This is a genomic window from Paenibacillus sp. SORGH_AS_0306, from assembly GCF_030819345.1.
GTDB classification, from domain to species: Bacteria; Bacillota; Bacilli; order Paenibacillales; family Paenibacillaceae; genus Saccharibacillus; species Saccharibacillus kyungheensis.
The window spans coordinates 2,422,201-2,479,871 of record NZ_JAUTBP010000001.1 but is presented as its reverse complement, the minus strand read 5'-3'; the positions used below and the strand labels follow the sequence as shown (position 1 = coordinate 2,479,871).

At 38.9% G+C, this 57,671-nt stretch carries 53 protein-coding genes, 1 pseudogene and 1 other annotated feature (2 of these 55 only partly in view); of the genes and pseudogenes, 40 read left to right on the top strand and 14 right to left on the bottom strand.

All coding sequences use genetic code 11. The features are described 5' to 3' along the window. From QE450_RS10695 to modA, 3 genes are all read right to left on the bottom strand, one after another. Positions 1-801, bottom strand: the 5' portion of a protein-coding gene (locus tag QE450_RS10695; protein WP_273612794.1) for a GNAT family N-acetyltransferase. 51 nt of this gene lie to the left of the window's left edge; 801 of the gene's 852 nt are visible here — the first part of the coding sequence; the start codon lies at positions 799-801; its stop codon lies off the left edge, out of view. Between the two features lie 201 nt (positions 802-1,002). Then, positions 1,003-1,683, bottom strand: a complete 681-nt coding sequence (modB, locus tag QE450_RS10690; RefSeq protein WP_301262167.1) for a molybdate ABC transporter permease subunit — start codon at positions 1,681-1,683, stop codon at positions 1,003-1,005. After that, entirely contained in the window at positions 1,680-2,489 is an 810-nt protein-coding gene (gene modA, locus QE450_RS10685; protein ID WP_373462043.1) for a molybdate ABC transporter substrate-binding protein, read from the bottom strand. Before modA ends, modB begins: the two co-directional genes overlap by 4 nt. Before the next feature lie 285 nt (positions 2,490-2,774). Between modA and QE450_RS10680 the strand changes: the two genes are divergently transcribed. Together QE450_RS10680 and QE450_RS10675 are read left to right on the top strand one after the other, a co-directional pair. Next, positions 2,775-3,944, top strand: a complete 1,170-nt coding sequence (locus QE450_RS10680) for a substrate-binding domain-containing protein (protein WP_307299256.1) — start codon at positions 2,775-2,777, stop codon at positions 3,942-3,944. A 25-nt stretch (positions 3,945-3,969) separates the two neighbouring features. Further along, complete coding sequence (locus QE450_RS10675; protein ID WP_307299254.1) at positions 3,970-4,590, top strand: hypothetical protein; 621 nt, start codon at positions 3,970-3,972, stop codon at positions 4,588-4,590. Positions 4,591-4,724: 134 nt separating this feature from the next. Here QE450_RS10675 and QE450_RS10670 read toward each other — a convergent pair whose 3' ends face one another. Next, positions 4,725-5,573 carry an AraC family transcriptional regulator gene (locus QE450_RS10670; RefSeq protein WP_307299252.1) on the bottom strand — a complete coding sequence of 283 codons (849 nt, stop codon included), beginning with the start codon at positions 5,571-5,573 and terminating at the stop codon, positions 4,725-4,727. 191 nt (positions 5,574-5,764) lie between these two features. Between QE450_RS10670 and QE450_RS10665 the strand changes: the two genes are divergently transcribed. The 5 genes from QE450_RS10665 to cydC all read left to right on the top strand — a co-directional run bounded on the left by QE450_RS10665 (position 5,765) and on the right by cydC (position 12,487). Then, a complete protein-coding gene (locus QE450_RS10665) occupies positions 5,765-6,085 on the top strand; it encodes an antibiotic biosynthesis monooxygenase family protein (RefSeq protein WP_273612788.1) in 321 nt (106 codons plus the stop codon). Positions 6,086-6,503: 418 nt separating this feature from the next. Further along, positions 6,504-7,877, top strand: a complete 1,374-nt coding sequence (locus tag QE450_RS10660) for a cytochrome ubiquinol oxidase subunit I (RefSeq protein ID WP_307299250.1) — start codon at positions 6,504-6,506, stop codon at positions 7,875-7,877. Beyond that, positions 7,874-8,890: a cytochrome d ubiquinol oxidase subunit II gene (locus QE450_RS10655; RefSeq protein ID WP_307299247.1), complete on the top strand. Its 1,017-nt coding sequence runs from the start codon at positions 7,874-7,876 to the stop codon at positions 8,888-8,890. Before QE450_RS10660 ends, QE450_RS10655 begins: the two co-directional genes overlap by 4 nt. Before the next feature lie 73 nt (positions 8,891-8,963). Beyond that, positions 8,964-10,766 (top strand): thiol reductant ABC exporter subunit CydD, encoded by a 1,803-nt coding sequence (gene cydD / locus QE450_RS10650; protein ID WP_307299243.1) that lies wholly within the window; start codon positions 8,964-8,966, stop codon positions 10,764-10,766. Continuing rightward, on the top strand, positions 10,763-12,487 hold the full coding sequence (cydC, locus tag QE450_RS10645) for a thiol reductant ABC exporter subunit CydC (protein ID WP_307299241.1): 1,725 nt from the start codon (positions 10,763-10,765) through the stop codon (positions 12,485-12,487). Before cydD ends, cydC begins: the two co-directional genes overlap by 4 nt. Positions 12,488-12,565: 78 nt before the next feature. Here the strand turns inward: cydC and QE450_RS10640 are convergent, their stop codons facing one another. Further along, positions 12,566-13,507, bottom strand: a complete 942-nt coding sequence (locus QE450_RS10640; protein WP_307299238.1) for a HEAT repeat domain-containing protein — start codon at positions 13,505-13,507, stop codon at positions 12,566-12,568. A gap of 300 nt (positions 13,508-13,807) precedes the next feature. Between QE450_RS10640 and QE450_RS10635 the strand changes: the two genes are divergently transcribed. Next, the gene (locus tag QE450_RS10635; protein ID WP_307299234.1) at positions 13,808-14,767 is read left to right on the top strand and encodes an NADP-dependent oxidoreductase; all 960 of its coding nucleotides are present in this window, start codon (positions 13,808-13,810) and stop codon (positions 14,765-14,767) included. A gap of 92 nt (positions 14,768-14,859) precedes the next feature. Here QE450_RS10635 and QE450_RS10630 read toward each other — a convergent pair whose 3' ends face one another. The 3 genes from QE450_RS10630 to QE450_RS10620 form a co-directional block, all read right to left on the bottom strand. Continuing rightward, positions 14,860-15,765 (bottom strand): aldo/keto reductase family protein, encoded by a 906-nt coding sequence (locus QE450_RS10630; protein ID WP_307299232.1) that lies wholly within the window; start codon positions 15,763-15,765, stop codon positions 14,860-14,862. Positions 15,766-15,828: 63 nt separating this feature from the next. Then, the gene (locus QE450_RS10625; protein ID WP_274172468.1) at positions 15,829-16,158 is read right to left on the bottom strand and encodes a nucleoside triphosphate pyrophosphohydrolase family protein; all 330 of its coding nucleotides are present in this window, start codon (positions 16,156-16,158) and stop codon (positions 15,829-15,831) included. 162 nt (positions 16,159-16,320) lie between these two features. After that, positions 16,321-17,202, bottom strand: a complete 882-nt coding sequence (locus tag QE450_RS10620) for an AraC family transcriptional regulator (protein ID WP_307299228.1) — start codon at positions 17,200-17,202, stop codon at positions 16,321-16,323. A 110-nt stretch (positions 17,203-17,312) separates the two neighbouring features. Here QE450_RS10620 and QE450_RS10615 point away from each other — a divergent pair, with 110 nt between their 5' ends. The 15 genes and pseudogenes from QE450_RS10615 to QE450_RS10545 form a co-directional block, all read left to right on the top strand. Beyond that, positions 17,313-18,230: an EamA family transporter gene (locus QE450_RS10615; RefSeq protein ID WP_274172470.1), complete on the top strand. Its 918-nt coding sequence runs from the start codon at positions 17,313-17,315 to the stop codon at positions 18,228-18,230. A 64-nt stretch (positions 18,231-18,294) separates the two neighbouring features. Then, positions 18,295-18,888, top strand: a complete 594-nt coding sequence (locus tag QE450_RS10610; RefSeq protein WP_307299223.1) for a nucleotidyltransferase domain-containing protein — start codon at positions 18,295-18,297, stop codon at positions 18,886-18,888. 407 nt (positions 18,889-19,295) lie between these two features. Next, positions 19,296-20,141 (top strand): NAD(+) diphosphatase, encoded by an 846-nt coding sequence (nudC, locus tag QE450_RS10605; protein WP_307299221.1) that lies wholly within the window; start codon positions 19,296-19,298, stop codon positions 20,139-20,141. 320 nt (positions 20,142-20,461) lie between these two features. Next, complete coding sequence (locus QE450_RS10600) at positions 20,462-20,950, top strand: NUDIX hydrolase (RefSeq protein ID WP_274172473.1); 489 nt, start codon at positions 20,462-20,464, stop codon at positions 20,948-20,950. A 106-nt stretch (positions 20,951-21,056) separates the two neighbouring features. Beyond that, on the top strand, positions 21,057-21,380 hold the full coding sequence (locus tag QE450_RS10595) for a hypothetical protein (RefSeq protein WP_307299217.1): 324 nt from the start codon (positions 21,057-21,059) through the stop codon (positions 21,378-21,380). Positions 21,381-21,868: 488 nt separating this feature from the next. Then, positions 21,869-22,654, top strand: coding sequence for an SDR family NAD(P)-dependent oxidoreductase (locus QE450_RS10590; protein WP_307299213.1), 786 nt, complete (start codon positions 21,869-21,871; stop codon positions 22,652-22,654). A gap of 155 nt (positions 22,655-22,809) precedes the next feature. Continuing rightward, the gene (locus QE450_RS10585; protein WP_307299210.1) at positions 22,810-23,556 is read left to right on the top strand and encodes an SDR family NAD(P)-dependent oxidoreductase; all 747 of its coding nucleotides are present in this window, start codon (positions 22,810-22,812) and stop codon (positions 23,554-23,556) included. A 159-nt stretch (positions 23,557-23,715) separates the two neighbouring features. Beyond that, a complete protein-coding gene (locus tag QE450_RS10580; protein ID WP_307299208.1) occupies positions 23,716-24,729 on the top strand; it encodes an NADP-dependent oxidoreductase in 1,014 nt (337 codons plus the stop codon). 59 nt (positions 24,730-24,788) lie between these two features. Further along, a complete protein-coding gene (locus QE450_RS10575) occupies positions 24,789-25,322 on the top strand; it encodes a GNAT family N-acetyltransferase (RefSeq protein ID WP_307299205.1) in 534 nt (177 codons plus the stop codon). A gap of 57 nt (positions 25,323-25,379) precedes the next feature. After that, positions 25,380-25,952 carry a TetR/AcrR family transcriptional regulator gene (locus tag QE450_RS10570; RefSeq protein ID WP_273612773.1) on the top strand — a complete coding sequence of 191 codons (573 nt, stop codon included), beginning with the start codon at positions 25,380-25,382 and terminating at the stop codon, positions 25,950-25,952. Positions 25,953-26,137: 185 nt separating this feature from the next. Further along, positions 26,138-26,467 carry a hypothetical protein gene (locus QE450_RS10565; RefSeq protein ID WP_307299200.1) on the top strand — a complete coding sequence of 110 codons (330 nt, stop codon included), beginning with the start codon at positions 26,138-26,140 and terminating at the stop codon, positions 26,465-26,467. A 327-nt stretch (positions 26,468-26,794) separates the two neighbouring features. Further along, positions 26,795-27,724: an NUDIX hydrolase gene (locus QE450_RS10560; RefSeq protein ID WP_307299197.1), complete on the top strand. Its 930-nt coding sequence runs from the start codon at positions 26,795-26,797 to the stop codon at positions 27,722-27,724. A gap of 30 nt (positions 27,725-27,754) precedes the next feature. Further along, positions 27,755-28,255: a riboflavin biosynthesis intermediates N-glycosidase gene (locus QE450_RS10555; RefSeq protein WP_307299195.1), complete on the top strand. Its 501-nt coding sequence runs from the start codon at positions 27,755-27,757 to the stop codon at positions 28,253-28,255. A gap of 31 nt (positions 28,256-28,286) precedes the next feature. After that, positions 28,287-29,219 carry a TIGR02452 family protein gene (locus QE450_RS10550; protein WP_307299192.1) on the top strand — a complete coding sequence of 311 codons (933 nt, stop codon included), beginning with the start codon at positions 28,287-28,289 and terminating at the stop codon, positions 29,217-29,219. A 320-nt stretch (positions 29,220-29,539) separates the two neighbouring features. Further along, positions 29,540-29,665, top strand: a pseudogene (locus tag QE450_RS10545) (excalibur calcium-binding domain-containing protein); the annotation flags it as partial. Positions 29,666-29,794: 129 nt separating this feature from the next. Here QE450_RS10545 and QE450_RS10540 read toward each other — a convergent pair. Continuing rightward, positions 29,795-31,195, bottom strand: a complete 1,401-nt coding sequence (locus QE450_RS10540) for a HAMP domain-containing sensor histidine kinase (protein WP_307299189.1) — start codon at positions 31,193-31,195, stop codon at positions 29,795-29,797. Beyond that, on the bottom strand, positions 31,180-31,863 hold the full coding sequence (locus tag QE450_RS10535) for a response regulator transcription factor (protein ID WP_273612767.1): 684 nt from the start codon (positions 31,861-31,863) through the stop codon (positions 31,180-31,182). The genes QE450_RS10540 and QE450_RS10535 overlap by 16 nt, the downstream gene beginning before the upstream one ends. A gap of 217 nt (positions 31,864-32,080) precedes the next feature. On the opposite strand from QE450_RS10535, the gene QE450_RS10530 reads away from it, so the two are divergent. The 5 genes from QE450_RS10530 to QE450_RS10510 all read left to right on the top strand — a co-directional run bounded on the left by QE450_RS10530 (position 32,081) and on the right by QE450_RS10510 (position 35,900). Further along, complete coding sequence (locus QE450_RS10530) at positions 32,081-32,788, top strand: YceI family protein (RefSeq protein WP_307299185.1); 708 nt, start codon at positions 32,081-32,083, stop codon at positions 32,786-32,788. A 164-nt stretch (positions 32,789-32,952) separates the two neighbouring features. Then, positions 32,953-33,555 (top strand): bifunctional transcriptional activator/DNA repair enzyme AdaA, encoded by a 603-nt coding sequence (locus QE450_RS10525; RefSeq protein WP_307299182.1) that lies wholly within the window; start codon positions 32,953-32,955, stop codon positions 33,553-33,555. 5 nt (positions 33,556-33,560) lie between these two features. After that, complete coding sequence (locus QE450_RS10520) at positions 33,561-34,121, top strand: methylated-DNA--[protein]-cysteine S-methyltransferase (protein ID WP_307299178.1); 561 nt, start codon at positions 33,561-33,563, stop codon at positions 34,119-34,121. Between the two features lie 90 nt (positions 34,122-34,211). Then, positions 34,212-34,901, top strand: coding sequence for a DNA alkylation repair protein (locus QE450_RS10515; protein ID WP_307302668.1), 690 nt, complete (start codon positions 34,212-34,214; stop codon positions 34,899-34,901). A 237-nt stretch (positions 34,902-35,138) separates the two neighbouring features. Next, positions 35,139-35,900 carry a polysaccharide deacetylase family protein gene (locus tag QE450_RS10510; RefSeq protein WP_307299175.1) on the top strand — a complete coding sequence of 254 codons (762 nt, stop codon included), beginning with the start codon at positions 35,139-35,141 and terminating at the stop codon, positions 35,898-35,900. Between the two features lie 135 nt (positions 35,901-36,035). On the opposite strand, the gene QE450_RS10505 is transcribed toward QE450_RS10510, so the two are convergent. Both QE450_RS10505 and QE450_RS10500 read right to left on the bottom strand, forming a co-directional pair. Beyond that, the gene (locus QE450_RS10505) at positions 36,036-36,560 is read right to left on the bottom strand and encodes an O-acetyl-ADP-ribose deacetylase (RefSeq protein ID WP_307302666.1); all 525 of its coding nucleotides are present in this window, start codon (positions 36,558-36,560) and stop codon (positions 36,036-36,038) included. A gap of 83 nt (positions 36,561-36,643) precedes the next feature. Continuing rightward, positions 36,644-37,618 (bottom strand): aldo/keto reductase family protein, encoded by a 975-nt coding sequence (locus tag QE450_RS10500; protein WP_307299172.1) that lies wholly within the window; start codon positions 37,616-37,618, stop codon positions 36,644-36,646. 127 nt (positions 37,619-37,745) lie between these two features. Between QE450_RS10500 and QE450_RS10495 the strand changes: the two genes are divergently transcribed. The 7 genes from QE450_RS10495 (at position 37,746) to QE450_RS10465 (ending at position 45,134) form a co-directional block, all read left to right on the top strand. Then, positions 37,746-38,735, top strand: coding sequence for a hypothetical protein (locus QE450_RS10495; protein WP_307299169.1), 990 nt, complete (start codon positions 37,746-37,748; stop codon positions 38,733-38,735). Then, the gene (locus QE450_RS10490) at positions 38,732-39,538 is read left to right on the top strand and encodes a response regulator transcription factor (RefSeq protein ID WP_274172493.1); all 807 of its coding nucleotides are present in this window, start codon (positions 38,732-38,734) and stop codon (positions 39,536-39,538) included. The genes QE450_RS10495 and QE450_RS10490 overlap by 4 nt, the downstream gene beginning before the upstream one ends. Then, positions 39,531-41,327, top strand: a complete 1,797-nt coding sequence (locus tag QE450_RS10485; RefSeq protein WP_307299167.1) for a sensor histidine kinase — start codon at positions 39,531-39,533, stop codon at positions 41,325-41,327. The genes QE450_RS10490 and QE450_RS10485 overlap by 8 nt, the downstream gene beginning before the upstream one ends. Before the next feature lie 90 nt (positions 41,328-41,417). After that, entirely contained in the window at positions 41,418-42,740 is a 1,323-nt protein-coding gene (locus QE450_RS10480; protein ID WP_307299165.1) for an ABC transporter substrate-binding protein, read from the top strand. Positions 42,741-42,910: 170 nt separating this feature from the next. Continuing rightward, complete coding sequence (locus QE450_RS10475) at positions 42,911-43,795, top strand: carbohydrate ABC transporter permease (RefSeq protein ID WP_273612756.1); 885 nt, start codon at positions 42,911-42,913, stop codon at positions 43,793-43,795. A gap of 30 nt (positions 43,796-43,825) precedes the next feature. Continuing rightward, positions 43,826-44,707: a carbohydrate ABC transporter permease gene (locus tag QE450_RS10470; protein ID WP_274172496.1), complete on the top strand. Its 882-nt coding sequence runs from the start codon at positions 43,826-43,828 to the stop codon at positions 44,705-44,707. A gap of 256 nt (positions 44,708-44,963) precedes the next feature. Beyond that, positions 44,964-45,134 (top strand): hypothetical protein, encoded by a 171-nt coding sequence (locus tag QE450_RS10465; protein WP_273612754.1) that lies wholly within the window; start codon positions 44,964-44,966, stop codon positions 45,132-45,134. Positions 45,135-45,237: 103 nt separating this feature from the next. Here QE450_RS10465 and QE450_RS10460 read toward each other — a convergent pair whose 3' ends face one another. Continuing rightward, positions 45,238-46,362 carry a LuxR C-terminal-related transcriptional regulator gene (locus QE450_RS10460; RefSeq protein WP_307299160.1) on the bottom strand — a complete coding sequence of 375 codons (1,125 nt, stop codon included), beginning with the start codon at positions 46,360-46,362 and terminating at the stop codon, positions 45,238-45,240. A gap of 332 nt (positions 46,363-46,694) precedes the next feature. Here QE450_RS10460 and QE450_RS10455 point away from each other — a divergent pair, with 332 nt between their 5' ends. Both QE450_RS10455 and QE450_RS10450 read left to right on the top strand, forming a co-directional pair. Then, positions 46,695-47,327: a saccharopine dehydrogenase NADP-binding domain-containing protein gene (locus QE450_RS10455; RefSeq protein WP_307299158.1), complete on the top strand. Its 633-nt coding sequence runs from the start codon at positions 46,695-46,697 to the stop codon at positions 47,325-47,327. After that, complete coding sequence (locus QE450_RS10450; RefSeq protein WP_307299155.1) at positions 47,248-47,871, top strand: hypothetical protein; 624 nt, start codon at positions 47,248-47,250, stop codon at positions 47,869-47,871. The genes QE450_RS10455 and QE450_RS10450 overlap by 80 nt, the downstream gene beginning before the upstream one ends. 43 nt (positions 47,872-47,914) lie before the next feature. Here the strand turns inward: QE450_RS10450 and QE450_RS10445 are convergent, their stop codons facing one another. Continuing rightward, entirely contained in the window at positions 47,915-49,090 is a 1,176-nt protein-coding gene (locus QE450_RS10445) for an aminotransferase class I/II-fold pyridoxal phosphate-dependent enzyme (RefSeq protein ID WP_307299154.1), read from the bottom strand. Between the two features lie 103 nt (positions 49,091-49,193). Next, positions 49,194-49,439: a binding site (T-box leader), on the bottom strand. 340 nt (positions 49,440-49,779) lie between these two features. Between QE450_RS10445 and QE450_RS10440 the strand changes: the two genes are divergently transcribed. From QE450_RS10440 to QE450_RS10430, 3 genes are all read left to right on the top strand, one after another. Beyond that, positions 49,780-53,085, top strand: coding sequence for a chitobiase/beta-hexosaminidase C-terminal domain-containing protein (locus tag QE450_RS10440; RefSeq protein ID WP_307299153.1), 3,306 nt, complete (start codon positions 49,780-49,782; stop codon positions 53,083-53,085). A gap of 164 nt (positions 53,086-53,249) precedes the next feature. Further along, entirely contained in the window at positions 53,250-55,970 is a 2,721-nt protein-coding gene (locus QE450_RS10435) for a glycoside hydrolase family 2 protein (protein ID WP_307299152.1), read from the top strand. A gap of 63 nt (positions 55,971-56,033) precedes the next feature. Then, positions 56,034-57,671, top strand: partial view of a glycosyl hydrolase gene (locus tag QE450_RS10430; RefSeq protein WP_307299149.1) — the 5' portion only. It continues 1,560 nt past the right edge of the window; only the first 1,638 of its 3,198 coding nucleotides appear in the window; its start codon is at positions 56,034-56,036; its stop codon lies beyond the right edge, outside the window.

Genomic DNA, 57,671 nt, shown 5'->3' with positions numbered 1-57,671 from the left:
ATGTTGGAACCCGCATGATTCATACAGATAAAGTGCACGATCATTATCAGACACTACATTAAGCCACACACTATGACCTGCTTGACTTTCAGTAAGAGCGACCTGACGCAATGCACTTCGCCCGATACCATGTCCACGTAGCGCTGGATCGATCACAAATCCGTAGATCCAACTATGTTCTCCTTCATAATCTACTTCTATTTTCCCAACAGCTATTCCTGCATGCTCAATAACGATCAATTTACGTGTTTTGGAACGATTGGGATTGGCGAGTGTCGCCAGTGTAGAAGCTTCACTAATAGCAAAAGCATCTGCATCCAATCGTAACCACAAAGGAATATCGCTATCATTAAAGGGACGCAATACCGCCGTTTCCGGTTCATCTACAATAAGATGATTGTGTTCGTTATCCAGTTTGAGCGTGTACTCAATACTGTGTAGAACGACAGGTCTGGTATGCACCCATGCTTGACCGGAGACCGAATCACGAGGCACATTGAGCAGTACTTGCTCGGCGTCTACCAATTGCCCGCGACTCACCGCGTGTTCCCACAATTTTGTAAATACACCCCGTCTACGATAAAGAGGATGAGTCATTCCACATACTTCAATATTTTGTCCCATACGATAAATGCCTAGAAATCCAATCAATAATTTACCTTCATAATGGAAAAAGTCTTCTACACTTCCGGGAGCACGATTTTTAAGCATATCCCAGTTTAATTTGAGCATAATAGAATCTTCTTTTTCACAAAGAGCCTGCAATTCCAATATATCTGATAACTGCTGAAGTTTGAGCATAGCTGTACCTCTTTTTTCTGTATTTAATAAAAAGATGATCGATAGACATTATCGATGGCTATGCCGATAAGATCATAAAGTTGATCTTGCACATGTAACCAATGCCTATTATTTTGGTCAGTCTACGTATAATTATATAAGGAATATACTAGATAAAGCTATCTAAGTTTTACAAAATAAAAAAGCATTCGTAGTCACCGGTCAGGTAGAACCACGAATGCGTCCAGTTAATAATAATAGAATAAATGAAATTAGAATCGTAATAATCGTTAAGCTCCATGCTAGTGGCATATTGTTAGCATCGACAGCAAAGTAAATCGCTGTCGGGAGGGTCTGCGTTTTACCGGGAATATTACCAGCGACCATAAGAGTAGCTCCAAATTCTCCGAGCGCTCTGGCAAAAGCAAGCACAAATCCTGTAACCAGAGAGCGCCATGCCAGTGGCAAAATCATATGCCAGAGTAATTGCAATTCGGTAGCCCCTTGAGAGCGGGCGGATTCCAGTACATCTTTATCAACCAGAGCGAATCCCGTTTTGAGTGTCTGATAAGCGAGTGGAAATGAAACTACAGTAGCAGCAATAATCGCTCCTGTTACGCTAAATACAATCGGTTGATGTGTAAGCCATTCTGCTAATTGTCCAATCCAACTGCGTCTACCCAATATCGTTAATAATAGTAGACCGACAACAGAAGGAGGCAAGACGAGCGGTAACATAAATACAGTCTCTACTATAGATTTGCCGGGAAAAGAATAACGATTCATTGCCATTGCAATCCCAATACTCAGTAAAAAAGCAAGTGTTCCAGCGATACTAGCAATTTGTAAAGAAAGCAGGATCGGCGAACCGATTATATCCCATGACCAGACAAAAGAACTCATGAGCCTGAAGAAGCCTTCACAAATCCATGTTTGACAAAAACGGCTTGCGCTTCATCTGTCTGCAAATAATCGTAAAAGTCAGCGACTTCTTGAGGATGAGTAGTTGCAGAGACGATTCCAGCAGGATATAGAATCGGATCATGACTATCTGCTTTTGTGGTAAAAGCAACTTTTACGCCATCTGAATCCATCGCATCTGTTTTGTATACAAATCCTGCTTCAGCATTCCCTGTTTCTACATAAGAAAGAACTTGCTTCACATCTTTGGTAAGCACAAGTTTGGATTGCAATGAATCCCAAAGACTTGCAGATTCTAAAGTCTGCTTCGCATACATACCCGCCGGAACAGATTCAGGTGTACCGACAGCTATTTTTTTGATGTTTTCATTAGTGAGGTCTTTTGGTGAAGTTAAAGAGAAAGAGCTATCTTTGGGTACTACAAGTACAAGCTGATTAGCTAATAGATCTTTTTCGTGAGCTGTATCAATCAGCTTAGCACTTAGTAAAGCATCCATTTGTTTGCTACCTGCTGAAAAGAAAAGATCTGCTGGAGCACCTTGTTCAATTTGTTTCTGTAATGTACCTGAAGCGGCAAAATTAAAAGTAAGACTCACATTAGGATGTTGTTGCTGATATAACGTTTTGATTTCTTGCAGACTATCGGTTAAGCTTGCCGCCGCCGAAATCGTTAATTGCACAGGTGCATCTTGAGTAGCTGTAGCACTATTTTCAGTGGAAGTTGTTGTAGGAGTAGTAGAGTTATCTGTACTGGATGTTGTTGTGGTGGATGAGCAAGCACTGAGCATCAAGAGCACACATACAAGCATAGCAGTCATACTTAGACGAGATGTAAGCGAAGCAGAACGAAGTGAACGTAAAGAAACTAGAGATTTCAACAAATATTCCTCCTTAAAGTTATAATACAACTATGTATTACACTCATTATTATATATTAGATCATACTAAATCATTCTAATTATATCTAGTTATAATTAAATATAATGATTCATAAGCGATTCACTTATAGATTAAATTGAAAACACTTCTGATCCACGTTAAGATAAACGTATATTGTTAGGGAGGAACCACCTATGAATGAGCAGGTGTCATACACAACTGAAGAAATCGCCAAATTACTAAAAGTCTCCAAATTAACGGTTTATGATTTGATCAAAAAAGGCGATCTGCCTGCCTATCGTGTTGGTAAACAAATGCGAGTCGATCATTATGATCTAGAAGCTTACAAACAAAAAGCCAAAAACGGCATGATTCGTGAAAATCGAGAAAATGCGGGACAGCTTAATATGACAGCTACCCCACTAGATAGCATGTTGCAGACTTCTTCATCGTCTGATTCAACAGACGTTTCTCCACTTCAACCGGGAGTCGGTAATATTCCACATATGGATTATGAAGATCATACATCTGATGCGGAAGCAACAGTTACACCTGAATTTGTACATGCAGCTTATGCCCGTCCAGAAGAGATTTTGCGGAACACAGGAACGATGAATCCTATAACACAGGAACCTGTCACCCCACCAACCAGTGGAAGAACGATTGTGATTACAGGGCAGGATACCAGTCTGGATATTCTGGCACGTTATATGGAAAAAGAAGATAGTCGCTATCGTCCTCTTCGTTCTTTTGCAGGGAGTATGGATAGTCTGGTATCTATGTATATGGGCAATTCCGATATTGTTAGCACTCATTTATTTGATGGAGAGACAGGCGATTATAATTTGCCGTATATTCGTAAAATTCTAGTTTCTCATCCTTGTACAGTGATTAATTTAGCATCGAGAAGAGCAGGATTATATGTAGCTAAAGGCAATCCAAAAGGGATTCGTTCATGGCAAGACTTAGCTCAAGCTGGACTGACAATGGTGAACCGGGAACGCGGAGCAGGAGCACGTGTCTTACTGGATGAGCAACTACGATTGAACGATATTCGTACATCACAGTTACAAGGATATGCACAGGAAGAATCTTCTCATATAGCAGTCGCTGGCAAAGTAGCTAGTGGTCAAGCCGATGTAGGGGTCGGAAGCGAGAAAGCTGCTGCTTTAGTAGGAGTAGAGTTTATTCCATTAACGGTTGAGCGTTATGATCTGGTGATACTCAATAAAACCGAAAATGCAGAATGGATAGCTACATTAAGAAGAATACTGTCATCCGATGAATTTAAACGTGAACTACAAGCCATCGGTGGATATGATTTATCTCGTACAGGGGAAATATTGTACGCCAGTGAATATTAATATATCGAATAAGGAGGAAATAATGATGAAAGACAAAGTAAAAGGATTGGTATTAGGGATAGCGATCGGTTCATTGTTAACAGGAACAGGTGTAGCAATGGCAGCAAATACCACCAGTATTCAGGTAGCTTTTAAAAATGTAGGTCTATATATCGATCAAGTCAAAAAGTCGGACGCCAATGTCATTATTTATAAAGGAACAACCTATGTACCAGCTAGAACGATGAGTATAGCTATGAGCAAAGATATTCGTTTGTCGAACAATAATTTGTATATTGGAATTAATCAGACGAATAGTGCAGGTTCATCATCCTCTTCTAATTCGGCAAATACAACAGCTCCAACGATACCAACTCCAAGTGCGCCTACCGTACCGGCTACACCATCTTCATCATCTAGTACATCTACTACTACCAATACATCTGGAGTAAATGAAGCTCAGGCTATTCAGTTGGTGAAAGACAAATATAAGTTGAATGGTTCTTCTTATCTGGTCGCAGATGTAGATCATGAAGAAGACAATATGTATGTTGTCCATGTCTATGAAAATGTAGTCGATGATGCAGCGACAGGCGAAGGTCATACCGCTACTTATGGATGGTATTATGTAGATAAAAAAACAGGTGCGATTACATCAATGTTCTAAACAAACGATAACGATGATATGAAATATTCAAAAAGCTAGAACTCGTTAGTGGTACATACGAGTTCCAGCTTTTTGTGATTTATCATGCCAGCATACTACAAGTCAACTAACACAATACAAGTGATAGATTGTAATTAAGAAGTGATCGGAATCCAGATTTGCGGAGCCACGTTAGGGCCACCGTATACTTCTAGTTCAGGCAGATACGCATGTTCATAAGCATTAGAAGGAAACCATTCGGAGATAATCTGTTTCCAGACTTTTTGCATACTAGCTGGCATCGGGCCTTCTACTTCAAATACACTCCACTTGGAAGCAGGAATGTGTAAGCTTGATAATCCTTCAGGAATCTCCCCATCGTAAGCTGTAGCAATCCAATACTCCATTTGATTAGATTGCAGTTCAGTCTGATCTACACAGACTCCTAGTAATCCTTTTAGAGCACCGTTGTTCAATTCAAATAAACGATCTTCTACACCTTCATGATACGCTTTGTCCCACATTTTAGGGATGTCGCGCAGATTTTCACCATTTTCATAAGAGAATGTTTGCTTGATACCGACTAATGAAAATGCAGGATGTTCGATTATTTTATAATTCATCGGTTCCGCTCCTTTGACATTGACTTGAATCGTTAAGCGATTGAAAGACTTGAGTGAACTACTGTGTTTGCGTGCTTCACTAGGTGCAATCCCATGTTGCCTGCGGAAAGCTTTGGAAAAAGATTCCGGTGTATCGTATCCATATTTATGCGCAAGCTCAATAATTTTGTGCTCACTATGTAGAAGTTCATGTGCAGCCAATGTTAATCGTCTACGTCTCAAATATTCTGCCACGGTGGTATCCGTTAACAACGAAAAGTTACGTTGAAAATAAAAAGGGGACAGATGCGCTTGAGCAGCAATTTGTTCGATCGTTATTGGTTCTAACAAATGTTCTTCCATATAATGAATAGCTATCTGTAAAGAGGTTATCCAGTTCATTGTTATTGTTCACTCCTTGCTGTTTATTATAAAGGAAAGCAATCGTTCTATCCGGTCATTTTGTGCGCAGTTTTGTCTGTCTTATAGAGAACAGATTATGAATATAATAGGTGTGGCTATAGTTGTTTTGACAATGATAATTATTATCATTTATAATAGTGTAAGATACAGATTTTGAAGGAGGCTTGGCTATGTTTGCTATTATGCGTAGTATCACAGTAACAGAAGGTAACGCCAATCAAGTGGTAGAACGTTTTAACCAACCTGGTATTTTGGAAGAACAGCCTGGTTTTGTTGATTTGACGATTTTGGTTAAGCAGACTCGTAAAGGGGAAGAAGAAGTTGTGCTTTTATTCCGCTGGGAGTCTGAAGAAGCTTGGAAGAACTGGGAGAAAAGTGATGCTCATATTCAAGGGCACCGCCAAAAAGCAGGTCAACCCAAACCTGACTATATCATTAACTCTACAAACGGCAAATACGATATCAAAGCGATTAAAAAAGGTAAAGAATAACCATCAATAACTATGATCATAGAATAAAATGATACACAAAAAGGATGAGCTACCTATAAGTAGTCCATCCTTTTTTGATCAAAAGATCAGTACACTAAGCTTTTTAAATATACTCTATCTACAGACAAAGTCGCTATTATAGCGGCTTTTTTTGTTGTTTTACTATCTAAATGTTCTTATTTGAGGCTGAACCGATCGGCATTTATACGGGGATATAGAAAATAACGCAATAGCCCGTTCGAGTCTTTTTCTTACTTTTCACCAACTTGTCAGAAAGATATGATTCTTCTTGGAACGATTGAGGACAAAAATGTGACTACGATTGTATTGGGCCAAAATTAGAATACAATAAATTTTAAATATCCATGGATATAGTAGCTTGATCTATTCTGCAAGATGAAAGGGGACAACGATAAAGATGGAGATCGATACGGTGTTATGGAGCAGGCTTGTGACAGGGCTGACACTTGGATTTCACGTTATTTTTGCAACATTGGGTGTCGGTATTCCATTAATGATCGCTATAGCGGAGTTGATCGGTATTCGCAAAAAAGATCATCACTACATACTTATGGCAAAAAGATGGTCAAGAGGATTTGTGATTTCTGTTGCAGTCGGTGTAGTAACAGGTACAGCAATCTCTCTACAACTGGCTCTTGTGTGGCCTAATTTTATGAAATTAGCTGGAAATGTGATTGCATTGCCTTTATTTATGGAGGTATTTGCGTTCTTTTTTGAAGCGATCTTTTTAGGAATTTATTTGTATACATGGGATCGATTCAAAAAAAATCCATACTTACACTGGTTATTAACGATTCCGATTGTGGCTGGAGCTGGAATGTCGGCTGTATTTATTACAACAGTCAATGGATTTATGAATACACCGGGAGGATTTCTAATGGAGGCAGGGCAATTTGTAGCTGTAAATCCTGTACAAGCGATGCTCAATACAGCGACATTTTCTAAAGTATTCCATGTACTGAGTTCAGCTTATCTCACAGGTGCGGCATTATTAGCCGGAATTGCTGCTTTTGCTATGTTAAGAAAAGGTGTATCTGCGTATCACAAAAAAGGCTTAAATCTGATGATGGCAGTGGTGTTGTTATTCAGTCTATTCAATACATTAGCTGGCGACGTGTCGGCTAAATTTCTGGCAGAACATCAACCGGAGAAACTTGCTGCGGCAGAATGGCATTTTGAAACTGAACGTGGAGCAGACTTGATTCTGTTGGGATGGTTGAATGCAGAGCATGAAGTGATAGGCGCACTTCACTTGTCGAAAGTACTTAGTTTTCTAGCATTCGGTGACTTTAATGCAGAGGTTACAGGACTGAATGAATTCCCTTTGGATGAACGTCCACCACTACTTGTCCATTATTTATTTGATGCGATGGCGGGAATTGGATTTACATTGCTTGCCGTATCCAGTCTGTATTTTCTACTGCTGTTCTTGAAGAAACGCAAGGAGCTTAACCTCAACAAATGGATGCTTCGTATGGTGGCACTATCTGCGCCGCTTGCTTTTTTAGCTGTTGAAATGGGTTGGTTCTATGCAGAACTAGGAAGACAGCCGTGGATTATTCGAGGGTATATGCGTGTAGAAGAAGCGGCAACATCTTCGCCAAGTGTCCGCATTTTGTTTTTTGTTTTCTTACTTCTTTATATTGTACTTGGCACGATATGTGTTCTGGTATTACGACGACTATTCAATAACAATCCTGCTGAAGTAGAGATTGAGAAGTGGCTCAAAGACCATCCTGACAAGGGGACTGAGAAAGGTGGGCAATCATGATCAGTTATGAATTGATTGGTATCTCGGTACTCTGGATATTTTTATATGGCTATTTAATAGTAGCTTCAATCGATTTTGGCGCAGGATTTTTTGCTTTCTATGCACGCTTAACGAAGCAAGATCATCTAATTAATCGACTGATCTCTCGCTATTTGTCACCGGTCTGGGAGATCACCAATGTGTTTTTTGTCTTTTTCTATATTGGCATTGTCGGATTTTTCCCGGATACTGCGTATTATTATGGATCTGCTTTACTGGTTCCCGGAAGTATTGCTATTATTCTGCTTGCAATCAGGGGCTCATTTTATGCTTTTGAAAATTATGGTTCCAAAAACAATATTGTATTTCTATTTTTGTATGGAGCAACAGGATTGCTGATTCCAGCTTCGTTATCTGTAGCCCTGACGCTGGCTGAGGGAGGATTTATTCTCAAGCAAGGAGATATTGTGTCTCTGGATTATTGGGAATTGTTCACCAATCCATTGTCATGGAGTATTGTCGGGCTGGCGATTGTATCTGTTTTGTTTATTAGTGGCTCCTTTTTAACCTTTTATGCTTCACGTGCAGAAGATGAATCTGCTTTAAAGTTGATGCGAGGGTATGCTTTATTTTGGAGTACACCTACTATTGTGATGGCATTAACCGCTTTTATTTATCTAGGTCAGCATAATGCACGACATTTTCAAAATATGATGGATTTATGGTGGTTGCTTGCTCTTTCGATAGCTTTCTTTATGATCGCTATGTGGCTGTTATATAACGGACGTCGCTACGGATTAGCATTTAGTTGTATTATGCTACAGTTTTTCTGTGCATTTTTTGCTTACGGTATCGGGCAATATCCATATATTCTCGATCCTTATATCACTATCCAGAGCAGCGGAACTTCACCAGCGATGGGCTTTGCATTAGTGGTTGTATTTATAGGTGGACTCTGTCTGTTAATTCCTTCGCTCATTCTAGTATTCAAGTTGTTTTTATTTGATGCAGATTATGTGAAAGGGAAAAAATAAAGCATATTGCAACTTATAGTGGCATAGAAGGATGCTTCCGACTATGCCTTGATTGATAAAGGAGGACAGTGCTATGAGCAGAACATCCAGTCTTATCAGTGAACAAATGTCTTTACAGCGAAAAAATAGAGTTCTACTGATGATCATTTCATTGATCTTAGGCATTACGATAATTACTCAAGCGGTATTATTAGCTGAAGTCGTGCAACGGATCTTTGTTGAAAAAGCATCTTTCTCATCGGTCACAGTATTACTAGGATTATTGCTAGCTGTGATGGCATTACGGACATTATTGTTTTATAGCAATGGAAAAGTAGGGCTACATATGGCTGCTCTTGCCAAAACGAATATGCGAGCGGCTGTTATACAACGCTTAACTCGCACGTCTATGCCGGGCATGTTAGTCGGACAGACCGGTGGAAAAGTCAGTGTAGCTCTCGATGCGGTAGATGAAGCAGACAGTTATTTTAGCCAATATATGCCTCGAATGATGGAAGCGGCTATTATTCCGATTTTAATTGTGGCATTTACATTTTCGCTTCATGTAAATACAGGCTTAATTATGATCTGTACTGCTCCATTTATTCCTTTATTTATGGTTTTGGTAGGATTAAAAACAAAGCATAAATCAGAAGAAAAGTATGAACAGTTAGCCGAATTTTCCGGTACATTTCTCGACTCTCTTCAAGGGCTAGTGTCGTTAAAAATATTCGGACGTGCGCATCATCAGCAACAACAGATTGAACGTAGTAGTCTAGGGTATCGTGATGCAACGATGAGTATTTTGAAAATTGCCTTTACCAATACATTTATGCTGGAATCCATTGTAATGCTGAGTATTGGTATTGTTGCTTTAGAACTCGCTATTCAATTGCTTGTTTTCAAATCGATGACTTTTCACAGTGCGTTTCTCATTTTGTTGTTGATCCCTGAATTTTATAGTTTATTAAAAAATACAGGAACTGCTTTTCATAGTGGTCGCACAAGTATGGGAGCTGTTCGTAAAGTAGAGCAGTTGCTAGCGGAATCCCGTATATCAGACTCAACAGACAATACAACAGAAGAATTATTAATCACTACCAACAAACCAATAACAGAAGCGAGCAATCGATCAACTACAGCAACAGATTCTACACCGTTATTGATCGAGTTAGAGCAGGTGGGTTTTCAATATGCGCCTGATTCTTTTGAACTGGAGACAGGGCGAATTAAGATTACAGCAGGAGAACATATTGCTATCGTGGGCAAAAGTGGATCTGGAAAAACAACACTACTTCATCTAATTGCTGGCTTGCTCAAGCCTACCACAGGTTCAGTGGTGATCAACGGAAATATATTATCGCCATCTAATGAGTCTGCATGGTTCCAACATATTAGCTATATTACACAGCATCCTTATATATTTGCAGGGACATTTGCTGAAAATATTTCTATAGGAGCAGGGAGAGAAGTGACACGCAAGCAGATTCAACAAGCCGCCGCAGAAGCTGGACTTACCCCGCTAATCGCTCAACTTCATCAGGGCTTAGATACGGTGATTGGAGAAGGGGGTAGAGGACTTTCAGGTGGGGAAAAACAACGACTTGCTCTGGCGCGTGCTTTTCTCAAGCGACCGGATATTATTTTGTTTGATGAGCCTACGGTAGGATTGGATCTGCACACCGAGCAAATCTTGCAACGTTCTATTGCTATATTATCGCAAGCAGCAACGATGATTACAGTAGCGCACCGATTATACACGATTCAAGATGCCGATCAGATCCTGTATATGGACAATGGGGTAGTAGTTGATTCAGGTCATCATCATGAACTATTAGCTCGTCTATCTCCATATGCAGATATGGTGAATGTGCAACAAAAAGGAGTGGTAGTATGAATGATCTCGCTATAATGTCCAAAGCGATGTTCCAAGAGCGCAAAGATATCATCTTTTCGATAGTGGGAGGATTTATTGCTGGCATCGCAGGAGTGGCTCTATTCTCAGCAAGTGGATATATGATCTCACAGACTGTATTTGCACCACCACTATATACGTTGATTATTCTTACTTCTATGGTCAAGCTACTAGGTCTGCTTCGAGCAGCAAGTCGGTATGGTGAACGTCTGTATTCACACCGGGCAACATTTTCAATGTTAAGCCGATTAAGGGTCACATTCTTCGCCAAGCTTATTCCGATTACACCCGGTATATTGAACAAACGACGCAGTGGTGATCTGTTGGCACGCATCGTAGGTGATGTAGAAAGTCTACAACATTACTTTTTGCGTGTAGCTTATCCGCCTATTATTGCTATGACAGTCTTTTTGGCGACTATGTTATTTACTTCTGCTTTTTCAATCTGGATTGCTTGTGTATTAGTCGTTGGGATGTTATTAACAGCACTGGTGGTGCCAGGTATCGTACTGATCGGACAGCGCAAAATCAATGGACGTGTTCGCGAGCAACGAGCATTGCTCTCTACAGAAGTAACTGAGGTACTATACGGCTTTCGAGATTTGAAAATTTACGGACAATTAACAGAGCGAGAGAAGCAACTGGAACAAGCGGCTACAATTTTAACCAAAGAACAACAACAACAAGCCGACAACCTACTACGTGGACAATCTATGCATACCTTTGTCTCCTTTTTTATTTCATGGAGTGTGCTGGCGTTAGGGGCATGGTTGATTATAGAGGGTACGCTTCAAGGTGTATTTTTAGCTATGCTGATTATGGCATCGATGACTGTTTTTGAAGAAGTGGCAGCGATGGCTACTTTACCCGCGTACAAGCAAGATAGTGAACATGCGGCTACACGACTAAATGAAACAGTAGGGCATACAGCTATACAACCTACATCATCAAAAAAATTATCTAACGATCAAGCTATTTCTATTGATATAGATCAAGTGACTTTTCAATATGAAGATGAATGGAGACCAGCGCTACAAGAATTGTCATTACATCTTGATGCAGGTTCCAAAACAGCGATTGTAGGAGCAAGTGGATCAGGTAAGTCCACGATAATCGATCTGTTACTCAAGCTTCGTACGCCTACAGCAGGAACTATACGATTAAATGATATATCTGTACAAGAACTGGATGAACAAAGTATCTGGCAAAACACGAATGTGGTATTACAGCAAGGGCACTTTTTTAGAGGGACTGTTCGTGACAATCTACTATTAAGCGACGAACTATATTCGGACGAACAATTAATACAGGTACTGCATCAGATGCAACTTCCTCATCTTCTGTTAACCGATATGATCTATGAAAAAGGAGAAAATCTTTCAGACGGCGAAAAGCAACGACTGGCTCTGGCGCGCGCATTGTTGCGCAAAGGACGATTATGGCTTCTCGATGAACCCACGTCATCGCTAGATTATGTAACCGAACAACGTGTTTTACAACAACTTTTGGCTAGAGCGACTGAAGATACCCTTCTTCTGATAGGGCATCGCCTGACTGGATTGGAAAAGATGGATCAGATTATAGTGATGGATCAAGGCAAGATGGTAGAGATCGGTTCGTATTCGGAACTTATGGAGAAACAGGGCTATTTCTATGAAATGAAACAAATCGAGTGGCAAATGATCGGAGAAGCGGCTATATAAAAAAACGTCCTTTTCTCAAGGGATATGTACAAAAGTCATGATTTCTTGAGAAAAGGATATCAATAAGTGGTTAGTATATCATTCAGCCAATAATTCGCTGAGCCACTTTTGCTCATGTTCAAATAGATTATCATACTTAGTGGTTCGCACCTCTTGTAACCATTTCACTACAGCAGGATCGTCACTAGCTACACGATGGAGAAACGATATGCCATACATCAACTCACTGATAAGATGTTGTCGACCTGCACGAGGTCTAGAAACGATAGATTTAACTCGTTTGAGCACTAGCTTGACTTGAGAAGGAGTGCCATGCTCGGCAATAGCTTTCATCGCATTCCATTTGACAGAAGACGATAAATCTTTGGCTAAATGATGTTCAAAAATAGATAAATAATGATTGCCATCGAATGTAGATAACATATCAATACATAATGCACGAATATCGACTTTGTTGGAACGCAAATGAGGAACTAGGTAAGGAGCAGCTATATATAGGTTGACCTTCTGAATAGCCAAAAGGATATGAAATAAATCAAGATAGTTTTTGGATATCGATAATAGTTCAATCAGGCGTTCACCTACAACTTCACGATCACAACGACCTAAGATTTCGATAGCATGATGACGTACTGAAGATTTTTTGGCATAAGATAAAGATAAGAAAGGTGTAGCATCTGGAATAAAGGGCACATAGGTAAAAGTATACAAAAGAACCATTTGTTCACGAGGAGGAGCAGCGCGGAAATACAACAACATTTTGTCTACAGCTCGTGTACCTTGAGTATGACATGCAAGATAACTCCATATAAAAAAGAGATGTTCGCGATCATTCACATCAGTAGTCTGTGTCCATACCTTGTCTACGATATCTATCCAATACTCTTCTTTCAATTGCTTGGCTTCTTTGCGAGCTTTCCAGCCTACACTATCGCCTGAACTTCTTACGGCTTGACCTTGTTCGTCGGTTTTGATACTCATCCGATAGATCAAGTCTTGTATGTAATCTATAGGTTCCATCGAATCGCCTCCTGTATGTTGAATGATTGCTATCCAACTTTTAAAACAAAGTAGAGTGGCACAATATGAGAAACTGTATATGAAACGATCTGATGGATTAGACCTCGATATAAGATAATAGCCATACATTATGCTCTAACAAGTGTCTATATTATACGATAAAAGGCTATTCTGTAGTGGTCTATCTTATTGTTCATTGTATTACATTCAAGTTAAGCGTAAAATAAATCTAATGAGCAAATATTTGTAAGCGCTTATTTATTGGAATGTGCTACTCAAAAAACCAAAGAGGTGTTCAATATGCCAGCTCCAGAAATGATGCACGCGATAAGAGTTCATGCTTACGGCAATAGTGAAAAAATGCACTATGAGAACGTATTAATGCCGAAGATTGAAGCAGATGAAGTATTAATCAAAGTCTCGGCAACAGCCTTTAACCCGTTAGATCACTTGATTCGTATGGGAGTGGTGCAAGAAACGTTCCCTCATAAATTACCTTATATTCCGAATGTAGAAGTATCCGGTACGATTACGGAAATAGGCAAAAACGTGAAAAATGTAAAAGTAGGCGAACCTGTTTTTGCATTGTTGAATATTCTGTCTAATGGAGCCGCTGCCGAATATGTCGCGACCAAAGCGGAATATGTAGCGACAGCACCGAAAAAGATCAAACTTCCAGAAGTAGCTGCTCTTCCAGTTGGTGCCTTAACCGCATGGCAAGCGCTATTCGATCATGGTCATTTGGAAAGTGGACAACGTGTGTTAATTGCAGGAGCCGCAGGCGGAGTAGGTACATTAGCGGTTCAATTGGCTAAATGGAAAGGTGCCTATGTGATCGGTACTGCATCCGAAGCCAGTTTCCCAATGCTCAAAGAAATCGGCATAGATGAGCTTATCGACTACAATCAAGAAATGGTCGAAGATCGTATTGAAGACAAGTTAGATCTTATTTTCAATCTATCGCCAGAAGGCACAAATGAAGTAAGCAACTGGCTTCATTTACTACGTGAAGGTGGAACATTCGTCTCGGTTACTAGCCCGGCAGATGAAGCCGTCGCTAAAGAGCTCAAAGTCAATGTAGTCAATATGAGCGTACAGCAAAGTGGAACACAATTGGCTCAGATTGCTACACTGGCCGATGAAGGTGTGCTCAAACCTGTGATTGCTGAAAAAGTAAAACTCAAAGACCTCCCCGAACTGCATCACCGCGCAGAAGTAGGAACGGTTCGTGGTAAAGTGTTAATTACAGTAGCAGAATAAAAGACTGCTAAATAATAAATAGTAACTAAAACGGTTCAAAGAGCACTACATGATCACGTTCTTTGAGCCGTTCTTGTATAATAAGTAATGATTTATTGGATAGGTGGAGCTTCCATAGGATTAATGCCACTATTTGCCCATGCTAATGGCTGATTTTGATTTAAATGATTCAAACGTTTCATATCACTCTCAGGAATTTCAAAATCAAATAATTCTAAATTTTCTCGGATACGATCAGGTTTACTACTTCTACTTAATACAGCATAACCACGTTGTAAAGCCCATCGTAATAATATTTTCGCTTCAGAGACATGAAATCTGTCTGCAATTTGTTTTGTGATTAATTGACAGTCTCTTTTTATATGATCAAGATCGTTTTCTTGTTTTTTATCAGCTCTCCATGTTGAAAGTGGAGCAAGTGAACTATATGCAATAGGCGCAATAGCATTTTTGTTCATATAATTGGTCAATTCAACATGAGTACATAGAGGATGAAATTCAATTTGATTGACTTCAGGGATTGTCAGCCCGGCATCAGTTATTTCTTTTAGTGTTGAAATATTATAATTGGATACCCCAATATGCTTTGCCAAGCCTAGTTTTTTCAATTCTTCTAATGCTGCCCACTGTTCTAATCGTAGTGCGGATAATGGTGCATGTATCAGATAAAGGTCTACATAATCAAGTTGTAGTTGCACTAATTGATTTTTTAAAGTATCTATAGTTTGTTGATGATTTTTTGACATTATTTTTGGCACTTTAGATAGGGGATAAAGTTTTGTAGTAATGAAAAGCTGTTCTCTGGATATTCCGGCTGCTTTTATTCCTTTACCTGTACCTTCTTCATTACGATAGATTTCCGAAGAATCAACATGTCTAAAACCAGCGAGTATGGCTTCTTTCACACTAAATTCTGCTTGTTCTTTAGATAATTGATAGGTACCAAAACCAACAATAGGCATGCCGATTCGATTACGTGCTGTATTAGATAACATCATTTTAAAAGACCCCTTTACAATATGAAAATGTATATTTAAGGCGACACATGGCTAGTATCTGAATTAAAATTGCTTATTATGTTTAAATTCTCGCTTTTTGTTGAATTCATTTTTTTCTATAATAGCTTGTTGAAGGTCAATATTATAATAGCCGCACATATCTAAAATACGGATTACTACATCTGCTAATTCTGAAGGTACACCTTCAAGTTTACCTTGTTCAGTATAGTAATTTTTATTAATTTCTCTTCCTTTTCTAACTTCTTCAAGAGCTTCCGATAACTCAGAATGACACAAAGCAATCATTGTTCCAAACTCTCTTTTTTCTTCCCACCATCCATGTTCGATAGCATTCTGATGAACTTCTGCTTGGATTTCTTTAATTGTTTTCAAGATATTCAGTCCTTTGGTATCTAGACCTAGATGTGATCTAGTTATTTTATTAGATTTAAAATGATTATATTTGATTTTAAAATAGTTTGAACTAATGTTCAAATTTGATGAATTTATGTTCAGTTAATGGCATATAAACGATTGTATTTAGATAGAGCCTTTTTATAAATTTAGTTTTTTGTAAGCAAGAGGGGTAGTATTCATTTTTTTACGAAAAAGATCAATAAAATAACTGGTACTATTAAATCCGACTTGATAAGCAACTTCTGTAATCGTAGATTCGTCTTGTTGTAACAAAACTAAACTTTTTTGAATCCGATAATCAATTACATAATGCAAAGGAGTAGTTTTCAAAATGCGCTTAAAATAACGACAACACTCTGAACGGCTTAACTGTCCTGCTTTGGCGATATCATCCAGAATAATTTTTTCAGTGTAATGCAAATGTATCCAATTTAACATTTGTTTCATCCGGTAACTTTTTATAAATTTGAGCTGATCGTATTCCAAAGATATACCGTGTACAAGTATAGTTTTCCAAATAGAGGTAATATATTCACTGATTTCAATTTCAAAAAAAGTTTGTTTTTGCTTGATCGATTCATTAATTTCTCGAATAGATTTTATTATTGTAGCTCCCCATGTTTCTGTGGATTTTATTTCCAGGTGAGGGAAATTGGTGGCTTGAATATAAGGACTCACATAGTTCATATATAGTTCTTTTGCCAATATAAAATGAGGAGCAATATTTAGACAAATATACATACATTCAGACTGTTCTACCTCTTCAGCCTTATGCAAACAGCCACTATTAATAAATAATCCATTTCCTTGCTTAACTACAATCTGTTCTTCATTAATTTGAAAAAGAGCTTCCCCTTTTTGGACGACAACAAACTGAATTTCTTCGTGCCAATGAAGAGGAATATATCCATGTATATCTTGATTGATTTGGTTTTCGTAACATGCAAAAGGTAAAAGAACAGTACGATGCTCGGTAAGTTCTTTTAAGTTTTGATCAATACCAAAACTTTTGTGTAACACAGAAATATCACCTCAATATACTTATATTTTTTAGTCTAATATAGGTATTATCATCTAATAGTTTCCTTTATGATAATACTATCATTATACTTTAAGGTGGAATAATCAAGATGAAAAAGCAATCAAAAAGAGCAGGAATACTATTAGTTACAATAGCAGCTATATTTTGGGGAGTAGGAGGAACGGTTGCCAAGTTTCTTTTTGAATATTCAAGTATTGATGTTAATTGGCTTGTAACTGTGCGTATGATTGTTGCAGGTATTTTACTATTAGGTATTCAATGTGTTGTTAAAGATCGTTCACAAATATGGAAGATATGGACACAGAAAAAAACAGCTATGCAAATGCTTATTTTTAGTATTGTAGGGATGCTAGCTGTGCAGTATACATATATGGCTTCTATTCAACATGGTAACGCTGCTGTAGCCACCTTATTACAATATCTATCACCAGTTATGATTATTGTTTATTTGATTATACGCAAACAAATGACCTTATCTTCCAAAGACATCATTACTGTTATGCTTGCGATCATAGGTTGTTTTCTATTGCTGACTAACGGTTCGATCTCTCAATTATCTGTACCTGTTATTGCTATCGTATGGGGAGTATTATCTGGAGCAGCACTAGCATTCTATACATTGTACGCTGTACCTTTACTCAAGCAATACGATTCTCTTGTTATTGTCGGTTGGGCAATGCTTATAGGAGGGTTAGCATTTAGCTTTATTCATCCACCTTGGCAATTTGATTTTCAGAGCCTAACTCTTGAAATGTATATGTATCTTATCTTTGTTATTATTTTTGGTACTATGATTGCATTCTGGTTTTATATTGAGAGCTTGGAAAGCCTTTTGCCAAAAGAAACAAGTTTACTTGGTAGCTTAGAACCTTTATCCGCTGTTCTTACAACTGTATTTTGGTTAAAAGAACCGTTTGGCATGTTTCAATGGGTAGGAACATTATGTATTATTGGACTTTTATTTATGATGACAATAAGCAAAAAAACGACTACACCTCACGTATAGATGAAACGATAAAAAAAATAACTATACAACATGCGATCAGTATACTGTAAAGAGAGTAGAGGATATGATGGATATCGATAACTGGCAACCGCTTACTATAGAAGAAGTCAGCTTATTATTCCGAGATATATCAATTATCTGGGGGATTGCAGGAGGATGGGCTTTGGATCTACATGTAGGTAGACAAACCCGAGAACATAAAGATATCGATATTATCTTATTTCGCAAAGATCAGTATAAAGTATATCAATATTTGAGCAAAGATTGGATATTGTACAAAGCATATAAAGGCACATTAGAGCTTTGGGAAGGAGAACAGTTAGAGCAAGTGAATGATATATGGGTGAAAAAAGATGAGCATTCTGCATGGGCATTTCAGTTAATGCTTGTAGATCAAGTGGATGAAGATTGGGTATACCGCAGACATCCGGTGATTCGTCGAAAAGCTAATGACATTTTTTTAACGACCACAGATCATATTCGCTATCTTCGACCAGAGATTCAGCTTCTATATAAAGGAGGCAGTTCAGTGATTCGAGAAAAGGATGATCTAGATTGGCAGATGATGTTGCCACATTTAACAATAGCGGAAAAAGAATGGATAGTATCGGGGTTGAAAGGACAATTTCCAGAAGGGCATCGATGGTTGAAAATATAAAATTGAAAATGATATGAGTAATGTAAATCGAACTCTTTGAAATAAGCAAAGAAACAATCAGTACAGAATAGGTATACCAATAATACAAAGTTACAACATGAACTTCCCTACACATATTGTATCCGCAGGTGGAATAGGATGAGAGGATCAAGGCAATACTTTGTCAGCTAAGACTCAGCATAATGGTTGGGTATATTCTGGTGGAATCATCTTATTAGATAGTAAGTTATTGTACACTTGCTACCAGTCAATTTAATCTGAACTTGCAAGCAAACTAGCATCCTTTTCCTAGATAATGTAAAGACTTATATATTGACGTTTGATCCCTTCTGTTCTTAGGGTAAACTAATGATGTACAACATATCATAAATGACGTAAAAAGTACGTACATGAAAGGTTCTGAGCCCATGCAACCGACAATTGAAAGTATTTATAAACGATATAGTCCTGCACTTCGACCTGTAGAGCAGGAAAACTCCATAGGGTACTGGTTTATCTTTCGTGGGAACCAACTACTTGTTCATGAAATAGGCGACCTATTGGCTGTTCCAGTTGGAGATCGTCTGGACAAGTATGGATTAACATCTAGTCGCACACTTTATCTCGGTTCGATCGAAGGGGCTTCCTGTTATACAGCTGAAGTCGCAGAAGACAGTACTGTACCGGAAGGTATGATTTTTTCACCTCTCTTTGCCCTATATGATCGAATTGATGAAGATTTGTTCCATGTTGCCGGACGTGGTCTGCAAATGCTCTCATGGGATGCAACGAACCAGTTCTGCGGACGCTGTGGCAATGCGCTGAATCATGCAGATCATGAGCGTAGCAAAGTTTGTCCAAATTGCGGATTGTCCCATTATCCTCGTCTATCACCTGCTGTGATTACGATTATTTTAAAAGGCGATCAGATCTTGCTTGCTCGTGCAGGTCATTTTCCAAATAATATGTACGGTCTGATCGCAGGCTTTGTAGAACCTGGAGAGACACTAGAAGACTGTGTACAACGGGAAACGATGGAAGAGATAGGCATCAAGATCAAAAATATTCGCTATTATGATAGTCAACCGTGGCCATTCCCACATTCACTCATGATCGGATTTATCGCTGAATATGATAGCGGCGAGATTCAAGTAGATGGTGAAGAGATCGCCGAAGCGAAGTGGTTCCATGCGAACGAACTTCCTAATATTCCACCGCGAGTCAGTATTGCACGTAAGATGATTGACTGGTATGTAGAAGAATATAAAAGCTAGATAAAATGTGAAAGTAGCAGCTCTCCGATATCTATACGAACCGAATAGTCTGCTGCTTTTATATTTTCATTTTTGCTTACTATAGCTATATTTATGCCAAAGAAAACGATGGATACATTTTATCTAATATTTATCATGATTTCTCTATTAAATGGTAGAGGAAAAAGAATGTGTAGTATCTGGGTTGTAAGGACATTTTCCAGAAGAACATCGGTAGTTGAAAAATTTAAGATGAGATGAGTAATATAAATAGAGCTTTTTAAAATAAGCAAAGAAACAACCAGTATAGAACAGGTATATCAATAATAGGAGGTTACATAATGAATTTCCCGACACATATTGTATCTGCAGGTGGAATAGTAGAAGATGGTCAGGGTAATATTTTGTTAGTTAAGACACAACACGATGGTTGGGTATACCCTGGTGGAATCACCGAAGTTGGAGAGAATTTGATCGACGGAGTAATACGTGAGATCAAAGAAGAAAGTGGAATCGATGCAACCGTAGTTCAGCTTATAAGCATTATTTCAAATACGGGAATACCTAAATGGCATGATGGCATAACAGATGTACCAACAAAAGTAATGTTTGATTTTGTATGTAAATGTGAAGGAGGAACATTAACAACTTCTGACGAGACCAGTGATTGTAAATGGATTCCAAAAGAATCGGTTCTCGATTGGATAACATTACCGTCTATTCGTTTTCGTTATCAAGCGTATTTAGACTTTAGCGGGTCAGTAAATTATATATCTTATGTTACAGGCGAAGAATCAGAATTAGATGTGAATTTGCAAAGAAACGTGTGATACGTATACATATCATACAATTGATACGTTTTAGCCTATTACCGTATGTTGTCCTAGCCAGTATACTGATGATATTACATATTAGTGTACTGGAGGACATCTACATATGAAGCCAATCTGGGTCATTCCGCATGAAAAACATTTACAATATCATCATGATAAAGCTCTTCTCATTGATGACCATTATGCTGTTGTAGGCAGTGGACATACAGCCGATTCTCATATTCATCTGGTACAGGTCGAACCTACAGATCATGCGGATATTTATAGAGCCGTACATAGTCATCAATATATTAAAGTGGCTTGTGGTGAAGATTCTATAGAACAATTGGAAAAGGTAGTCCATCATCTACAAACGATCTCTGCCTATACTTTGCTAACAGAATGGTATAATATGGAAGAATGTAATTTTAATATTCTAATTAAATAGATGATAAGTAGAACAATAACCAAAGACTTTGATAACATTTACATAGTCGTTAGCATACAACAAATAGAGTATAGAAAGGAGAATAGTACATGTTCAGAAGTAAACAGTCTAAAATCTTATTAGTGGTTGGCATCATATTTGTATTATGGATAGCAGCAGCCTTTATAGTACGATATATAAGTACAGGTGCTTGAGAACTAAGCTTAGTTCAATCATACAGGTAGTGGTAAAAGAAAGTCTGTCGCTAATAAAAGCTGGAGGCTTTCTACTTACAGAAATCATATAAATAATTTTTAAAAATAATACTTTACCGATCGTTCTCAATATGATAAAGTTCTAAATAAGAAGTTGCTAACTAACCATATAACAACCACCTTCCTACAACAATAACATTTTCCAACAGCAAGCTTTATTTTTTTATCCTTATTAGAATGATCGTTCTTAAAAAGGTTTTAATATTAATTATGAGCTGAATAGGAGTTATAACTATGAAAAAAACAGTATTGATTACAGGTGTATCTGGCGGGATTGGGAAAGAATTAGCTAATCTATTTGCTAAAGACGGATATAATCTGGTGTTGGTTGCACGTAATGAAGCGAAATTGCAAGAAATGGCGAAAGATTATGAACAAAAACATGGTACACATTCTATTGTTATTCCCAAAGATGTATCGGTTACAGGTGTACCGGAAGCTATTTTTCTAGAGTTAAAAGAAAAAGGAATTGTGGTAGATTATCTTGTGAATAATGCTGGATTTGGCTTATACGGGAAATTTTTAGAAACAGATTGGGAACAAGAAACCAATATGATCGATATAAATATCAAAGCGCTAACGATTATGACCAAATTATTTGTACCGGATATGGTGAAGCGAGGACAGGGCGGCGTGATGAATGTAGCTTCATTAGTAGGCTTTTTCCCTGGACCGATGATGTCTGTCTATTATGCAAGCAAAGCGTATGTATTATCGTTCACAGAAGCACTTGAAAATGAATTAAGTGGAACAGGTGTAACCGTGACTGCACTTTGCCCGGGAGTCACAGCTACAGGATTTGTAGATCGTTCAGGTATGGGCGCATCTAAAATGATACAAAATGGTTCTATTATGAAGTCAGACGAAGTTGCCCAAATGGGATATCGCGGATTTTTGCGAGGAGATACTATTATTATACCGGGAGCACGTAACCGCTTTTTAGCATTTAGCCCACGATTATTACCACGCAAATGGATCACTCGTATTGTAAGATCGATGCAAGATCGAGCCGGTCACTAAGCAGTTCATAGACACCCGTGAAGCTGTGAAATAATACTTTACCGATCGTTCTATAAATGATATGCTTGTAGCGAACAAGAGAATAAGGATAGCATATAACAAAATTAGAACGATCGTTCTTGAAATCAAAAATAGAATTAAAAGGAGCAACTAAAATGAAATATACCGTTATTACAGGAGCTAGCTCAGGAATAGGTTATGAAAGTGCATTGGCATTTGCTGCTAAAGGAAAAAATTTGATTATTGTAGCAAGAAGAGTAGACAAGTTAGAAGAGCTTCAAGCCAAAATTAAAGAATTACATCCAGAATTAGATGTAGTGGTTGTTACAAGTGATCTTTCTGTTACCGAGCAAGCTTATGAGCTATACAATAGCTTGAAAAATTATCAAATCGAAACATGGATCAATAATGCAGGGCTTGGAGAAGGTGCAATGGTGGTTGATCAAAATCTAACAAAAGTCGAAACGATGTTACGAGTGAATATAGAATCTTTAACGATTCTGTCTACCCTTTATGTTAGAGATTATGAAAATGTTGAAGGTACTCAATTAATTAACGTATCATCAGCACTTGGATATATTATTGCTATAGGAACTGTAGCATACTCTGCTTCTAAATATTATGTAAGTGCATTTACGGAAGGGCTTGCTAAAGAGTTAGAACTCAAAGGCGCTCATCTCAAAGCTAAAGTATTAGCACCTGCTATTACAGAAACAGATTTTATCAAAGTATCTAATGATGTGGAAGATTATCAATACGAGAACAATATTCCTAAATACCACACAGCCCAACAAATGGCAGGATTCATGGTTAATCTGTATGAAAGTAATGAGACTGTAGGTATTGTGGATTCAGAGTATAACTTTAAATTAACAGCACCTATCTACCCTACGATCTCATAATTGCGTTAATGATCGTTAGATAATAAATGATGCGTACTAGAGCTCTATTATGAATACTATTGCAAATGACGTACAACTTGAGAATTGTACGTCATTTTTATTCTATACATGAACTGTTATTGATGTATTTATTATGATAAAAAGGATGCTGATCCAGATATGAAGCGCACTATGAAAGCCGCTCAGATCACGAAATATTCTAAAGAAATAAAAGCACAAGTGAACACTATTGAAATTCCAGATATTGCAGATCATGAAGTGCTGGTCAAAGTCAAAGCCGCCGCTGTGAATCCACTGGAAATGTTAATCATGACAGGCAGTGTCAAATTCATTCAAGACTATAATTTTCCGCTCACGATCGGCAATGAACTGGCAGGTGTGATTGAAAACGTAGGCAAAAATGTACATGGATTTCAGGTAGGCGATGATATTTATACACGTTTACCTTTGAACAAAATAGGTGCCTTTGCAGAGTATGTCGCTGTAGACGCGGGTGCTATTGCACATATGCCCAAAAATTTGTCTTATGCAGAAGCATCTGCGGTAGCATTGACCGGACTTACGGCTTATCAAGGACTACATGAAGAACTAGAAGCAAAGTCGGGGCAGTCTGTTTTTATTCCAGGTGGATCAGGTAGTTTTGGTCAAATCGCTGTTCCTATCGCCAAAAACATGGGATTACAAGTCATCGTAAGCGGTAACGCACAGACACGCGAACGTACACTACAAATTGGTGCAGATCGATATTTGGATTATACGAAAGAAAACTATGTAGATGTTTTATCCCAGATTGATTATGTGATCGATACGTTGGGAGCAGAAGAATTTGATAATGAATTACAAATTATAAAGCCTGGAGGACGATTACTTTCTCTTCGTACAGGACCTAATAAACGTTTTGCAGAGGATCAAGGCTTCCCATGGTGGAAACAAAAACTTTTTGGTGCTGTTGGTGCCAAATTCGATAAAAAAGCGAAGCAAAAAGATATAGAATATCGCTTTATTTTTGTTCGCTCAGACGGTACACAATTGAAAAAAATTACGGGAATCGTTGAAAAAAATGATATCGTTCCACTTCTTCATCCTCAATCATTTACGCTAAACGATATCAATAAAACATTAGAGCTTGTAGCCAATGGTCGACCAAAAGGTAAAGTTATTATACAATTCTGATACGTTCAGTTTTGTAGACTCTGGAAGCTGAATATTTAGAGATTGAAGGAGGCTACACATTGAATCGTATTAAAATTGAATTGATAACAGAAGCAACCAAAGATTGTTTGCAATTACCTAATGAGACATTTTATTTGTTTGGTGAATTAGTTGTGACAAAGACTAATGATTCATGGGAATATCAAGAGAAATACTTTGATAAGACCAAAGAAAAAATATTTCCAGAAGAGAACTATTCATTTGCCAAAATCGATCAAGATGGTTTTGCTATAGCTGCATTTGATCATGATATCTGTGTTGGACTGGCTGTATTTGAGATCGAATGGAATAAATATTGCTACCTTAGTGATCTGAAAGTAAATCAAAAATATCGTAGAAGTGGTATCTCTAAAGACATGCTTGATTTGGCAATGACTATATCCAAAGAAAAGAATTGTAAAGGTTTGAGTACTATTGCCCAATCGTATAATCTCGCTGCTAACAAATTCTATTTAAAATATGGGTTTGAAATCGGCGGTTTGAATAATAAAAGCTATCATTTTACATCTGAACGAGGCAATTCTGATATTTATTACTATTTGGATTTTGAATAAGTCATAAGTTTGCTGATTTTTCACTTCCCTATATAATAAATAAGCGAGGTGAAGACAATGGCAAGGCATAAAGAATTTGAAATTAATGAAGTATTAGATAAAGCGATGTTTTTATTCTGGACACAAGGATATGAGAAAACATCGATGCAACAATTGGTTGATACGATGGGGATTCATCGAAGAAGTATCTATGATACGTTTGGAGACAAACACGCTCTGTTTATTCAAGCACTACAACGGTACAAATCTCTTCAAGCAGAACGATTACAATTGTTAATAGAAAAACAAGCACCTGTTAAAGAACTGATGCGACGGTTTCTAACCACTATGGTGGATAACAAAGATTTTCCTAAAGGATGTATGATGGTGAACTCGGGTGTAGAGTTAGGTATACTTGATCCTGAAGTATCTACATTTGTAGAAAATGGCTATACACAAACAGAACAATACTTGCGTGAGCTACTTCTGATCGGTCAAAATAACGGTGAAATAAAAGCGGATGTTGATACCGAATTTCTTGCTCACTATTTTATGAATGCATGGTTAGGTTTGCGTGCTATGGTCAAAACAACAGCAGACCAGCAAAAATTAAACGGTATTATTGATACAACATTACGTATTTTGGATTAATACAATATCATAATGGGGTATTCAACCAACCATAACAGCCTAACAAGTCGCTATCGCAAGAGAGTGATCATATGTCAGGCTTTTTTGTTTGAGCAAATAAAGATACTTCTACTATCGATTTTGATCTATTTCGCAATCAAGTATACAATCTGAATATACGATGTATCTTAACAAAGGAGGAAGCGATGACTTTTTTCGATCACAAAAAGGTATGGTTCGTAACGATTATCGTTATGTTGCTATTTATGATTATGCCGAGTAGAGTCAATATTGTCTGGAATTTCCCGCCAGAGATTGTGAAGCAATATCATTTTGGTCAGTTCTCCTCGTTTTTGACATTGCAGACAAGTGATGATCTGACAGGATATGAGAATCTATTGTATATTATAATGCATACTGAAAAAGTATATTTTCGAGCAGATAGCTTTTTTGTATCATTAATGGGTTGTTATATTACAGCTTATTTACTTGTAAAAGTGTGGCGTGCGTTACGTAAACGGTTAAGTTATCAATAAGCTATACATAACAACAATCTTGAGGTGAACGAATGGATTTTTTTATACAAATGTTAGTAGGTGCAGGCGTAGTATTTGTTATTTTTGCTTTTATGACGATTACAACCAATCGTAAAAATAAACGCGGTAGACGTAAATAGGTAACATGATGTATAGCACTCAAAAAAGACTTTCTTTAGAAATAGAGGAAGTCTTTTTTATATCCAATTTCTGCAAATGGTTGACTTTTCAAATGAGTTTGATTAATAATAACTATATGTTAATAACAAAAAGTGAATATCAATAATTAAATTAAATGTACTTATATCTTATATGGAGGTTATATCTATGCCGGATTCGTCAATCAACGATGCTAATCCCATTCTTAATCATAACGGACTTACCGAAAAACAATTTCTGGAACAATACGATGCTGGTATATATGAACGACCTTCAGCTACGGTTGATATGCTGATTTTTACTGTAATGAATCAAGAGCAAGATAACTATCGTAAATTACCGGAAAAGTCATTGCAGTTATTGATGATTCAACGTGGTGAACATCCGTATAAAGGACAGTGGGCATTGCCAGGGGGATTCGTCTCGATCGATGAAAGTCTGGATGAAGCCGCCGCACGTGAATTGCGAAGTGAAACGAATCTAGAACATATCTATATGGAGCAATTATATACATGGGGTGAAGTGGATCGAGATCCTCGTACAAGGGTCATTAGTTGTTCGTACATGGCATTAGTGGATTCTAGCACCCAACAAGTACAAGCAGGGGAAGATGCGGATGATGCTAGATGGTTTAAGCTAGATTATCATATTATGCAGGAAAAGAAAGTTCGCTTACCTGATGGATGTGAGATCGAGCGAGATATTCGGATTCATTTGCACCATGGAGAGTATCAGTTATCTGGATTGGTTCGGGTTACTCATGTCTATCGCGGAACGATTAATGATGTACGCTGGGAAGTGATTGAGAGTGAAGGAATTGCTTTTGATCATGCTAAAATGATTGCATATGGTGTAGAACGCCTACGTAGTAAAATTGAGTATACCGATATTGCGTTTAATTTGATGCCACCGTTATTTACATTATCTGCACTGCAACAAGTGTATGAAATTATTTTGGATCGAGAACTATTAGCACCTGCCTTTCGTCGGAAAATCGCTTCACAAGTTATAGCAACGAATGAATATACGAAAGATGCAGGACATCGACCGTCCCAACTGTTTCGTTTTCGTCCCGCTTGGGAAGAGGTTGTTAAATAGTTTTTGGATCAAGAAAAGAGGAATCACACAATGAGTAGATCTGAATCGCCATCAGAATCATTTTTATTTTTTTATCGGGATACTTCTCCATTTTCACAGTGGTATCCAGCATCTTTTATATTAGAAGGACAGCAATTTACATCGGCAGAGCAGTATATGATGTATGGCAAAGCTCAATTGTTTGGCGATCGTGAAATTGCTAGACGAGTAATAGAAGCGCCACATCCTCGTCAGCAAAAAGCATTAGGACGGCAAGTGCAACGATTCGATAACGATCTCTGGAATCAAGAAGCCAAAAATATCGTGTATCGCGGGAATCATGCCAAGTTTACCCAGAATCCAGAATTATTATTGGTTCTATTAGCTACAGCCGGTCATACGCTGGTAGAGGCTAGCCCTACAGACCGAATCTGGGGAATCGGGCTTGCTGAAGATGATCCTCGTATTCATCAACGTGCTACATGGCGGGGAACGAATTGGTTAGGCGAAGTATTAACACAATTACGAGAAGATTTATTATCGCAAGTATAACTAGAAAAAGAGAAGTAAGGAGTTGCCAATCATGACATCACGAGAAATCCGCTCTAAATGGGCGCAGGAAACATTAGATATTTTAGAACGAGGTCATTACAAAGTACTATCAGGTAAACAGGTCGATATCAAATCAGAAGTTGAATATACTATTAACAATTCTGTTCTGTATACACCTGAAAAATTACCAACAGTTAAAGAAAAAGCAGTCGCAAAGATCAACACTCTTTTACAACATACAAATGACATCAAAAGTCCATATACAGCAGAGTCATTACAACCGGAAGAGTCGTCATTGTCGGATGATGAGCGCTGTGCGTCAAAGATTATTGTAAACCCATATTCAACGCTCAAAGCAGTCGAACAACTCACCATGAGACAACGACGTGATAAAGTTGCTTGTCTCAATTTTGCTTCTGCACGTAATCCAGGTGGTGGATTTCTAGGAGGAAGTCAGGCACAAGAAGAAAGTCTAGCTCGTTCATCTTCCCTTTATCCTAGCCAGATTCAGATGACTGAAATGTATAACTATAATCGACAGCAAAAAAGTTGTCTGTACTCTGATTATATGATCTACTCGCCACAAGTAACGGTCTTTCGGGAAGACGGCGGTTCGCTGAGAGCACAGACCTATCAAGTATCTATCATTACGGCACCGGCTGTAAATGCAGGGGTAGTTAGAGAAAGAGAACCTGAACATGTAGACCAGATCGGCGCAGTCATGTTAGAGCGGATTCGATATATTTTAGCAGTAGCGGCAGAGCAGGGCGATGAATATCTGGTATTAGGAGCTTTCGGATGCGGTGTATTCCGTAATGATCCGTATGAAGTGGCGACGTGGTTCCGTCAGGTGCTACTAGAAGAGAAGTATGCTTTATTGTTCAAGCAGATTATTTTCGCAGTCTATGATCGTTCCAAAGATCAGCAAGTAATTCAAGCTTTTGAAAAAATATTTAAAGCATGAACATAATAAAATCGCATAAAGTTAACTTATTTCTTATATAAAAGCGTACTTGAATAGATTATTCATAAGGTACGCTTTTTGCTATGAAAAAATAACTTATAACCTAAACTAACCAATTTAGATAACTATCCGATATAATCCATATAGTACCAAAAAAGTATAAAATAATATTTCATACGCGAAGGGGTATACTCATGAAAAAAATGAACAAAGCATGTTCAGGATTAATTGCATTATCTTTGCTAGCAGGATTAACGGTAGCCGTTACACCAACAGTACAAGCACAATCCAGTCAAGCTGGAAGTTATGTAGCTACCAAATCCAAAACAGTATATTACAAAAACTGTAGTGCTGTTCGCAAAGCAGGAAAAGCTCCTTTATACAAAGGACAACCGGGATATAGCAAAAAATTAGATCGTGATAAAGATGGAATCGCTTGCGAATAGTCTATTCCTTTTCCATATAAAAAATAAAAAGGAACCTTTGTCCTCTTCGCAGAGAGTCAAGGTTCCTTTTTTCATTGTATACATAGATATTGAATGATTATAAAAAACTCGATAATACCTGCTGTTTATTTATCTTGGCAATTGTAAAGCAAACGTACTGCCTGACGAAGAACTCTGACGCAATCGCAATTCGCCACCTTGAGCGCGGGCTAACAATTGACTGTAAGTGAGCCCTAATCCTAAGCCGCGTACACTACGCTTTTTGCGATCTCCCCGATAAAAGCGTTCGAAAATATGAGACTGATCTTCAGGGGCTACGCCTGTACCATTATCGGTTACTTCTACATGAATATATTGCTGTTCCGCATACATCCGAATACGGAATTGAATCGGTATACTTTTATCCACAGCCTGTAATCCATTATTAAGCAGATTCACAAAGATTTGCTGAATCCGTAAAGAGTCGCCCATCGTATAAAGTGGTTCTTCAGGCAGATCGAGAACCATATCGACTGGATACGATTCATGTGTTAATTTCCATTGATAAGCAATCTCGGAGATGAGCAGTTGCAAGTGTAACCGATCACTCTGGATCTCTACACTACCAGAAGTAAACGCATTATAATCCAGCAAGTCTGCAATCATACGCTCCATACGCTCTGATTCTTTGAGTGCAATATCAAGAAATTCTTTGGCTTCATCTTGAGTGACCACTTCTTCTCGTACAGCCATCACCAGACCTTTGATCGAGGTAACAGGTGTTTTTAGCTCATGGGTTACACCGGCTAGAGAGAGAGCGCGCCATTCTTCTAACTGTTTCAATCGCTGTGCCATTTCTTCGAAAGACTGCACCAGCTCTGTGATTTCTTGTTCTTTCGTATCTATTTGCAAATTCACATCGTAGTTACCTGCACGAATCTGTTTGGCTGCATTGGCTACTAATTGGATCGGTCGGGATAATTTGCGAGATAACCAGTAGATCGTAAGCCAACCTGAGATAATAAGCGTACTTAACAGAACCACTACTAACACAATTTCATTAGGACTATAGGTCAGAGACTTTTTAGATTGAAGTAACGTCACCTGACCAATCTTGACTCCTTGATCATTATAAATAGGAGTGTTCACAGCCATATACCGATTATCTGTCGGTTCAGCAAGATCAGGCGTTAACTTTTTACTTAGTTTATCTTGCGGAAGATTAGGCATAGAGAATAAGAACTGCCCTTTTTCATTCGCAATCATAATACACATATATTCATCCAGATTAAAAAATTTCAGCCGATTATCAATAATCTTATCCAGCTTATTCGGAATAACTATCGTTCCATTAGCAGATGTAACTCGATCAGCAACTTCTTGTCCGAGTAAACCTGCTGTTTTTAGGCGACTATCCATCGCTGTATCTCGCACCCAATAGACCGCAGCGGTAGCAATAATCAACAATCCGATACATAAAATAATAAAATAACGAATCGTCCAATACGATAAAATAGATGTTTGTTTTGATTTTTTTATTCGCTTAGCCAAAATTGATACCCCATTCCGCGCAATGTTCGAAGTTCACCTGTTTGCGATGACCAGTGAGAAAGTGACTGACGCAATCGTTTGACAGATAGATCGACTGCTCGATCACTCCCGTCGTAATCCATTCCCCAGACCTGTTCAATCAAGTGATCACGAGTAAAGGTACGGTTCGGATGCTCTGATAAAAAAAGTAACAAAGATAAATCACGTGGACTAAGTGCCACTTCAGCACCATTCAAATACACACGTTTGGCTGCCATATCAATCACCAGATTTCCGAAATTACGTTTGCTGATGCCATCATTCCAGTGTGGACGACGACGTAGTACAGCATTTACTCTAGCTACTACTTCTTCAGGCATAAAAGGCTTGGTCATATAATCATCGGCTCCACCATCAAGTCCAGTGAGTCGGTCTTGAATATCGTCACGTGCAGTCAGCATAATCACTGGACAAGCACTTTTACTACGAATCATTTTGAGCAACTCCCAGCCATCCATTCCTGGCAACATAATATCCAGTATCACCAGTGCAGGGGAAGAGGAATTGAATAGCTCTAATGCTTGATGACCATCGGCAGCGCGCAACGTTTCAAACCCTGCTTTTTTCAAATAAGCAGATAGAACGCGGGCAATACCTTCTTCATCTTCTACGATAAGTATTAAGTTCATATTTCAAAGGCTCCTTATATCTACGTTTAGCATGGACTATATTTTAATAAGTACATTATCTGTTGTCTACTTATTGTACCTACCGTTCTTTAACTATCAAGTGATTTTATAATAATCTTTATTTTTTTCTACTTCTTGTACATTTGGACATCTTCTCGACACATTCGCCGTTTAAGATAAGGATATTAAGAAGCATTTATAAAAGGAGATCAAAATCATGAATAAAAAAACAAGAAATATCCTCATTATCGTTGCTATTGTAGTAGTGATCGTGGCGATTGGCGGCTATCAATTTATGAAGAGTTATATGGGGAACAAAGTAGCTATTGAGCAAGTTATTCCAGCGACAAACACTTCTACTGAATCTAGCGGAACAGCAGCCTCTGGCGCAAGTGTAGCAGGAGACCAACTGAATGGCGATTGGAAAATCAATACCGATTCTTCTAAAGTATACTTCTCTGTAACGACTTCACAGGAAACAGTAAACTTTGTAGATAACAAAGTAACGGGTAACTGGACAGTGAATGTAGACGATCCTACCAAAATGGTAGCTGAAGGACAAATCGATATGAGCGCTATTGATTCAGGAACAGCTCAACGTGATGAGCATGTAAAAGAAGCTGATTTCTTCGATGTTGCCAAGTTCCCACAAGCGACTTTCAAAGCTACTTCTTTTGAAGGCTTGCCAACAACATGGACAGAAGGCGCTACTAATGATTTTACAATGAAAGGCACCTTAACTGTTAAAGGTATTGATAAAGATGTAACGGTTGCAGGTAAAGCAGTATATCAAGGTGGACAAATTCTACTATCCGGTACAACGACAGTAACGTTTGAAGATTTTGGCATGAAAAATCCTCACTCGGTAGTATTGAGTACACAAAATGATATTGGTGTTCAACTGGAATTAACATTAGACAAATAAGTCAATCACGTCCAAAGCATTCCGTTCTTATGAACGGGGTGCTTTTTTTGCTATCTTGATGGATAGGTATCATCTATCTTAAAATGTTGTTATCTTGCTTTTACATTCCAAACAGCGTACAAATACATATTCAACAGATATACTACAGATAGAGGTGAATAGCGATGAATGATACCGCAACGCATATAACAGATAGTCCACATATCACTACCGAACAATGGCAAGCAATTGTTAATAATGATTCTTCATATGATGGTCAGTTTTGGTATGCAGTACGGACGACAGGCATATTTTGCCGCCCTTCTTGTAAATCGAAAGCACCTCGACCACAGAATGTAACTATTTTTGCAGATCCCGATCAAGCACTGCATGCTCAGTATCGTCCTTGCAAACGGTGCAAGCCTACAGGAGAACGATTGCCTGATCAGGAGTGGATCGCTGTCATTACACAATATATCGATCAGCATTATACAGAGCCGTTAACATTACATGGGTTAGCAGAAATAGGTCATGGTAGCCCGTATCATTTACATCGTACATTCAAAAAAGTAATGAATATTACGCCGGTAGAGTATATTCAGCGTTGTCGTATCGATCAAGCTTGTCAGGAACTGATTACTACTAATCATAGTATGACTGCAATCGGATTGAATATAGGCATACCGAACACTTCATATTTTGTCACTTTATTCAAAAAGAAAATCGGCATCACGCCCGCACAATATCGCAAACAGCATCATGCTGACCAATCAGTAAAAGGAGAGTAGCGCTTATGACAACAACAGACAACAGAAATAAAGATCTAGCTCAGCCCAATATCTACTGGACACAGATCAATCATCATCTATGGCAATTCTATATTGCAGCCTCAAGCAATGGACTATGTTATGTAGGCTCGCAAGGTCAACCCTTTGCAGAAATGGAGACATGGATACACACTAGACGCAGTGGAAGTGTTCTAGTCGAAGATAAGCAGAAGCTTGAACCGTATGCGAAGCAATTAATTCAATATCTACAGGGAGAGCGTCAACAATTCACGATTGCTCATGATTTTCAAGGGACCCCTTTTCAACTACAAGTGTGGCAAGCATTGTTGCAGATTCCTTATGGACAGACATGGTCATACTCGGATATCGCTCAGCATATCGGACGACCTGCGGCAGTACGCGCAGTTGGAGCAGCGATCGGAGCGAATCCTTTTCTAATAACGATTCCTTGTCACCGGGTTATTGGCAAAGGCGGAGCATTAACAGGATATCGCGGAGGACTGGATATGAAAACAACGTTATTGGATTTGGAAAAAGAACTGCTTCCAGCAGGGGAAACAATATAGGTATACGTCTTAGCTATCCTTTTGTACTATCAAATAAATTGGAGTTTTAAATGATCGTTCGGTTAGATTATCCAATGTTATCAAGGAGGTATTATTATTCGCGAGCAAATACTAGCTAAAGTAGATCATGATTATCAGAAATTTGCATCAAGCTTGCTACCCACAATTACAAATATATTAGGAGTACGTATACCGCAGTTGCGGATCATGGCTCAGCGCATTGCCAAAGCCGATTGGCGTACGTATTTACAAGAAGCAGAGCAGGAATATTTTGAAGAAGTGATGCTACAAGGAATGGTCATCGGGTATGCAGAGATGGATATTGATGAACGATTACAATATATCACTTCATTTGTACCGAAAATTGATAATTGGTCTGTATGTGATCGATTCTGTGGTGGGCTAAAATGTACAACATTCCATCAGCAACAAGTATGGAATTTCATTACACCTTATCTTTCTTCTGAGCATGAATATGAAGTTCGCTTCGCAGTCGTGATGTTACTGACGTATTATGTAGATGATGTCTATATTCAAGAAGTATTGGAACGCTTGGATCGGATTGAGCATAACGGATATTATGTCAAAATGGCTGTCGCATGGGCGATCTCGATCTGTTATATTCATTTGCCTGAACCGACGATGCATTATTTGCAGCATAATCACTTAGATATATTTACGTACAATAAATCGTTACAGAAAATAACCGAATCATATCGAATAGATTCCGATACCAAAACAAAGATACGCCTGATGAAACGCAAATCAGCACAGTCATAAATACAGCTACACAAGTAATAAATATCATACGATCAAAAAGGGCTACAGGTAAAAATGTAGTCTTTTTGTGCATTTTATAACAGATAAATTTACGAAATTGTTTTTTGTTTTTATCAATCGTAACAAAAATGTGATCTGAAAGTAGCTATTGAAGGATGAATTGTATTGCGCATATTAGATATAATAATGACGAGAGATGTCGAAAGTACATAAGATAAGGGAGAGGGAAACATTATTATGTCACGTTATCAAAAATGGATGTTAGTTACGATTTTAATTGGATTGTTGATTCCGCAATTCGCTACACATACTGTGGTAGCCAGTGCACACACAAGCAAAAATGCTACAAAGAGTCAAAGTACTACACGTTCTGAGAAAGCAGAAAAAGTTATTTATCTAACATTTGATGATGGCCCAACAGCGCATACAATGCAATTGCTAGATATATTGGACAAATACGATGCTAAAGCAACATTCTTTATGTTAGGACCTCATATGGAACAGTATCAGACAGCAACCAAGCGTATTGTAAAAGAAGGCAATGGACTGGGATTGCATGGAGTTACTCATGTTGTCAAAAAATTCTATAATTCACCATTCAGTGCTTATAAAGAAATGCGTGATGCAAACGAAAGTCTGTATGAAGTAGCTGGTGTTCGTACCAGTCTTGTGCGTACGCCTTATGGTAGTAAGCCTTATATGAAACAAGGTTATCGTGATGTGATGCTGAATCAAGGTGGCTTCCATCTATGGGATTGGAATGTAGATTCATTGGATTGGAAATACAAAAAAGATCATCAACGTGTCTACAAAAATATTATGAGTCAGGTCAATTCTGTAGAAAAACGTGGTACAGCTCCTGTTGTATTGATGCATGATCAACCTGCTACACTTAAAGTATTGCCATTAGTATTAGAAACGTTGAAAAAAGATGGTTATACGTTCAAAGTACTAAGCAAACAAAACCATCCGGTCAATTTCTGGAATGACGAACGTTAATTATAGCTAATGTACACAAATACCCTGCCCTTTCTCACAGACAAGTACTGTGATAGAAAGAACAGGGTATTTTTTTGGCTGTGATCGATTATATTTCTTCATGATGATCGATACTGACCATACAATGATATCAATCTATAAAGCTTGTATTTGTTGTTGATACAGTGCAAGATTATCTGCATCATAGCAGACAAAAACGATCTGTTGTAATGTAGTGTCTGGATGTTGTTCTACATACTCTTTTACTGTTTGCAAAGCGATTGTAGCTGCTTCTTTTTTGGGGAAATGATAAATCCCTGTACTGATATTAGGAAAAGCAATCGATGTAAGCTGATGCTCATCTGCTAGCTGAAGAGAGTGAACATAACAATCAGCCAGTAACTGGCGTTCATTGTTAGACCCTCCATTCCATACCGGGCCTACCGTATGAATAACATGCTTGGCTGGCAAGCGTCCGGCTGTGGTGATTACAGCTTCTCCTGTCGGGCAGCCGCCTTGACGATTACGAATCTGCTGACATTCTTCTAGAATAGCAGACCCACCTGCGCAATGAATAGCTCCATCAACACCACCACCTCCAAGAAGACTAGAGTTAGCAGCATTCACAATAGCATCAACGTGTTGGACTGTAATATCTCCTTGAAGTAGTCCAATCTGAATATTATCCATATCTTCTCCTCCTAGCAATGATGGATCAGATCTATTTCACATATTCAGATTTACTCCCATGTATCTGTATATCATTAACGCATCGGTGAGAAATCTTGAATATCTTCCATCATCTGATCGATCTGTGATAATGTATCTTCGCTCAAACTAATATTTACCGCTTCTACATTTTCTTGAATCTGATGAGGCTTGGAAGCACCGATAATTGCTGAACTGATACCAGGTTGACGAAGAACCCAGGCAAGTGCTAATTGCGATAATTTGATATCCATACTTTGAGCCAATTGATCTAATTTGCCGACTACTTCCAGTACATCATCTCGTAGATAGCTATTGATAACATGGTTGACTGAATCATCGGCTGCGCGTGTTCCAGCGGCTGGTGCTTGACCTGGTTTGTATTTACCTGTCAGAATACCTTGAGCAAGAGGGGAGAAGACAACTTGTCCCAATCCATGTTGCTCGGATACACCTAGAACTTCATCTTCAATATAACGCTCAAATAGATTATAAATCGGTTGGTTAGCCGCAAGTGGGCGTAAGCGTAGACGATCTGCAATATGAGCCGCATCACTGATCTGCGCAGCTGTCCATTCACTTACAGCACTATACAAAATTTTGCCTTGTGATGTAAGATCATCTAGTGCACGTAATGTTTCTTCCGTTGGTGTCTCTGTATCGAATCGATGGCAGAAATAAACGTCGATATAATCTGTACCGAGACGCTTGAGACTGGCTTCGCATTGTTCCATAATATGCTTACGTGACAATCCGTGGTCATTCGGCCCATCGCCCATCGGGAAAAATACTTTGGTGCTCAATACATAACTAGAACGTTCATAGGAACGAAGAGCCGCTCCAATCGCTTTTTCACCTTCACCACGGTTGTAAGCGTTTGCGGTATCGAAAAAGTTAATCCCTAATTCAAAAGCAGTGCGTACGCAATCATCGGCTGCTTGCTGTTCTGCCGCTGTGCCATATGTTAACCAGCTTCCAAGGCTGATCTCACTAACTTTCAGTCCTGTACGACCCAAATTACGATATTTCATTATAAACGCTCCTCTGTTATGTAGATTCATCAATCATCGTCAGCTACCGTAATAACTCACTTCTTTTATCATTAACGAAAAAAAATGATTCGTCAACCTTATATCACATAAGAAAGCAGGGATATATATGTCACCCCGATCACTTTTGCAACAAGGATTAGCTATTATTGCTGATTGTCAGAAGCAGACAGGAGATATCTGGGATGCTCATTATGGAACAGCTAGTATAGCAGCATCGTTTCTAGCGAAATCTTCTTCGATCACTACTGAAGTCGCGCAAGCGATAATCAATCAAGCAGAACAGATGGTTAGAGAGCATACACAGGAATCTAGCGAGGCTTTATTGATAGAGTCTGTACCTGTCACTTATGCTGAAGCGTTATCTATTATTCTACCTGCATTAGATGCCAATATCGATCAACTGCATTGGGTCGGGCATAATGTGATCTATACTGCTGTCTCATTACTTGCTATTCGAGAACTAGAAGCATGGGGAAGTCTAGAACATATCACACATATTCAGCAATTAATTCAAGCTTTTGATCGCACCATTGCTGGACGTTCATGGATTGGATACAAAGCATCTGAAGTGAAAAAATTAGAGATTACTGTCACCGATTCCTTTCCAAGTATCGAATCTCCTGCGCAGTTGTCAGCGTTTATTTTGCAAGAATTAGCAGAGACCGACCCTATCTATATCGCCGAAGCTCATCACGATCTGATCGGTCATACGTTAACCTTTTCTCATGCGCTAAATATATTGCATGATCTAGGACAATCTTCATTATTTAGACGTGGATTGCATCCTTTATTACAAATGTGCAAAGTGTTGCGAGCTAGTCGTCACTGGGATGGACACACAACAGATACACATAGACATAGACTGTATTCACCTGTAGATCGCTTGCCACTTCAACAGGCTATTCCTGTACTTTTTCGCTATACAGACATTGAATTCTGGCAACAAAATCTAGCGAAAGCCGATTGGGATTATGGACATCATTTCAAATTTGTCTGGAGTTATAACGATCATATTCAGCGTGCACCACAATGGAGTCAGGCGACAGCTATACCTTTTCATTGCTTAATTCATGGAATACAGGAGGAGAACAGATGATTACATTGATGATAGCAGATGATGAAGCGATGACTCGTAGAGGGCTTGAAATGTTAGATTGGCATGATCATGGATTTCAATTGATTGGCATAGCTGCGAACGGAATCGAAGCCAGACAATTAAGTCTTACACAAAAACCTGATCTATTGCTTACCGATATTCGTATGCCAGGCATGGATGGGTTAGCACTTATGGACAGTCTGAATCAGCAACAATGTGCACCTAAAGTGATCTTTATTACCGCTTATCATCAATTGGATTATGCGCTCAAAGCGATTCAGTTGGGAGCATTAGGATTTGTGTTGAAGCCGACTGATCCAGATGAGATTATCGCTGCTTGTCTCAAAGCCAAAGCAATGATTATAGAAGAACGCCAGCGGCAGAGTACAGAAGAAGAGTTACGTGACCAGTTGGAAGAATATGCACTGACTTTACAAGGCAAGCATACCGCTCATCCTGATCAGCCTTCGCTACATCCTGTGATTCAGCAGATGCTACAAACAATGGAAAAGCAATATATGAAAGATATTACTATCGAACAGATGGCAGACAAAAATCATTTTAATGCAGACTATTTAAGTCGGTTATTCAAAAAAGAAACAGGCGATAATTTCTTGAATACGCTTACAAGGATTCGGATGCAAAAAGCCGTTCAATTGCTTGGCAATTCTCATCTGGAAATTTACAAAATCGCCGAGCAAGTCGGGATTCGTGATGCTCGCTATTTTGGACAAGTATTCAAAAAAAGATATGGATTAACACCGAATGAATTTCGCAAAAAAGGAGATCATCCTCATGCTTGAAGTGATGTTATATCGACTGATTCAAGCGGCTCGTGATCTTAATATTCGCAATAAATTATTTATCGCTTTTATCGTACTGAATCTGATTCCGTTAGCAGTGATAAGTGTCTGGACGTACCAGAAATCTAGTTCGCTTATTCAAGAACAGACTAATATTTATACGATGGATATGCTAAGTGAAGTTAGTAAAAATATAGAACTGCATATGCATGATATTGAGCGATTGTATTATTCGATTTTTACCAATCAAGAAATTCGCAAATCGCTCAAAGCAGTCAATCGACAACAATGGACAGATCTGCAATACGTCTCTGCGGATAAGCAGATACGTAATATTTTGTATGGATTAATCAGCGATCGAGAAGACGTAGAAGGGGTTAGTCTGTATGCGCTCAACGGCACTTCTTTTCAGACCAGTATGTATGCCAAAAAATTAGACTTGCGTGATCAGAACTGGCAAGTGCTTCAACGTAATCGTGGTGATTTATCCTGGTTCAATCCTTCAGGGCAACAATCGGTAGTCGCCGCTGTAAGTACTATTTATGATGTCGATAGCCTGCAAAAGATAGGCTATTTTTTGTTGACTTATCATGAGGAAGCTCTCTATAAAGTGTACAGTCAGATTAAGCTCAATGAACAGGGTGAGCTATTTATTATTGATAGTCATGGACAGATTATCTCAAGCAGGCACAAAGAACTGATTCACCATACCCCATCAGAATCGTATTTACAAAAGATTATTACCAGTGGTGATACAGGTGATTTTGCAGATGATATTGATGATAAACAGCAGATAGTATCGTACCAACGTATTCAGAATACAGATTGGAAAATTGTAAGTATTATTCCGACGGCTCGCTATTCGGAACAATCGATTATGCTGCAACAATGGATGATTATTTTGTTTGTCGTTGTTGCTTTGATCACTCTTATTTTGGGCTATTATTTGTCAGTCAGTATTTCCAGACCGATTCGTCAATTATCTTCGATTATGAAAAATACCGAACGTGAAAATTGGTCGATTAGCTTTAATTATCCGTCACGAGATGAGATAGGTATTCTTAGTCTGAACTTTAATCGTATGATCGCTCGTATTCATTATTTGATCAATCAAGTGTATGAAGAAGAACGTCTACGTCAGCAATCTCAGCTCAAATTTCTGATGTTCCAGATCAATCCGCACTTTTTATTCAATACGCTTGAAACGATGAATTGGATGGCACGCATCGAAGGGGTACCGGAAGTAGGTAAACTGTCCAAAGCGTTAGGCGATCTAATGCGAGAAGGAATTAAAGGCAAAGATTTTATTACACTGAGTGAAGAATTAGAAAGCGTCAAAAAATACATTTATATTCAAAAAGTAAGATATGTCGATAAATTTGATATGCAATATGATATTGATCCAGCGGTACTGTCTGTTATTGTACCGCGGTTTATTTTGCAACCGATTATTGAAAATGCGATTGTACATGGATTAGAGATGCAGATGGATAATGGACATATTCGTATTCATGCGTATGAAAGTGAAGATACGCTGGTGTTAGCGATAGCTGATGATGGATTGGGAATGAGCACCGCTCAACTGGAAACGTTACGTCATTATCTGGAAAATCCTTCGGATTCTACATTATCAGGTATAGGGCTACTCAATGTGCATCAACGAATACAACTGCATTATGGAGAAGAATATGGTCTGAAGATTAACAGTATAGAAGAGCAAGGGACAACGATCATTTTGCGTATTCCTAATAGACTTTTAATGGAAAAAAGGTCGGAATTTTCAAGCTAAATGTCAGAAATACCACATGGTCGATATGCCGATCACCTTATATGATGAAAGCGTATTCTATACCGAAAGCATGAGAGGATGAAAAGAGTCATGACAAAGGGGTATTGGAAAAAAAGTATCGGTGTACTCACAGGTGTTCTTTTATTAAGCAGTGTACTTGCAGGATGTGGAAATAGTTCAGAATCCTCTACAGGATCAGGTTCTACAGGAGGAACAAGTGAAACGGTTATCTATGACTGGCAAAATGCAGATAGTTATGTGTATAAGATGTCGGAACAACTAGCCAAAGAATACAATGAACGTAAAGATGCGACAACCACGATGAAAGTACAGCATATTCCGGGAACTGATCGGTATTATCCGAAGCTTAATGCAGAGCTTGCAGCGAATGCAGGCCCGGATGTATTTGTAAGTCACGCTGCTGGTAAGTTAAAAACATATGCAGATTCGGGCAGAATTATGGATTTGACCGAGATTTTAAATGCAGATCCTGAATGGAAAAAAAGCTTTACTTCAGGGGCATTCAATCTACTGACATTTGATAATAAAGTGTATGCGATCCCGACAGCATTTGCGACAGTACCTCTTTTTTATAACAAAGAAATTTTTGCAAAATATAATCTGACTCCACCAACTACTTACGAAGAACTCAAAAATGTTATTAAAGTACTTAAAGATAATGGTGTTACACCATTTGCATTTGGAGCCAAAGAATCATGGACAAGCGCTCTATTTAGCGAAATGGTAGCGAATCGAATCGGTGGAGACGAGCCATTTAACAAATTGATGGAAGGAACAGGCACATGGATGGACCCTTCGTATATTCAGACAGGAAATGTAATGAATGAATTACGAGATATGGGTGCTTTTCCTTCTGGATTCTTGGGATTGGATAATACTGCAATTACGAATATGTTCAAAAATGGTGAAGCGGCTATGTTCGTGATGGGAAGCTGGGCAGTAGGTTCAGTAGAAGCAGCAGATTCCAAAGTTCAAGGCAAAATAGGAATCGCCAAATTCCCTACATTTGAAGGTGGTAAAGGTGATCTAAACACATGGTTAGGGCAACCTAGTTACAACCTAGTCATTCGTGCGAATACCAAAAATAAAGATGCGGCTCTTGAATATATCAAAGCTTGGACAAGTAATGATGTCCAGACCAAATTGGCAGAAGAAAATGGAGATATTCCAGCAGTCAATGTGAAGCTGGATAAAGACAAAGTGCCTGCTGTTGCACAAGATTTGCAAAAAGAAATGTCTGATATGAAAGGCATGTTTATTTTCTACGATGTAGGTCTAGGCGCGAAGATCGGCGATGAATACAATACAACAATTCAAGCGATATTAGCAGGACAAGCACCGGAAGAAGCTTTTCAAAGTCTAGAACAATTCACTCAAGATAACAAAGAATAAAAAAACAGCAAAGTATTCATTACAAAAAAATACAGTAAGAAATCATAATTCTCTGGCATCTGAATGATAAGGAGCCTTAGTGATAGTGATTTCTTACTGCTTATTCCTCAGCTAGATAATCTGCAAAGTAAATATTAAACACCATTGTAGTTCTGGAAAGGCGGAAAATGATGGAACGAATGTTACGAAATAAGTCAGCAATTATTGTATTTTTGTTGCCTGCATTGCTACTGTATACAGCGATCGTGTTTATTCCGATTGTGGCTTCGATTTACTTTAGCTTTTTCAAATGGGATGTTATTAGTCCGATGAAATTTATCGGTCTGGATAATTACACACGTATGTTTACCAGAGATTCGGTCTTTTTTACCAGTATCAAAAATATGATGATTTTATTGTTTGTCAGTCTGGTTATTCAGCAAGGACTCGGGTTTTTGCTTGCTATTTTGATTACAGGTTCGATCAAAGGCAAAGAATGGTTTAAAAATATTTTCTTTTTTCCAGCGGTTATCTCTAGTGTGGCTGTAGGGATGATGTGGAGCTTTATCTATAATCCTGAAATTGGCATGCTTAATAAATTGTTAGAAGTGCTGGGGATGTCCTCACTGGCTAACGATTGGTTATCTCAACCGGATACAGCAATGTGGGCGGTATCTTTTGTGGTGGGCTGGCAATACCTCGGGTATACGATGATTCTGTATATTGCTGCTATTCAGAATATCCCTGCGCATATTTTTGAATCGGCTCGGATCGATGGTGCGGTGGGTTGGAAAGTTGTTTGGCATATGACGATTCCACTGGTACAACCGATTATGAAAGTAACAACGATTCTGATAACAATTGGTTCACTCAAGTTCTTTGATCTCGTATTTGTCATGACAGGTGGAGGGCCTGCCAATCAGACACAGGTACTCGCTTCTTATCTGTATGGTAGATCATTCCGTCAATTTGAATACGGGTATGGAGACGCCTTGTCAGTGATCTTGTTGTTAATGTGTCTGGCGGCAACAGTACTGATCAATATGATTTTCCGCAAATCAAGTATTGAATATTAAATCGGATAGCGATGGGGGTGAACAGGAAGGATGAAATCTTCGCCTTATGTAGAGACAACCAAACAGCAAAGTAATGTAGATACACGACGTTTTTTTCCGCTAGGTAAAATCATGATTTATGCTGTGCTGTGTTTTGTAGCGATTTTCTATGTATATCCATTGTTATGGTTATTGCTTAATTCGCTCAAAGAAACACCTGAAATCTATACTAATCCATGGGGATTGCCCCAACACTGGATGTGGAGTAATTATTGGAATGCTTGGACAACAGGTAATACAGGCAGATATCTGCTGAACTCGGTCTGGATTTCTTCAGCTACTTTGGTCGCTGTACTGGTATTTAGTGCGATGTCGGCATATGCTTTAACCAAGTTACGTTGGAAATTATCAAAAGCGACGTTTGTTTATTTTCTATTAGGAATGATGGTTCCGATTCATGCGACATTGATTCCACTGTTTGTATATTTTACCAAAGTCGGATTAGTGGATTCTCAGTTCGGTCTGATTCTGATTTATATTTCATTTGGGTTGCCAGCGGCTGTACTGGTATTGTGCGGATTTTTTACAGGTATTCCGAAAGAAATGTTGGAAGCGGCTGTGATGGATGGCTGTACAGTGTATAGTATTTTTTGGCGGATCGTTATACCGATCTCGAAGCCTGCGCTGATGACAGTTACGATTTTGAGTTTTGTTGGGGTGTGGAACGAGTTGTTATTAGCACTTGTCTTTATTTCCGATCCTGACAAACTCACGCTTCCTGTTGGTCTGACCCGTTTTGCAGGGGAATATACAACCGATTATGCACCGATGTTCGCAGCGATTATGATCGCTACCATTCCAACAGTAGTTTTATTCGCTGTGTTCAACAAACAAGTATTAGCTGGAATGGCTGAAGGTGCGATCAAAGGTTAAGTTTTATCGACTTAATTGACTAGAAACACAAGTAGAAGTGCAAAAAGATCTGCACTGATCCTAATACAAGCCCTGTAATAGCAAACGCTCTACCATGTGTAGTACGAATCGAAATAAGACTAAACGTGAGCACAAGAATAAGTAATTATTCTTCATACATTTTTCAGCTAATCTTAAGCTAGTTTCCATAAAGAATTCATATACATTGGGTATAATATAAGTATAGAGTTCGTATTCTGGAACTGGAGTGATTACAATGAGTGAAGAATTTTTGGATGAATTACACAAAATTAGCCATGATGATGATTGGCGCTATAAATTGTTAATGCAAGGTGTTAAGCAGACACTGGCGACTCGCAAAAGCGAAAGTGCGCTGAAACGATACATGAGACGTAAAAGCAAGCATATTACCGCAATCTGGAAATAAACGAAGAGTGCTATCGATTGGGTAAGTTGCTATTTAATCGAAAAATCACTTTGATTTGAAGATCTCATGTATATGTGTAATGTCTACTTATTATGTCGAGATTTTATAATGATAAAGGTATATTATTATCTTCTGTGCATGTTGTTCGGGATAATAGACGAGCGATCAGTTCTCTACGACTGGTCGTTTTTGTTTTGCTAAAAATAGATTTGAGATGATCTTGCACAGTATACGGTGAAATATGCAAAATATCAGCAATTTTGCGTGTTGATAATCCTTCGATCACTTGATCGACAATCTGTTGTTCACGTTCAGATAAATGATAAGCTTCCATCATCCACGGCAAAATATCAAGTGGAGAAGCCGATTGGATCGCTATCATCAATTGGATACCGGTGGTCTTGCCATACAGACCATACGCTGTAATATGTACATAATCATGTTGACGTACAGGTACACATACTTGAATCGGTGAGTTCTCTGTCGAAGGGTGCTCCCACTGATGTGATGATTTTGCTGTATGAGTATAATCAGCTAATGCCATACTGGCTACCGCAAGAATAGGACGTGGAAGTACAGATTCGGTAATGCCTTCATGTTGACGTAATACGTCTAACCAGTGGCAAGTATCCGAATTGGATGACAACAATTCTAATTGTTCGGAGAACATCATAATGCCAGGCGAACGTAATTTGATCTCATTGACAAAAGGAATCGCTAGACTGAATTGACGCAAATGCCGGGCAATCACAGGAGCAATTTCACTTAATACACCACATTCTTGTTCGCTAAATAAAGACTGATCTTTTTTCCGAAAAAGGGTCAAATATCCCCAGCATTTACCTTTATACAATAACGCTGCCCGTAATTCATCTCCAAAGCCAGCAGGCTCCAAAATATCTCGATATCGCGAACTCTGTTCAGGTTGACCTTCTGTAATATGATGCAATGTCACTACAGGATGATCAGAATAAACCAGTTCATCGTAGTGATTGATATCTTCATGTCCGTATTCATAAGCTAACAATTGATGATGAATCGACTCGATATTGTGTTCGACTACTGCTCCAGTAGACAGTAAGCGATACGGATCAATATTTGTACAACAAGCACCTGCAAAAGGAATCATTGGTTTTAATTCTTCTAATAAAGAGTGGATATACGCATAAGAAGAATGAGAACGTTGCGCGAATTCTTCGAGCTTTTGCATGTAAGTCTGTGTATTCATAATGATCGCCTACCTTTGTTAGATTTCTATCCTATCAGTTCTATCTTTGCTCATGTGTGCGATACAAATCCCATCTTTCTGGGATAGTGATCTTACGATAACTGTATATACTTAATAATAGTTACCGATTATACCAGAAGGAGCATGACGATGACCAATTCCGATATATCTATAAGCTGTAACAATTCCCCAGCAGAACAGTACATGGAGCGTATTTATCACAAGATTCCAGATTATGAGTATCTATACAGGCTAACAGAAGATGGACTGCCAGTGCAATCAAGGCATAAATCATATCCAAAATATAGAGATAAACAGTAGGGGTGTAACCGATGGAAAAAGAACAGATTGTTGTTGTAGGAGGATATGGAAGTGTAGGGCAGACTATTTGTCAGCGCTTGAGTGAATTATTTCCAGAACAAGTGTATGCTGCGGGAAGAAATATAGCCCGAGCAGAGCAATTTAGCCGTGCAACTCATGGAAAAGTAAAACCTTTACAATGGGATATCCAGCAACATCCAGCTAGTACTATAGATCATGATTATGTAGAATCAAATATCATTATCCAGCCTCATATTCAAGATCAATTTGAACAATTATATCAATGGTCAAACGTAAAATTAGTTATTATGTGTCTGGATCAGCATGATACGATATGGGTGCAATATTGCTTGAGTGCAGGTATTCATTATATTGATATTTCGGCTAAAGATTCTTTTCTATCTCAGCTAGAACAACTGAATTCAGCTTCTTGGCAAGCGACAGCATTACTGAGTGTAGGGCTGGCACCGGGATTAACCAATTTACTAGCACAGTATGTCTGTACCTTATTGGATCATATCGATCATCTAGAATTGTCTGTTGTATTAGGATTAGGAGAACATCATGGTCAAGCAGCGATCGAATGGACAGTCGAATACCTTTTTTTCGGTGAAAAAGCAAGGAGAATGGAGCGAAGTTCATAGTTTTACCGAAGGACGCAAGGTGTCATTGGGCACAGCATTACCTTATCAATATGTATATCGTTTTCCATTTTCAGATCAACAAGCATTAGCCAGAACAACAGAGATACCAACCATATCTACACGTCTTGGATTTGATTCAGTAGCAATAACCAGAATAATCGCTGGTCTGCAAAAAATAGGCTGTTTTCGTTTATTATCAATCCCATGGATACGTAGAGCTATTGTGGCTATATTTAGCAATGTGCATATAGGGATTGAGCAATATGGTATCAAAGCAGAAGCGATTGGCTTATACGACAATCAATCAGTATCGGTCTCTGGTTGGGTAACAGGTTATCATCAGTCGATTGTTACTGCTGAAGTGACAGCGATTGTCGCAGAGATACTCTATACTTCAAATATGCCTTACGGTATTTATCATCTACAACAGCAAATAAGCTGGGAGCAAGTCATCACACGTCTGCAACAAGTGATTCATATCGAGTGGGGAATAGAACATGATCCAATCGATAGAGCTGAATCTTCAATATCAGTTCAGCTCTAAATGATTGATTATACATCACTGGATTTATCTATAAAAGGATCTACTAAAGAGTCTGCAAAAATTGACGCATGCGTTCTAATGCTTCATCTAATTGCACAGAAGATGTAGCGTAAGAGCAACGTATAAATCCTTCGCCACCTTTACCAAATGCTGTACCCGGTACAGCCAATACACCCACTTCTTGTAACAATCGACCTGCAAACTGTTCTGAAGTTAAACCTGTATGAGCGATAGAAGGGAAAGCGAAAAAGGAACCGAGTGGTTCATGACATTGTAGCCCGATTTGACGTAATCCTTGTACAAAAGATATACGACGAGCATTATAAGAAGCCATCATTTCATCTTTTGCAGCTAGACCATGAGGTTTGAGCGATTCCAGCGCAGCAATCTGACCTAGAATCGGTGCACACATAACGGTATATTGATGGATTTTGAGCATAGCTTGAATTAATTCTTCAGGGCCACAAGCATATCCAATACGCCAACCAGTCATAGCAAAAGCTTTGGAAAAGCCACTAAGTAACAACGTGCGTTCTTTCATACCCGGTAGACTTGCAAAACTCACATGCTTTTGCCCGTATGTTAATTCTGCATATACTTCATCGGTAATCACAACTAGGTTATGATCTTCGACGATCTTAGCAATCGGCAACCAATCTTCATACGTCATAATTCCACCTGTCGGGTTACTCGGATAGCTCAAAATCAATATTTTGGAACGTGGTGTGAGACTTGCAAGTAGTGAAGCAGGTGTCAATTTGAAATTGTGCTGAGCAAACGTCTCTACCTCAACAGCAACACCGCCACCTAGATTCGTAATCGGTGAATACGATACATAACAGGGAGCAGGGACAAGAATCTCATCACCTTCATTAATCAATACACGTAATGCTAGATCAAGTGCTTCACTGCTACCGATGGTCACCATCATTTCATGGACAGGATTGTAATTAACTTTGAAATTCGTATGCAAGTAATCAGCGATACTTTCGCGCAATTCAGGTAAGCCAGCATTATGAGTGTATGTTGTTCTGCCTTCTTCTAGCGCACGAACACAAGCTTCACGTACTAGACGAGGTGTAGGAAAATCAGGTTCACCGATACCAAGTGAAATAATATCGGTACGTTCTGACGAATAATCAAAAAATTTGCGAATACCTGAAGGTTTCATTTGCTGTATAGAAGGGGTTAAAAATTGGCTAATAGTTGATGTTGTCATGGTTGTTCCTCCTCAAAAGTCTTTGAATAGTGAATAACGATCTGTTCACGTATAAGATTCAGTAGAGGATGAGGGAAAAGAAAACAAAAAAGACCCGTCCCTAAAAAGGGACGAGTCTTTTACCCGTGTTACCACCCTAGTTCCACTTTGTGCGTACACAAAATGACACTCTGCTACGTATCTATCAATACGTGTTCCCGTTAACGCTGGACATGCGGCAGCACCTAGTTGGTTATTTCAGCCTGCTTCTCGGAGATGGCTTCAGCTAGCATCTGAACGTTGGTTTGCACCGTACCCAACTCTCTGTAGATCAGATTACAAGCGTACTCTTTCTCGTCATAGAATGTGTATATATTTCATCATTATTTATAAGTGGAATCATTACATGCAATAGATAAAAACGATTAGCGATTGATCGATCAAAATCGTAGGCTTAGTATAATCCCTCTTTTTTAGAATTGCAATACCTGAATTGGAAAATAAGAATTTGGGAGACTGGATTACGCTGTGATTTTGTTCAAGTTGATCATTAGATTTTTCAATAGTTTTTGCAGAAATAATCAAATAGATCTGTAGATTATTCAATTAATTCTAACGATTCTTCAATTTGTAAGCGCTATCTTTGTAATATGCTTAAGAAGCTCACAAACGAACTGTTTATTATTCTTATCATAAAAGGAGAGAACAGGATGAAGAAAAAAGCAAGATCGGTATGCAGTAGTATTGGAATTGCGATCTTAATGTTATCCCTTTTACTGCCATGTTTTCAAAGCCCTCTTTTGGCAGCAACTTCAACAGCAGTGTCAGCAGACGTTAACCGCACAGTCACTATTAACACCTCAAATGTAGTTCAGTCCGACTTTTTGGGAATCGGCGTTAATATTATTCCAACCAATCTGATGGCGCTGGGTGCTAAATATGGATATAACGACGCTTATTGGGCGATGGATACGCAACGGATTCATCAATTTCAACCCAAAGTAGCTCGTGTCTGGTTTCAATTGGATTGGATGGAACCAAGTAAAGGAACATACACATGGAACAGTGAAAAAATGCAAAAATTTTATCAGTATATTGATGCCTTAAAAGCGTCAGGAACCGAAGTGGAATTGAACTTTGGATGGAAAGTAGGTTCCAGTATTCAAAGCTGGTTTAACTTTCCTAATCTAAAAGATCCATATGTCAGCGCACCGACTGATCTACCGGCGTATGCTCGTTCTGCTTCAGCATTGTTGAACGAATTAATCAATAAGCGTGGATACGACAATATCAAATATATGACTTTTTATAACGAACCTAATGGAAGCTGGGATTTTGAAGGACCTACCGATCAGAAAGCGTATTTTGCTCAAATGTCTCGGGCAGTTAGTGAACAGTTAAAAGCAGATGGATTACGTGATCGGATTCAGTTATGGGGACCGGAAGAAACAGGAGCGCTCGATTGGACACAATACATGAAGCAAAATGCAGACGATGTCTTTGATGCATATACTTTTCATGTCTATGGAGCCAGCTATAACGATCTGGGAGCACGAATCGCAGAACGCAAATCAGCAGTTGGTTCCAAGCCGATTGTGATGACTGAATTTGGATGGGGCGATGATAATGCGAGCAATTGGGATTCAGGCTTTGCCAATTCTGTCATTCGCGCTGCTAATGATGGTCTGCAAGGAGCACTAATGTGGCAACTTAACGGTGCATGGACTTCTGATCCTGATGGTGATACAAACGGCAGTTATACGATGTGGGATGGATTACCGTTAGGACTAAAACCTAACAAAACCTATTATTCTGCCGGATTGTTAGCTAGATATGTACCTGAACACAGTCAGGTGCTTACAGTAAATACAGGCGGAGCCAGCGATATTCGTGCAGCCGCTTTCAAAGCCAAAGATGGTAATTATACGATTGTATTGGAATCGAAAAGTGGACAAAGTAAAAATGTTACGTTCGATTTTGGAACAACCATGATCGGCAAAACTTTTTACAAAATGAATTATCAAGATGATGTACAGCGCGATGGTAACGCGTTATTGCCAGCAGTAGAAAATTCATTTACAGCGAACCAATCATTCACCGATTCTGCTATCAATAGCGAATATAACGTGTCTATTTATACAACAGCGAAGCCACAGGCACAGGTGAAGATGACACCGATCGAATCAACCGTAGCTTCAGGCAGTACATTAACATTGAATGCGACAGTGATTGACGCTAGTTATAGTCAGACAAGTGTAGCAGCAGATACGTATACTACAGACGATATATTACCTGTTACTGAAAATGACGTAAAAACGAAAGTTGAACAGGATATTGTCAATAATGATTCGACCACTACAGCAACTTCAGATACGTATGCTACTCCAGCCGAAGAATATACACTTTCTTCTGCATCGACAGATGTGACCTGGAGTGTGGTTGGATCAGGCAATGGCACAATCAGCAGTACCGGCGTATATTCTCCACCTGATGTGACGACCGAGAAATTGGTAGCTATCAAAGCGACAAGTGTAGCAGACCCGAATGGATATGGAATTGCTTTAATCAAGGTTATTCCGCAATCGATAGCAAGTCGGGTAGACGCACCAACACTGAGCTTAAAGTCCGGTGTGTATGATACATCTGAAGCGGTCACTGTAAAAACAGGCACAGCAGGAGCAGAGATTCGTTATACGTTAGACGGTAGTGTGCCTACCACTTCTTCAAGTCTTTATACCAAGCCTGTTATTTTACCTGAAGGTGGAACAAAAGTATTCAAAGCAAAAGCGTTTAAATCAGGATTAACTGCTTCGGGTGTTACTTCTGCTTTGTACAAAATATTGCAAAATAGCACAGGACCTGAAGGGTATCAATTCTGTATGTATGAAGGGGGTACATGTAGTTTTGACGGCACAGCCAGTGTAGCCTATGGAGCAGATGGATTATTCAAATATGGCACATTTACGAATGGCGTAGCATGTACAGATGAAGCTTTTGGTGGTGATCCAACACCTAATCTACCGAAGCGTTGCTATTATACCAATGATGTACCCGAGCAGACACCTGTTGTAGCGATCTATAATACAGGCTTTGAAAAGCCAACAGTGTCTACAACCAAAACAGGGCCGTTTACAAGTGGTTGGACATTCGATAGTCGGTCTGGAGTACAGCGAAACGGCAGTGCTTTTGGCGCAACTACAGCACCGGAAGGACAACAAACCGCTTATCTCAAAACCGATGGCGGTGTATCGGGCAGTATTACGCAACAACTAAACTTTCCTCAAGGGGAATACAAGCTTAGCTTCAAAGCTGCTAAACGAACCAGTTTTGGAGGAACACAGACTTTTGATGTGTTTGTAGATCAGACCAAGATCGGATCATATGCTCCTACGTCTGGTAATTATACAACGTATACTACCAATGCTTTTACAGCTAATGGAAAACGTACAATACGATTTGTAGCGACAACCACAACAGGCGATAATACAGCATTTCTTGATCAAATCTCGATCCAGTTAGCTAGCGATACACCAGTACCACCGTCAAATCCTGAAGCGGTAATAGCCAATACAAGCTTTGAAAACCCTACGACAACCAATACCAAAGTAGGCCCTTTTACAAGCGATTGGGTATTCAGTACACGTTCAGGTATTCAGCGTAATGGTAGTGTATTCAATCCAGCCGCCAATGCTCCAGACGGAGTGCAAACGGCTTATCTCAAAACAGATAGTGGAGTAGCAGGATCGATTAGTCAAAGTATTACATTTCCAGCAGGCACTTATGCATTAACATTTCAAGCTGCCAAACGAACCAGTGTAGGAGGAACGCAAACATTTGATGTATATGTAGATAACAAAGTGGTCGGTTCATATTCGCCAACATCAGGCACATATACATCATATACAACTAATAATTTTGTAGTTACTGCCGGAGAGCACACTATCAAATTCGTAGCTACTACATCGACTGGAGACAATACTGCTTTTATCGATCAAGTCAAACTCATTCAAAAATAATACTTTTATAAAAAAGTGAAAGATGAAAACGTAAAAACGTAATTGTGAATCATGAATAGGTATCTCATACAGATCACTTTACCCAGATAAAATAACAATTGCCGATAAGACGACCGCTCTCTATCTGTCTTATCGGTTGTTGTTATCAAGAGGAGAATCACAATATGAATCTAAAGCAAGCCCGCAGTCTTGATGAACAAGATCGACAAAGCTTTGCTGCTACACATACACCATGGGATGCACCTGCTGCAAAAATCTCAGTACAACCTACAACATCTTCTTCAAATAATATGAATGACTTACTAGCTACTTATTCTGTCAATCCATCTTATATAAAAGCTCCACAACAATATTTAGATGGTAACTGGGAAATGGTGCAGGGAGGTGAAGCAGAACAAAGAATCTATCAATCGTGGGAATCGGTTATTTCCGTTCCTGTACCGGGCAGTATTCATCAAGGGTTAGTACAAGCTGGTATATTAGATGATCCTTCGTTTGGTGAACATGCCGCTCAAGCCAAACAGTATAGTCATCAGACATGGTGGTATCGCTGTACGTTTGATATCGAAGATATCGCTGTATTTGCTTCATCCCGATTGATCTTTGAAGGTGTGTCTCCATCATGTGTTGTCTGGTTAAATGGTACTCGTCTTGGTGAGCATCAAGGAGCATTTGGTGGGCCGATATATGATCTGGGTTCCCTGTTGCAGTCGACCAATACATTGATCGTTCAAGTTCATCCAGCACCACTCGGCAATGAATGGAATATATGGGAGTCGACAGTTGTATTTAATTGTAATTACGGATGGCACTATGTGAATTTACCAGCAGTCGGTATCTGGCGTTCTGTACGTATTGAAGCTATTCCGTTAGTCCAGATCCAACATCCTTTTGTTCAAGTAAACAGTACCGCTCAAGCCAAACAAGGAGAGATTGATCTTGCTTTTGCATTAGCAAGTCAGCAATCAGCATATAAAGGTGTGTTGTATGGTGAAATTGTTCCTGATAATTTTGCAGGGCAATCGATCAAGTTCCAACAATCTATCCAACAGGATTCTTATCTATCTGAACCAGATCATGTGTCTCCTTATTACACTCGTAATGTACATCTACAATTGACGATTCCAGATGCACATCTCTGGTCACCGCTAGATATGGGTGAGCCATATTTATACCGATTACAACTAATATTTATTCCAGATAGTCCAGCTATATCAGAAGATTCTATGATCATGCACAATCCTGTATTGATAGATCAACAAGAGATTACATTTGGATTACGATATATCGAAATGAAACCGTTACCTTGCGGTCAGCAAGCCGATATGTACAACTGGACATTAACCGTAAATGATCGTGCTGTCTTTATTAAGGGCAGTGGTTGGTGCACGTTAGATGCCTTGATGGATTTTTCAAGAGAACGATATGATCATTTTTTGAGTTTGACGGCTCAACAACATACTAATTTTTTGCGTGCTTGGGGTGGGGGTATTCCAGAGACAGATGATTTTTATGATCTATGTGATCGCAAAGGGATTATGGTGATGCAAGAGTGGCCGACGTGTTGGGGAAGTCATGCGCGTCAACCGCAGGACGTTTTAGAAGAAACAGTGCGCCTCAATACATTACGATTGCGCAATCATGCTTCTCTTGTGATGTGGTGTGGTGGCAATGAGACCAGTACTGAACTAGATCATCCAGCTATCCAGATGATGGGACGTTACAGTATAGAACTTGATAATACTCGACCTTTTCACCGCACTGATCCATGGGGTGGAAGTACACATGATCATATTGTATGGAATGGATGGACACCAGCATATAGCTTTGATTATTACGCTAATTTGGGCGGTATTATGCTTAGTGAATTTGGATTAGCATCTGCACCTAACTTGGAATCGGTATTGCGTTATATGCCAGCAGAAGAACAGCAGCAATGGCCTCCACTACCGGACAAAAGTTTTTATCATCATCTTCCTGCTTTTGATACACGGGATGAGTTACGCATTTTATCAGAATTTGCAGATGCATTTATAATATGTGATCGATTGGAGCACTTTGTTATCGGAACACAGCTTGCTCAAGTCACTTCATTACGTCACAAAATGGAATCTGCTCGCTGTCATTTTCCAGATGAAATAGGTGTAGTGACTTATAAATTAAATGATGTGTATATCGGCGTATCGTGGGCGACGATTGATTGGTACGGGGTACCGAAAATGTCGCACTATTTTACACAGGATGCTTATCAACCGTTGTTAGCGTCTGTGTTATTTAACAAATTAAACAGTCCTCATGAAGATCAGTCGTTACCTGTCTACGTGTTAGACGATCAAGGGGTATTAGATCAGTCATGGTCGGTCGGGGTACGCGTATATGACCAGCAATTACAAGTGATTCAGGCAGAAAATTGGCAACAAGAAGGCACAGTGCCATCAGTACATCTTATCGGTACTATCGAACTTCAACAGGCACCACTAGCAGAGTCTCCGTTATTGATCGTATCTGAGATTATGCAGGGTAATGAAGTCAAATGTCGCACGTTTTACTGGTTAAATTTTGCTGATCGTCAGGGAGTGCTATGGAACTTACCACAGACTTCGTTAACAGTAGGTCAGCCTCAAGCTTCTAAGATGTCACTATTGCATTCCTCTGTTGATTTTCCCTATGAGATTGAAGTGAAAAATACAGGGACATTACCCGCAGTAGGCGTAGAGTTGTATAACCAATCGGATGATGTAGAGCAGTCTATTTTGGTAGCAAGTGATAACTTTTTTTGGTTAGATGCCGGAGAAAGTCGCTGGATCGGCGTAACCGATCATCGTTCTTTGCACGTAAAAGCATGGAATAGTTATACAGGACAAGCTTATTCTCAGTCTCAATAATGAGAACTTTATTGCGTATGATCTACTACTAATCAGCAGATAACTTCAAAGGTGGAGATATAGATGAACCGATCTTCATGGATAGACAATAATCATATATCAACAGATCAATCAGCAGAGCCTAATATTGATCAGCAATCCTCGGTATCAATATTTGATACATTGCTGAATCCGCCAACGATGTATCGAGCGATTCCTTTCTGGTCATGGAATGATGATCTCGACCCGCAAGAAATTCGTCGACAAGTCGGTGAAATGAAAGCGGCTGGCTTAGGTGGATATATTATGCACGCTCGTGCAGGATTAGAAACACCTTACATGGGCGAACGTTGGATGGAATGTATTCAGGCAGGTATTGAAGAAGGGCAACGATTAGGAATGAATGTCTGGTGTTATGACGAAAATGGTTGGCCTAGCGGATTCGCCGATGGTGTAGTGCCCCAGTTAGGGCTGGACTATCAGCAAAAATGGCTTAAATTAGAAGCACTATCAGAACAAGAAGATCATAATATACAAGATGATAATACAATTGCATGGTATCGAATCGAAAATGAACAATGGGTTGTGCTGGACGAACGCTATAAAGAAATTGCTCAATATCGAGCTTATTATGAAGTGAATCCATACTATATCGATACATTAGATGCCCAAGTCGTACAAGCTTTTATCGAATCTACGTATGAGAAATATCATCAACAATTTGCTACCCATTTTGGACAAGCGATTGCAGGTGTATTTACAGATGAACCTCAATATGGACGTTATCAGATTCCATGGTCTTTTACATTAGAACAGCAATTTCAACAGACATATGGATATTCGCTTCTTACCGAATTACCTCTTCTTTTTCAAGAAAGCAAAGGATATGAAACATTTCGCTATCAATTTTGGCAACTGGTTACCGCATTATTCAGTCAATCGTTTATGAAGCAAATAGGGGATTGGTGTGAAGAGCGACATATACGCTTGACCGGGCATGTGGTATGTGAAGATCATTTGACAGCTCAAGTCGGTTCTGTAGGCGACGCTATGGCTTCCTACGAGTATATGCAGACTCCGGGAATCGACTGGTTAGGCAGAGGCATCGATCATCCATTAACACCCAAGCAAGTAAGTTCTGTTGCACATCAATTAGGTCAGAAATTCGTCTTATCTGAAACATTTGGCTGTAGTGGATGGAATGTATCTTTTGCAGATCTAAAATGGATTGCAGAATGGCAATATGTACATGGTGTTAATTTGATGTGTCAACATTTGGAAGGGTATAGCTTGCGTGGAATCCGTAAACGGGATTATCCACCTTCATTGTATTATCAGCAACCATGGTGGGAAGAATATCATAAGTTTAATGATTATTTTGGGCGACTATCTATGCTAATGGCTGAAAGTCAAAAGCATATTGATATTCTGTTGTTACATCCTATTCGTTCGTCATGGATTGCTTATAATGATCAGATCAATACCGAAGGTGAACGGATACATCAAGATTTTGTGCAAATTAGTCAATGGTTATGTGAACTTCAGCGTAGTCATGATTACGGTTCAGAATCGATTATAGCTCATCATGGGCGTATACAAGATCAGCAATTGTGGATAGGTGAAGCTTCGTATCAATTAGTCATTTTGCCTCCGATGATAACGATAGCGAGTAAGACAATAGACTTGTTACTGTCATGGTTAGCACAAGGAGGACAGGCGATA

What these genes read in the sequence shown, in the direction of transcription:
- nudC (WP_307299221.1), top strand. Translation starts at nt 19,296, where the DNA reads ATGCAACCGACAATTGAAAGTATTTATAAACGATATAGTCCTGCACTT.
- QE450_RS10635 (WP_307299234.1), top strand. Translation starts at nt 13,808, where the DNA reads ATGCCAGCTCCAGAAATGATGCACGCGATAAGAGTTCATGCTTACGGC.
- QE450_RS10535 (WP_273612767.1), bottom strand. Translation starts at nt 31,863, where the DNA reads ATGAACTTAATACTTATCGTAGAAGATGAAGAAGGTATTGCCCGCGTT.
- QE450_RS10660 (WP_307299250.1), top strand. Translation starts at nt 6,504, where the DNA reads ATGGAGATCGATACGGTGTTATGGAGCAGGCTTGTGACAGGGCTGACA.
- QE450_RS10450 (WP_307299155.1), top strand. Translation starts at nt 47,248, where the DNA reads ATGGTCAAGCAGCGATCGAATGGACAGTCGAATACCTTTTTTTCGGTG.
- QE450_RS10495 (WP_307299169.1), top strand. Translation starts at nt 37,746, where the DNA reads ATGTCACCCCGATCACTTTTGCAACAAGGATTAGCTATTATTGCTGAT.
- QE450_RS10560 (WP_307299197.1), top strand. Translation starts at nt 26,795, where the DNA reads ATGCCGGATTCGTCAATCAACGATGCTAATCCCATTCTTAATCATAAC.
- QE450_RS10485 (WP_307299167.1), top strand. Translation starts at nt 39,531, where the DNA reads ATGCTTGAAGTGATGTTATATCGACTGATTCAAGCGGCTCGTGATCTT.
- QE450_RS10550 (WP_307299192.1), top strand. Translation starts at nt 28,287, where the DNA reads ATGACATCACGAGAAATCCGCTCTAAATGGGCGCAGGAAACATTAGAT.
- QE450_RS10595 (WP_307299217.1), top strand. Translation starts at nt 21,057, where the DNA reads ATGAAGCCAATCTGGGTCATTCCGCATGAAAAACATTTACAATATCAT.
- QE450_RS10615 (WP_274172470.1), top strand. Translation starts at nt 17,313, where the DNA reads ATGAAAAAGCAATCAAAAAGAGCAGGAATACTATTAGTTACAATAGCA.
- QE450_RS10475 (WP_273612756.1), top strand. Translation starts at nt 42,911, where the DNA reads ATGGAACGAATGTTACGAAATAAGTCAGCAATTATTGTATTTTTGTTG.
- QE450_RS10460 (WP_307299160.1), bottom strand. Translation starts at nt 46,362, where the DNA reads ATGAATACACAGACTTACATGCAAAAGCTCGAAGAATTCGCGCAACGT.
- QE450_RS10590 (WP_307299213.1), top strand. Translation starts at nt 21,869, where the DNA reads ATGAAAAAAACAGTATTGATTACAGGTGTATCTGGCGGGATTGGGAAA.
- QE450_RS10435 (WP_307299152.1), top strand. Translation starts at nt 53,250, where the DNA reads ATGAATCTAAAGCAAGCCCGCAGTCTTGATGAACAAGATCGACAAAGC.
- QE450_RS10670 (WP_307299252.1), bottom strand. Translation starts at nt 5,573, where the DNA reads ATGAACTGGATAACCTCTTTACAGATAGCTATTCATTATATGGAAGAA.
- QE450_RS10585 (WP_307299210.1), top strand. Translation starts at nt 22,810, where the DNA reads ATGAAATATACCGTTATTACAGGAGCTAGCTCAGGAATAGGTTATGAA.
- cydC (WP_307299241.1), top strand. Translation starts at nt 10,763, where the DNA reads ATGAATGATCTCGCTATAATGTCCAAAGCGATGTTCCAAGAGCGCAAA.
- QE450_RS10680 (WP_307299256.1), top strand. Translation starts at nt 2,775, where the DNA reads ATGAATGAGCAGGTGTCATACACAACTGAAGAAATCGCCAAATTACTA.
- cydD (WP_307299243.1), top strand. Translation starts at nt 8,964, where the DNA reads ATGAGCAGAACATCCAGTCTTATCAGTGAACAAATGTCTTTACAGCGA.
- QE450_RS10455 (WP_307299158.1), top strand. Translation starts at nt 46,695, where the DNA reads ATGGAAAAAGAACAGATTGTTGTTGTAGGAGGATATGGAAGTGTAGGG.
- QE450_RS10565 (WP_307299200.1), top strand. Translation starts at nt 26,138, where the DNA reads ATGACTTTTTTCGATCACAAAAAGGTATGGTTCGTAACGATTATCGTT.
- QE450_RS10655 (WP_307299247.1), top strand. Translation starts at nt 7,874, where the DNA reads ATGATCAGTTATGAATTGATTGGTATCTCGGTACTCTGGATATTTTTA.
- modA (WP_373462043.1), bottom strand. Translation starts at nt 2,489, where the DNA reads ATGCTCAGTGCTTGCTCATCCACCACAACAACATCCAGTACAGATAAC.
- QE450_RS10520 (WP_307299178.1), top strand. Translation starts at nt 33,561, where the DNA reads ATGACAACAACAGACAACAGAAATAAAGATCTAGCTCAGCCCAATATC.
- QE450_RS10640 (WP_307299238.1), bottom strand. Translation starts at nt 13,507, where the DNA reads ATGGAACCTATAGATTACATACAAGACTTGATCTATCGGATGAGTATC.
- QE450_RS10500 (WP_307299172.1), bottom strand. Translation starts at nt 37,618, where the DNA reads ATGAAATATCGTAATTTGGGTCGTACAGGACTGAAAGTTAGTGAGATC.
- QE450_RS10445 (WP_307299154.1), bottom strand. Translation starts at nt 49,090, where the DNA reads ATGACAACATCAACTATTAGCCAATTTTTAACCCCTTCTATACAGCAA.
- QE450_RS10470 (WP_274172496.1), top strand. Translation starts at nt 43,826, where the DNA reads ATGAAATCTTCGCCTTATGTAGAGACAACCAAACAGCAAAGTAATGTA.
- QE450_RS10465 (WP_273612754.1), top strand. Translation starts at nt 44,964, where the DNA reads ATGAGTGAAGAATTTTTGGATGAATTACACAAAATTAGCCATGATGAT.
- QE450_RS10440 (WP_307299153.1), top strand. Translation starts at nt 49,780, where the DNA reads ATGAAGAAAAAAGCAAGATCGGTATGCAGTAGTATTGGAATTGCGATC.
- QE450_RS10665 (WP_273612788.1), top strand. Translation starts at nt 5,765, where the DNA reads ATGTTTGCTATTATGCGTAGTATCACAGTAACAGAAGGTAACGCCAAT.
- QE450_RS10630 (WP_307299232.1), bottom strand. Translation starts at nt 15,765, where the DNA reads ATGATGTTATCTAATACAGCACGTAATCGAATCGGCATGCCTATTGTT.
- QE450_RS10610 (WP_307299223.1), top strand. Translation starts at nt 18,295, where the DNA reads ATGATGGATATCGATAACTGGCAACCGCTTACTATAGAAGAAGTCAGC.
- QE450_RS10675 (WP_307299254.1), top strand. Translation starts at nt 3,970, where the DNA reads ATGAAAGACAAAGTAAAAGGATTGGTATTAGGGATAGCGATCGGTTCA.
- QE450_RS10490 (WP_274172493.1), top strand. Translation starts at nt 38,732, where the DNA reads ATGATTACATTGATGATAGCAGATGATGAAGCGATGACTCGTAGAGGG.
- QE450_RS10510 (WP_307299175.1), top strand. Translation starts at nt 35,139, where the DNA reads ATGTCACGTTATCAAAAATGGATGTTAGTTACGATTTTAATTGGATTG.
- QE450_RS10530 (WP_307299185.1), top strand. Translation starts at nt 32,081, where the DNA reads ATGAATAAAAAAACAAGAAATATCCTCATTATCGTTGCTATTGTAGTA.
- QE450_RS10600 (WP_274172473.1), top strand. Translation starts at nt 20,462, where the DNA reads ATGAATTTCCCGACACATATTGTATCTGCAGGTGGAATAGTAGAAGAT.
- QE450_RS10480 (WP_307299165.1), top strand. Translation starts at nt 41,418, where the DNA reads ATGACAAAGGGGTATTGGAAAAAAAGTATCGGTGTACTCACAGGTGTT.
- QE450_RS10555 (WP_307299195.1), top strand. Translation starts at nt 27,755, where the DNA reads ATGAGTAGATCTGAATCGCCATCAGAATCATTTTTATTTTTTTATCGG.
- modB (WP_301262167.1), bottom strand. Translation starts at nt 1,683, where the DNA reads ATGAGTTCTTTTGTCTGGTCATGGGATATAATCGGTTCGCCGATCCTG.
- QE450_RS10525 (WP_307299182.1), top strand. Translation starts at nt 32,953, where the DNA reads ATGAATGATACCGCAACGCATATAACAGATAGTCCACATATCACTACC.
- QE450_RS10570 (WP_273612773.1), top strand. Translation starts at nt 25,380, where the DNA reads ATGGCAAGGCATAAAGAATTTGAAATTAATGAAGTATTAGATAAAGCG.
- QE450_RS10580 (WP_307299208.1), top strand. Translation starts at nt 23,716, where the DNA reads ATGAAGCGCACTATGAAAGCCGCTCAGATCACGAAATATTCTAAAGAA.